Here is a 57293-nt window from a genome sequence, read left to right as displayed (position 1 = left end):
CCCCGGCTATGCGATTGTGCGACGCGTGGTGCCGGGCGATCAGTTCCGTCTGATTGGGCGCAACCTGGACGGCTCCTGGGTGCAACTGCAGCCGGTCACTGCCAGCCAGGAGTGGGTGAACGCCCGCTATGTGCGGACGAACGGCGGCATGATCGCTTACCTGCCGATCACCAGCGCCACCACGCCCGGCCCGGTCACCCCGCCGCCTGCCACGCGTACGCATGTCGTCCAGGCTGGCGAGACGCTCTACCGCATCGCCCTGATGTACGGCGTCAGCCTGCCGGTGCTGGCCGCTTATAACGGCATCTACGACTACAACCGTATCTACGTCGGGCAGGTGCTCGTCATCCCCTAGCGCGGAACGCGAGCGTCTGAATCGGTCTGGAGCAGAAGCAAACGGGGCGGGTCTGCCTGTGACCCGCCCCGCTGGCTTCCCGCCCTATCCACTATAACGCCCGCAGGATGGCCCGCACTGGCCCGCCGCAGACGCCCGCCAGTTTGAGCGGCAGGGCGATCAGTTCGTACTCGCCATCCGGCACACCGCACAAGACCAGGTTTTCCAGCACGGCCAGCCCGCGCGCAAACAGGCGGTGATGCCCCGTCAACCCTTCCCCGCCGAAGGCATCGACAGAGGGAACATCCAGACCCAGCAAGATGGCGCCCTGATCAGCCAGCCAGTCGATCAGTTCCGGCGTCGGGTAAGGGAAAGCCGGGTCAAAGCGCTCGTCAGGCACATCGCTGTACCAGGTGTGCAACAGGATACGCTGCACCCCGCCCAGATCATGGCCGTCCAGGTCGGCGGGCGTGATACCCCCGGCCCGTCGGCCTACGCTGATCACCCGCGCCGGCCCCAGAAACGGCTCCAGTGGCAGGTCCGCCGGGTGCACGGGCAAGCCTTCTGTGTGCCAGGGGGCGTCCATATGCGTGCCCGCATGGGCCGACAGGCTGAGCGTGGTCAGGTTGACGGCATCGCCTGCGGCCAGGCTCAGTTCCTGGTGAAAGGTGACCAGCGCGTCCCCCGGCCAGACGGCCAGCGCGGGCGATATCGTGCGGGTGATGTCAAAAAGCTGCGCCATGGTGGTTCTCCCCTGTTCATCCCCGGAAGAAGTGTTCTCTACATGGCAGCGGGCCGCTTTCTCATTGATCATCTAGGCCTCTTTAAGCCAGCGTTCACCTGCTTGCGCTAGGCTCTGCCGTAAGCGATCCTAACGTGTTATGCCGCGCTGAAGCAACCGCGCGATCAGGAGGGAAGGCGAACTATGTCTTCATTGAGACAACGGCTAGTCTGGATGCTGGCCGGAGCAGTCATCACCGGGCTGGGGCTGGCAGGGATTGCCCTGTGGCAGCCGCCCGGTCCGGCAGCCAGCGTCAGTGCCCAGAGCAGCGTCAGCCTGACTGATCTGGAAACCCGCTTTGTCGACCTGTACCGCCAGGCCAATGGTTCGGTTGTCAGCATCCAGGTGGTGGAAGAAGATGGCTTCGGGCAGGGTTCGGGGTTTGTCTACGACACTGCCGGGCATATCGTCACCAACCATCATGTCGCCGGCGAGGCGGTGCAGATCAGCGTCGTCTTTGCCAATGGGACACGCGCCAGCGCCGAACTGGTTGGCTCCGACCCGGATAGCGACCTGGCCGTCATCAAAGTCGACCCGGCGGATGCCCCGACCCTCAAGCCGCTGCCGCTGGGTGATTCCGACGCGCTGCAGGTTGGGCAGATGGTGGTGGCCATCGGCAACCCGTTCGGCCTTTCGGGCACGATGACCACTGGCATCGTCAGCGCGCTGGGGCGCAGCCTGCCCGCCCAGAGCACCGATCTGGAAGGCGGCAGCTTTACCACGCCGGACATCATCCAGACCGACGCGGCGATCAATCCCGGCAATTCCGGTGGCCCGCTGCTCAACCTGGCGGGCGAGATGGTAGGCGTCAATACCGCCATCCGCTCGTCAACCAGCCAGAACAGCGGCATCGGTTTTGCCGTGCCCTCGGGACTGGTGGCGCGGGTAGTGCCAGCCCTGATCCGGGATGGAAGCTACAAATACCCCTGGCTGGGCATCGCCGGTCGTACGCTGGACTCGGCCACTGCTGAGGCGATGGGCCTGGGGCGCGGGCAGACCGGTATTCTGGTGGCCTCGATCTCCCGCAACAGCCCGGCCCAGCGCGCCGGTCTGCGCGGCAATGACCGCGAGGTCACGCTAGAAGGGCAGACGGTAGGCATCGGCGGCGATGTGATCGTCAGCGTGGATGGGCAGCCGCTGGCTGAGTTTGACGATCTGGTGCATTACCTGGTCACTCAGGCCTCGGTAGGGCAGACGATCCGCCTGGGCATCCTGCGGGATGGACAGACAATCGAGGTGCCGGTCACGCTGGCGGCCCGCCCGTAACCGGTACGGCCTCAGAGGAGCGGGCGTAGCGGCGGGGATGCGCTTCCGCCGCTACGCTGATTCATCGCCCCCGTGGCCGGGACGCGCCTGGCGGTGGCGTCGCTCCAGTTCAGCGCGGATGTCGTCTGGCGTCAGGCCGCGGTAGGCCAGCAGCACCAGACTGTGGTAAACCAGGTCAGCCAGTTCCGCGATCAGGCGTTCATCGCTCTGGCTGTGGGCGGCCACCACCACCTCGATCGCTTCTTCCCCCACCTTCTGGGTGATGCGCGGCAGGCCCTCCGCAAAGAGCCGGGCGGTATAGGACTCTTCCGGCGGGCTGCCCCGGCGGGACTGGATGACGGCGAACAGGGTGTCGACGAAGTCGCTCATTCCGCCGCCTCCTCTCCCGGCGGCAGCACTTCATCCAGGCTGCGGAAGAAGCACGATATGGCCCCGGTGTGGCAGGCCGGGCCAGCCGGACGCACCTTGACCAGCAGGACATCGGCGTCGCAATCGACGTAGATGGCTACAACATCCTGCGTGTTGCCGGAGGTGGTACCTTTGTGCCATAGTTCGCCCCGGCTGCGGCTCCAGAAGTGCGTCTGGCGCGTCTGGCGGGTCAGGCGGAGCGCCTCCTCGTTCATCCAGGCGACCATCAGCACCATGCCGGTGGCGGCGTCCTGCACGACTGCCGGGATCAGGCCCTGTTCGTTCCAGTGAAGAGTCATCGTGGTTTCGCGCTCCTCTGCCAGCAGGATACGGCTGCGCGGTTGCGCGGCGGATTATACCATAGCCCCGTCCGGTCACCGCTGCTACACCCGAACTGCCGCAACCCGCTGCCTGCTGCCCCCCTTCACATAAGCGGGCGCTGGCGGCGCAGCGGCCTCCTGGCCCCCGGTGGTATAATCGAAGTTGCGTCGGAAGTCGCTTGCGAGTAGAATATATGTGCTAATGCAGGCCGCCGCAGGGCCGGAGTACGGGCGGCGGCGGGATATTCCCGGGGCGGGCGCGCGGTATGCGGCGGGGCGCGCCAGCCAATCGGCGTCGTTTTTGTCACCGGCCGCATTGTCCGGCTTTACCGGTAGCAATACTGATGGGAGAACAGAACATGATTGATGAAGGCCGCCAGAAAGCCCTCAGCGCCGCCCTGGACGATCTCGCCAAACGCTATGGCGACGGCGCAATCCTGCGCCTGGGTGATGCCCGTCACCTGCAGGTTGAAGTTATCCCCACCGGGGCGCTGCCCCTGGATATCGCCCTGGGCGTCGGCGGCATCCCCCGTGGCCGGGTGACCGAGATCTACGGCCCGGAAAGCGCCGGCAAGACCACCCTCTGCCTGCATGTCATCCGCGAGGCGCAAAAGCGCGGTGGCATTTGCGCCTTTGTGGATATGGAGCATGCCCTCGACCCGAATTTCGCTGCTCGCATCGGCGTGGACATCGACAACCTGTACATCAGCCAGCCGGATACCGCCGAGCAGGCCCTGGAGATCACCGAGTCGCTGGTGCGTTCCGGGGCGATCGACGTGATCGTGGTCGATTCGGTAGCCGCGCTGGTGCCCCGTGCCGAGATCGAAGGCGAGATGGGCGACAGCCATGTCGGCCTGCAGGCCCGGCTGATGAGCCAGGCGCTGCGCAAGCTCAGCGGCGCGATCAAGCAGAGCCAGACCGCCGTGCTCTTCACCAACCAGCTCCGCGAGAAGATCGGCGTCATGTTCGGCTCCCCGGAGACGACCACTGGCGGGCGGGCGCTCAAGTTCTACGCCAGCGTGCGGATCGATATCCGCCGCGTGCAGGGAATCAAGCAGGGTGGCGAGGTGGTCGGCAACCGCACCCGCGTGCGCGTGACCAAGAACAAGGTCGCGCCGCCTTTCAAAGAGGCCGAATTTGACATGATGTACGCCGACGGCATCAGCCGCGAGGGCAGCGTGCTGGATATCGCCGTCGAGATCGGCCTGGTGGAAAAGCGCGGTGCGTTCTTCCGCTACAATGAAGGGGCGCTGGGCCAGGGGCGCGAGAACGCCAAGGAATACCTCAAGGAGAACCCGGCCCTGACCGATGAGCTGGAGGACGAAATCCGCCGGCACTTCAACCTGCCGCCGCTGTTCATGACGGTTGACGATAGCGCCGCCCCCGGCCCGGACGCCGCCAAGCGTCCCCGCCGCAAGAAGGGCGAATAGGCGCGTCACCCACCGAAGATCAGGCAGGTCGGGGGCTTGCCATGGCGCTGATTGGCGCGGGCCGCCTGAGCAAGGCGGCCTCGGCGGCGCTGATAAAGGGGCGGCGAGTCGTGCAATTTCACCAGATCGCCCTTGCCCGCCGGCCAGGGAGGACTATAATACGTTGCCGCTGTGCGGGGCTGGGCATCTGGCCTCTGCGGCTCTGGCAGCCTGGCTGCCAGTCCACTTCAACCCCACAGGGCCGATCGGTTATCCGCTCAGCGGCCCTGCTGCGTTGTCGTGACTCAGATAGCTCCGGGCCTGGTGCAGGCCTGGCGTTGAAGAGCGCAGGGTGAGCAGAACGTCTGGCGCGCAGCGATCAGGGGGCAAAGCCATTCAGGAGCATTTCCCCGATTCGTCAGCCAGCAGTCTTAGTCAAGGATACTGCCCACGTCCTTTGTGTGCAGCCGCTCATGCAGCCCGATCGCGGGCACGGGGGCGCACAGGGGGCAAGTTAACATGCAAACCGCAAACGCCAGAGTCAACCACTTCTCACTTCGCCGACTGCTCCTCGGACAACCGTTGCAGACCAAGGAGCTGCCACACCAGGCGGTCAACAAGCCAATCGGGTTGGCTGTCTTCGCGTCAGACGCGATCTCATCCACCGCTTACGCCACTGAAGAAATCCTGATTATCCTGAGCATGGCCGGCGTCAGCGCCGCCGTGCTGAGCCTGTCAGTGCCCATTGCGATAGCCATCGCGGTCTTGCTGATTATCGTGACCATCTCCTACCGCCAGACGATCTACACCTATCCCAACGGCGGCGGAGCCTATATCGTCGCCCGCGACAACTTCGGCGAGGTCGCGGCCCAGGTGGCCGGGGCAGCGCTGCTGACCGATTACATCCTGACCGTCGCCGTGAGTATCTCCTCTGGCGTGGCCCAGATCACGTCGGGCTTCCCGGCGCTGCTGCCCTACCGGGTGGAACTGGCCGTCGGATTCATCATGATGATGATGATCATCAACCTGCGCGGGGTGAAGGAGAGCGGCCGCATCTTCGCTGTGCCGACCTACTTCTTCCTGGCGATGATGTTCCTGACGCTGGGCATCGGGTTTATCCGGGTCCTCACCGGCACGCTGCCTACCGTAACCGGCGTGGAGGTGATTCAACATGATGTGCTGCAGCCGGTGACGCTCTTCCTGATCCTGCGGGCGTTCTCCAGCGGTAGTGCCGCGCTGACCGGCATCGAGGCTATCTCCAACGGCATCACAGCCTTCAAGGAACCGCGCAGCCATAACGCGGCGGTCACCCTGCTGTGGATGAGCGGCATCCTGATCACGCTCTTCCTGGGCATCACCGTCATGGCCCAGCAAATCCACGCCATGCCCAGCCATACCGAGACGGTGATCTCGCAGATCGCCCGCACCATTCACGGGGCAGATAACATCCTGTACCTGCTGACACTGGCCGGGACATCGCTGATCCTGTTGATGGCAGCCAATACCAGCTTCGCTGACTTCCCACGCCTGGCCGCCCTGGCCGCCAGCGATGGCTTCCTGCCGCGCCAGCTCACTTACCGCGGTGGCCGTCTGGTCTTCTCCTGGGGTATCGTTATCCTGGCCCTGCTGGCCTCTATGCTGGTGATTTTGATGCGGGCCAATACCACCGCCCTGATCCCACTGTACGCCATCGGCGTCTTCCTCAGCTTCACCATCTCGCAGAGCGGCATGGTCAAGCACCTGTGGAAGATGGGCCACCTCAAGCCGGGCGAAAAGGCGCAGGGTCTGGAAACCACTCTGGAATACGACCCCCACTGGGCCAAGAAGATGGTCATCAGCGCCATCGGCGCGGTGGCGACCTTCATCGTGATGATGATCTTTGCCATCACCAAGTTCACCAGCGGGGCGTGGTTTGTGATCGTGCTCATCCCGCTGCTGGTCCTGATCTTCTTCCGCATCCACAAGCATTACCAGCGGGTGGCCAGGGCACTCAGCATGGAAGGTGTCCGGCCCGACATCCGTGAACGCCCCGTGCAAACGATCGTCCTGATTGACGATGTGCACAACGAGACCACCCGGCTGGTCAACTTCGCCAAGTCGCTCGGCCATCCCTGGACGGCCCTGCATGTTTCGGTCAACCCGGAAAAGACGCGCATCGTCCGCAAGAAGTGGGAGGAGCGCATCGGAGAGGGCGAGCTGGTTGTGCTGGATTCGCCCTACCGCCTGCTTTCCGACCCGATCGCGCAGTATGTGCAGCAAATCCGGCAGAAGGACCCGGAGGGCTTCATCCATGTGGTGATGGGCCACCTGGCCATGCCTAACTTCTGGGAGCAGGCGTTGCATCAGAACAGCGCCCTGATCTTCAACCTGACGCTCAGCCAGATGGAAAACGTGGCGGTGACAATCATCCCCTTCCAGATTCGGACCTAGCTCAGCCCGCCTGGCGCCCTCAGGCCCAGGGCTGGAGGAACTACCGATGCGCTTAGGCATTATCGGCCTGCCGCAAAGCGGCAAAACAACCATCTTTAACGCCCTGACTGGCCAGAATCTGCCGACTGGCTTCAGCGGTTCCGGCCAGATGGAAGTCCATACCGCCGTCGTGCCCGTGCCCGACGAGCGAGTGGACTTCCTCAGCGCCCTTTACCGGCCCAAGAAGACCACCTATGCTACCGTGACTTACAAGGACATCGGCGGGCTGGAGGCCGGGCTGGGCGAAGGCGGGCTGAGCGGCCCGCTGCGCAACGAGCTGGCCCAGGTTGATGGCTTCGTACATGTGGTGCGGGTCTTCGCCGATGACAGCGTACCACACCCGCAGGGGAGCATCGATCCCGCCCGCGATGTGGCCATCCTGGATGGCGAGTTCCTGCTGCTGGACCTGATCACGGTGGAGCGGCGGCTGGAACGCCTGAAGGACGAGTGGAACAAGAAACCGGATACACGCCGTCAGAACGAGCTTGAGACGGCCCTGATGGAGCGCCTGCACGCCCACCTGGAGGCAGAACGCCCCCTGCGCGAGCTGGCGCTGACCGCCGATGAGATCAGGCTGATCAGCGGCTACGGCTTGCTGACGCTCAAGCCGATGCTGCTCCTCTTTAACTGCGGGGATACAGTCATCCCACCTGCTGAGTTGTTGCACGACGACGCCCACGATCCAGCCCACATGATCAGCCTGCAGGGAAGGGTTGAGGCCGAGATCGCCCAGCTTGAGCCGGACGACCGCGCCCTGTTCCTGGCAGAATATGGCATCGCCGAACCGAGCGCTTCCCGCGTGATCCGCCTGAGCTACCAGTTGCTGGGCATTCAATCCTTCTTCACCGTTGGTGAGGACGAGGTGCGGGCCTGGAGTGTGCCGGTCGGGGCGACAGCGGTGGAGGCGGCGGGTGTCATCCATACCGATCTGGCCCGCGGCTTCATCCGGGCGGAGGTCACAGCCTTTGCCGACCTGCGTGCGCTGGGTGACATGAAGGCAGTTAAGGCAGCGGGCAAGCAGCGGCTGGAAGGCAAGACCTACGTCGTTCAGGATGGTGACATTATTACAGTCCGCTTTAATATCTAGGAACGGCCCATCAGCGGGTATAATAAGTCTATAGCACAGCGCCCACGGGCGAGGAGCTTGCCGAACAGACAACCCTCGCCCGTTTGTTTCCAGGGAGCGAGCATGGCCGATCAACAGTACCCGCAGGAACTGCAGATCACGATCATCGGGGCCGGGCACGGCGGTAAAGCGATGGCCGCCGACCTGGCCGTGCGCGGCTACCGCGTTTGCCTGTACAACCGCAGCTACGAGAACATCGCTGCCATCGACGCCCGCGGCGGGATCACGGTTGACCTGGAAGATGGCCGCCAGGTCTTCGGCCACCTGTACCGCGTCACCAGCGATATGGCCCAGGCACTGGCTGGATCGCAGCTGATCATGGTTGTCGTCCCGGCCTCGGCCCACCGCGATGTGGCTCTGGCCTGCGCCGCACACCTGCAGGACGGCCAGATCGTGGTGCTCAACCCGGGGCGCACCGGCGGCGCCCTGGAGTTCCGCCAGGTGCTGGCCGAGCAGAATTGCACCGCTGACGTGACCATTGCCGAGGCGGAGACCTTCATCTTCACCAGCCGCAGCATGGGGCCGGCGGAGGCGCGTATCTTCCGCCGCAAGGATGCCGTACCGCTGGCTGCCCTGCCTGCCACGCGGACCGCCCAGGTGCTCGATCTCGTCCAGGAGATTTACCCCAGCTTCATCGCCGCGCCGAACGTGCTCTATACCAGCCTGAACAACATGGGCGCGATCTTCCACCCCGCCCTGACCCTGCTCAATGCCGGCTGGATCGAAGCTACCGGCGGCGAATTTGAGTTCTATATCGACGGCGTGACGCCCTCAACCGCCCGCCTGCTGGAACGGCTTGACCGCGAGCGCGTGACCGTGGCTACGGCGATGGGCGTCCGGGCGCAGACCGCCCAGGAATGGCTGGCCCGCGCCTACTCCGCCCATGGTGAGGACCTCTACGAGGCCATCCACGATAACCCCGGCTATAAGGGCATCACCGCCCCGCGCTCGTTGCGCCACCGTTACATCTTCGAGGATGTGCCTTACAGCATGGTGCCCATTGCCGAGCTGGGGCGGCGCTTCGGCGTGGATGTGTGGGGCATGGAGGCTATGATCCAGCTGGCTTGTGTCCTGCATGGCACGGATTACCGTTACCGGGGCCGGACGCTGGCCCGCATGGGGCTGGAGGGCCTCTCCCTGACGGAGATCACCAACCTCGTGAATACAGGCCGCGCCGAAGCCAATCACCGCTCTTCGGGCTGAGCCACTCGCTTGTATTCCCCAGGAGGATGCCATGACCGGGATGCCCAGCCGCGTGTTGGCCGGTAGCCTGGGCGACTGTGTCCATGTCGCCGGCGTGACCCGCTTCCTGGCGATCGCCGAGGAAGCCGGTTGCCAGACGCATTTCACCGGCCCGGCCACCGATCTGGAGGCCTTTGTCGATGCCATTGTCGCCTTTGACCCCGACGTGATCGGCGTCAGTTACCGCCTGACGCCGGAGAACGCCCGGACGCTCCTGCAGGAACTGGAGGGGATGCTGCGTGCGGCGGGCGTGCTGGGCCGCAAACGTATCTTCTTCGGCGGGACGCCGCCAGTGGCCGAGGTTGCCCGCGAGATGGGCTACTTCGACGCTGTCTTTTCCGGCGAGGAGCCGCCGCACGCCATCCGTGCTGCTCTGCGCGGCGAGACGCTGGTCGAGGCCGGGCCAGAGTCCTTTCCCCAGCGGGCGGTCGAGCGCATTCGCTGGAAGGCTCCTTACCCGATCCTGCGCCACCACTTCGGCCTGCCAGCACAGACGATCGCGCCGACGGTGGAAGGCATCGCCCGCATCGCTGAATCCGGCGCGCTGGACGTGATCTCGCTCGGCTCCGACCAGGACGCCCAGGAGAACTTCTTCCACCCCTCCCGCCAGAACCCGCGCAGCAAGGGCGCGGGTGGTGTACCTTTCCGCACGGAAGACGACCTGCGCGCCCTGTACGCGGCCAGCCGACGGGGCAACTATCCGCTGCTGCGGGCCTATTCCGGCACCGCCGATCACCTCCGCTACGCCGAGATGCTCGTCCGCACCATCGACAACGCCTGGTGCGCCACCTCGTTGTTCTGGTTCAATGCCATGGACGGGCGCGGGCCATCGCCGCTGGCGCAGTCCATCGCTGAACACCAGGCGCTGATGCGCTGGCACGGCGAGCGCGACATCCCGGTGGAGGGCAACGAGTCCTATCACTGGGGGATGCGCGACGCGCCGGACGTGGTTGTGTGCGCCTCGGCGTATCTTTACGCCTACAATGCCCGCTGCTACGGTGTGCGTGACTACATCATGACCTATATGTTCCAGAGTCCGCCGCAACTCTCTAACCGGATGGACCTTGCCCGTGCGCTGGCGATTGTCGAACTGACCGAATCCTTCGCCAGCGACGACTTCCACATCTGGCAGCAGACGCGTACCGGCCTGCTGAGCCATCCGGTCGATCTGCGCCGGGCGCGGGCGCACCTGGCCCAGAGCACCATGCTACAGATGGCCCTGCGCCCGCATATCATCCATGTGGTCGGCCACACAGAAGCCCACCACGCTGCCACCGCCGACGAGGTCATCGAGGCCTGTGTGATGACGCAGGAAGTTGTGGAAACGGCCCTGCGCGGCAACCCGGACATGGCCGCCGATCCGGCCATCCAGGCCCGCAAGGCAGCCCTGATCGCGGACACACAGCGCCTGATCGCGGCGATCCAGGCGCTGGGCGCGGGTGAAAGCGACGATCCGCTGACCAGCCCGGATGTGCTGGCCAGGGCAGTGGCGCTGGGTCTGCTGAATGCGCCACAGCTTGTCAACAATCCCTACGCACCGGGGGGTGTTCGGACACGGGCCATCGACGGGGCGATGCTGGCCGTTGATGCGACTGGCCGCCCGCTGGATGAAGGGGAGCGCATCGCTGCGGCGCTGGCAGCAGCAGAATCTGACGGCGGCAAAGCCTGATTGTACGGGGCGGAGCCGCCGCTCATCTGGCCCGGCGGCTGAGGGCGAAGAACATCACCGCCAGCGCCATCAGGACACACCCGGCGCCGATCAGCGCCTCCGGATCGTCGGGTGGCGTCGAGGGTGGGGACGTTGTTTGGGCGGCTGGCTCGACTGCGGGCGATTCCGCCGCCGGAGCAACGGCAACGGCAGTGGGCGCTACTGTGGATGCAGGCAGCAGCGTCGCTTCCGGGAGCGCGACCCCACTTTTGGTGGCGGGCGCTTCACCGGCACGCAGGCCGGGCGCCAGCAACACGGCGGGCGGCGCTTCTGCTTCGACGCCGTTGGCGGCAGCGTTGGCGCTGAAAGCCGCGGCGAGGCCGTCCAGTGTGGTCGCTTCGGTGGCAGGTGGCGCTGCTGCCGCAGCAGCGGGCGCAGCTTCAGCAGCGGGCGCAGCTTCAGCAGCGGGCGCAGCTTCAGCAGCGGCTGCAGCTTCAGCAGCGGCTGCAGCTTCAGCAGCGGCTGCAGCTTGAGTAGCGGGCGCGGCAGTCGTCTCACCCGGCGGCAGGAGGGCGCGCTCCGCCGCTCCGGCGGCTTCCCCGGCCTCCAGAGCCGTTACCGTCAGCGGGAGAGTGGCAATCGGGGCCAGAGCGATCTGCGCCTCCCCGCTCAGGGTGAGTGTCGCGGCGGCCTGCTGCCGGGCGGGGGCCTCCGCGTAAGGCAACGCCCCTGATCCCAGCAGGCCCAGCACGCCGACCAGCAGGGCAAAGGCGGCTGCAGCAGCGCTCAGGGCGCTGGCCCAGCCATAGAGCCGGCGTGGCGGCACGCGCTGGATCGGCAGGGGCAGGCCGCCCGCTTCCCGCTGGCCGTAGATAGCCGGGTCCAGGCGGAAGTCGCGTGGGGCCGGTAGGACGGGCAGGGCGCGCACGCGGGCCGTGACTCCGCGCAGCGATTCCAGCTCAGCCCGCAACTTGCTCTCTGCCGCCAGGCGGCACTCCAGAGCGGCCTGTTCGGCAGGCGCCAGTTCATCATCCAGGTACGCCGACAGCAATTCCAGGTCGGCAGGCGTCAGGTCGTTCATATCCCCGCTGCGGCCTCAATAGCTACTTCCTGCGCAGGCCCACAGAGTCACTCGTTCTCTAGACGATAAGCAGACGGCAAAAGTTCCCCCAGCGCACGCAGGCAATCGCGCAAGCGGGCGCGGGCGCGGCTCAGGCGCGACTTAACCGTGCCCATCTCCAGGCCGGTCGCGGCGGCGATCGCCTGATAGTCCAGATCCTCGACATCGCGCAGGATGACCAGCGCCCGCTGCTCGGCGGGCAGACCGCGGAGGCAATCCTCGATCCCGGCGTTCAGTTCCCGGCGCTGGGCGTGATCTTCCGGGTCTTCGGCGTCGCTGGCCAGTTGCGGCAGCGATTCGGCCCCGTCCTCCGGCAGCAGATCGGTCAGGGAATCGGCGGGCTGGCGCTGCCGGCGGCGCAGTTCGTCGTAGCAGGCGTTCGTTACGATGCGCAACAGCCAGCCTTTGAAGCTCCCGCCGCGAAAAGCGCCCAGCGCCTTAAAGGCGGCGATGAAGGCCTCCTGGGTGGCGTCCGCGGCGGCAGCCGGATCGCCCAGGATGCGGTAGGCGGCGCTATACAGCCGATCCTGGTAAGCCAGCACCAGGTCGTTAAAGGCCAGGATATCCCCCCGCTGCGCCTGCGCGATCAATGCCTGTTCGTCCATGGGTTCCCGCCGCTGCCCTTCGTTGTTTGAGCGTCGCGCCGCTACGATCTGATTATGCCCGCAAGCAGGATCGGGGACAACTTCCGTGGCGGCGCTGCCCGGCGCTCCGCCAGCCCACCGGTTTCGTGAAAACTCTAACGGAACTTCTATGCAGCGTTAAAGCGATTCTAATCCAGCCGCGCTATCGTGATCGGCGGTTTACAGGGATAGCGCGAAGACCTCCACGGAAAGCGCGCTTCGTTTCCTCGACTGCCCGGTTACAGCGGGCGCTCGCGGCCAACAGACCACCCCGACCTGACGCGGTCTGGACCACGACCCAGGAACAGCCGCGCTTTCATCGTGTGGCAGCCTTCGCGCAACACACAGGTTCAGGAGGGGTAGTGATGTCGCACAAGGCCCGTTTTGGCTGGTTGCTGACCGGCGCCGCGCTGATGGCTGTGGTGCTGGCGGTCCTTAGCCCGATGATCTTCCCGGCGACGCGCAGCGCCAGCGCAATTTCAACGACCAACACCATTGAAGAGCAACTGATCGCGCTCTACAACACCGCCAATCCTTCCGTTGTCAGCGTGCAGGTGCGCCAGGCGGTCACGCGGGAGGTCAGCGTCCCGCAGTTCCCGGAACTGCCGCAGATCCCCGGTTTCCCGGAGCTGCCGCGTTTCCTGTGGCCGCAGACGCCCAACCAGCAGCAACAGCAGCAGTATGTCTACGGCCAGGGTTCCGGCTTTGTCTATGACCGGGATGGGCATATCGTCACCAACTATCATGTCGCCGGCGAAGCTGACCAGATCAGGGTCATCTTCCATGATGGCACTACGGTGAACGCCGAACTGGTCGGCGCCGACCCGGATAGTGACCTGGCCGTGATCAAAGTCGACCCGGCGAAAGCGCCAGAGCTTCGGCCGCTGCCCCTGGGCGATTCGGACGCTCTGCAGGTCGGCCAGATGGTGGTGGCCATCGGCAACCCCTTCGGGTTGTCGGGCACGATGACCAGCGGGATCATCAGCGCCCTGGGCCGCATGCTGCCTTCGCAGGCTGCGACCGCTGACGGCAACCGCTTCAACATCACCGATATCATCCAGACTGACGCGGCGATCAACCCTGGCAATTCCGGTGGCCCGCTGCTCAACCTGTCCGGCGAGGTGATCGGTGTCAACACGGCGATCGAATCGACCACCCGTCAGAACGCGGGCATCGGCTTTGCCGTGCCGTCGAAGACGGTCAGCCGCGTGGTGCCGGTGCTGATCGCTGAGGGTCACTTTGCGCATCCCTGGCTGGGGATCAGCGGCAGCACGGTCAACGATACGATCCGCGAGGCTATGAACCTGCCCGACGATCAGACCGGCGTGCTGATCGCCACGGTGGATAATACCGGGCCGGCGGCGCGGGCCGGGTTGCTGGGCAGCAGCCGCGAAGCCCGCGTTGATGACACCACGATCAGGGTCGGCGGGGATATCATCGTCAGCGTGGATGGCCATCCGGTTGTGACCTTTGATGACCTGCTGGATTACATCAGCAACGAGACCGAGGTCGGCCAGACGATCACGCTGGGCATCCTGCGCAATGGCGAGCTTAGCGAAGTGCGGGTGACACTGGCTCCACGTCCGACGACAACAACGAAGTAAACCGGCGTACCGCCCCCGGCTGATTGCGGCCGGGGGCGGTTTTTTTGTTGCAGGGGAGCAGGGGGACATTCAGGCGTGTTGATGAGCAACGTCCCCCTGCCGCCCCGTCCGGGTGCTACTCCCCGGCGCAGTGAGCGGTCACCCAGGCGCGCGCTGCGGAATCGGTGCGGCGGCGGGTTAGCTCGCACTGTACGGCCATAATCCCGGCCAGATTGCGGGCGATCTCCGGGTCGGTCCAGCTTTGCAGCTCGACGGTCAGGGCGGGGATGCCCTGCCCATCTACCCAGTTGGAAGCGTCGCCGGTCACGCGATAAGCCAGGAAGCGCCCATCGCTGGGGTAAGTCGCCGCCCGGCCGTAAGCGTCCGCCAGCGCCTGCGACCCATGGTCGCCATTGCAGGCCCCGGCAAAAACGCCGTTGGCCGCGCTGTGGTAGAAGATCACCGCCGCTGGCAGGTTGAGCAGGATGTAATCGGCCAGGGCCGCCGTTTCTGGCTCGGAGAACGCCGCCCTGCCAGGATCGACACGCTGGTTGCGCCAGATCGCCTCCGCTGACCACTCGCAGCCCCAGTTGCGGTTGAGATCGACTCCGTTGGCGTTGAAGCGGCCCTCCTCCACCCGCCCGCGCAGCAGACCATCCACGTTGAGAGCGGGGATGATCACCAGGGTCAGCCCCGGCGCGATGGCCGCCGGTTCCTCGCTGAAGTGCGCGATGACCGCCAGCATTAACTCGACCGTGTTGCCCTCCCAGCCGCCATGAATGCCGCCGACCAGCAGAAGCTGGCGCGGGCCATTCCCCAGGCGCTGGGCCAGCAGTGGCCGCCCCTCCACCGTCTGTCCGAAGGCGATGATGTCCGGCGGCAGGGTAGCCGTCAGATCAGCGGCCAGGGGGGTCAGGACGACGGGCGGCAGGGTTGCTTCCGGTGGGGCGTCCTCCAGCGTGGCCGTCGGCAGGCGGGGATCGGGCGTGACGGTCGCCGTCGGGGTGACGGTGGATGTCGGGCGTGGCGTGGGGGAAAGAATCGGTCGCGGTGTCGGACTGGGCCGCCGGGTAGGGAGCGGCGTGGGCGTGGTCAGTTCCAGCGGGGCGGCCAGGGTGGGCCGGGGGGCCAGAACCTCGCAGCTGGTCCCGGCCAACAGGATAAGCGCCAGCAGACCGAACAGCGGCAGGACAATCGAGAAGGATGCTTTCATTGGCTCACAGTACGGGCCGCGCGGGGGCGCGCGGAGGGCGGCGCATTTTCACGGGCAGCATTCTAGCATATACTTCCTGTTGCCGCGTCTGCGTGGCTGTGCTACCCTGACCATAACTGATTCCGGCGATTATCCCTGCCTGCACGCTGTGACACAGGCTGTAACCGTCTGGAGGCGAAGTATCGTGAAACGCGCAACGTTTATCCTGGTGCTACTCCTGTTGGCGACGGGCCTGTTCGGCTGCCAGCGGCGTGAGATCGTCATCCCGACGCTGGCCCAGTTGCCTACCATCACGCCGACCTTCACCCCGACGTTCACCCTGACGCCGACATTTACGCCGACCTTCACCCCAACGCCGACCTTCACCCTGACCGCTACCCCTACGCTCACGCCAACGCTGACCCCGACCAGCACCCTCACGCCGACGCTCACCCTGACCTTCACCCCGATAGCGACCAATACCCCGATCCCGACGCCAACCCCAACCGGGCCGGTGATTTACTCCTTCACTGCCGATAACTACGAGATGCGGGCCGGGGGCGTGACCGTACTGCGCTGGCAGGCGCTGGGCGATACCGCCGTGCTGGATCAGATCGGCGCGGCGGGCAACCTGCTTCAGTCGTTCTCCGTGCCGGTCACCGGCGAGCAGGCCGTGACCATCCCGGTAGGCAGCGGGCGGGTAGTGACCTACCGGCTGACTGTCATCCGTCAGGGCATCCCGACCGCGCAAACGCTGGCGATCACCGTCACCTGTGGCTATGACTGGTTCTTTGGCAACCAGTATGCAGCAGGGGCCTGCCCGGCTAACCTGGGCGCGATCGGCGATGGGCGCTTCCAGGGCTTTGACGGCGGCATGATGATCTACCTGGCCGCCTCTACCGAGAACTTCCCCGGCAACCGGGTCTACGTCCTGTTCTACGGTTCCAGCCAGTGGCAGGCGTACGAAAACGTCGGCAACGCCACGCCAACCGGCTCGCCGCCGTCCGGTCGCTACCTGCCCGGCGATCCGATCCTGGGCAATGTATGGGAGACCGGCCTGTTCAACGGCCAGCCGATCAAGAACCTGCTGCAGTACTCGGCCACTCCCAACGCCGACACCAGCCCGCGCACCGGGCAGGTGGAAGCGGGCGGCGGCGCGATTTACATCGACATCCCTGACGGGCGGGTATACCGCCTGCAGGGCGTAACCGGCGGCACCTGGACCCAGGTCAAGTAACGCTGCCCCTCAGCGGCGATGCCCCGTAGAGGCACGGTTGGCGCCGTGCCTCTTTGCTTTGCTGCCGGGCGGCGCCGGGAAGGCAAGACGAAGCACCCCCCGCCTTTGCCCCTTGACGTTGACGTTGTGTCATCGTTCAGGATGGGCGATATGACTACTGAACCGCGCTACACCATCCGCCAGCAGGCCGGGGGCTAGTATCACAGCATAAACGGGCGGCCTGTCGCCGGAGAACGGGCCGCCCGCGCCGGGATTCTTTCAGCAATACTCAACCGCCGGTGGTCGTGACGCGGTGGATGACCACTTCCCCGCCAAACGGCGCGTTCACCACCCGCTGCTCAACAGCCGTGATCTCCAGTTCGCCCGGATCGCCCAGCGTCGTAAAATGGCGCTGCAGAGCCATACCCAGCGCCGGGGCGAAGATCAGTGTGGCGATGACCATCAGCAGGATGGTTGGGAAGCGCTCCGCCCGGCGCTCAGCGCTGTCTTCTGCGCCAGCCAGCCCGGCCATGGCGGCCAGCGTCGCCAGCGTGCCGGTGGTCAGCAGGTTGGTTCCGCAGTTGGGGTGCAGGGCCAGCTCGTGCTGGCCGCTGCGCAATCGCCGCAAGGCCTCGTCCGCTGCCCGCGCCACTTCTGCCGTAGATACATCGCCGTAGAGATAGAAACCCGCGCTGTCGCTGCGCCCGGCGATGCGCAGGTTGCGGCGACCCTGAGCCAGCATGTGAATGGTGGCGTGCTCCAGGCCATGATTGCGCCGGATGCGCCGGATCGCCGGGATATTCAGCAGCGGCCCGGCCAGCACAGCCAGTTGTTCGATCAGTCCCATCAGGTGTTCTCCCTGCTGTACGCACCAGCCCATACCGGTAATGCCCCAATAGTAGCGGAAGAAACGGCGGGCGGCCAGCGGCAAAACGGCAGGGTAGTGCATCGCATTCGGTTAAAATGCGCACTGGCTGTGCGCTGGGCCTCACCTGCGCTACGCGCAGATTTCGGGGCCGGGGGGAGCCAGCCGGACGGCCTTGCGCCCGGTTTTAACCGAAAAGGATACACTGCCAAACGGCAGGCGCGCCCATAGGGCGTCCCTGACAGGCTCTTTACCGGCCAGTCGCGAAGAATAGCTCGTCCAGCCAGACCGCCAGCTCATCCCGCACCCGGCGGAAGGTCGCTGCCTGCTGCTCCGGCGGGACGGCCGGCGGGTCAGTGAAATCGCGGTGGTAGCGTTCCGCCCGACCGGGGAAGAAAGGGCAGGTCTCCGCGGCATTGTTGCAAACGGTTAGCACGTAGTCGAACTCCTGGCCCAGGAACTGGCTGAGCGGCTTGGGGCGCTGGCTGCTGATGTCCAGCCCGATCTCAGCCATGGCCTGCACCGCGCCGGGGTGCACCTGCGCAGCGGGCCGGCTGCCCGCGCTGTAGACCTCAAAGCGGTCGCCGCCTCTGGCACGCAGCAACCCTTCGGCCATCTGCGAGCGAGCCGAATTGCCCGTGCACAGGATGAGGACGCGCGTCCTGGTGGTAGTCATCATAGGCGCTCCAGTCTAGGTAAGACGTGGCAGCCATTTTATCTGACCAGTGTTAAATTCCGACGATACAGGGCTTAAAAGGGGATTAAACTGGCACCCCTCAGGCGTGGAAGGCGGCCAGCCCCCGGCGCAGCACCTCCTTGAGCGCGGCCACGTCATGAGGCGGGACGATCACCTGCGCTTCTTCCAGCGGCCCATCCCGGCGCGTATACCCGGCGGCGAACCAGTAGGCGGCGGTGGTCACTTCGGCATCAGCGGAACCGCCGGGGTCCTGGGGCGGCACCGGGCCGACCAGCGCGCCGTAGGGCAGGCGATGGTAGACGTACAGGCGCAGGGCCAGGGCAAAGTGCGCGATCTGGTTGCCGCCCCCACCCCGCACAAAGGCGGGATGGAAACCGCCACGGTTGCCCCAGCCGCCCGGCTCCGGCGGGTCGCCATCCGGGTTGCCGCAGCCCAGACGTAGCAATTCGCGCACGCTCCATGTGCTCCAGTTGTTGAACTGAGCGCCTGGCCGCCCGCCGCCATCGCCCAGCCGTGTTTCCCCGCGTAGCCCGGCCAGCGGACGCGGCGGCAGCGTCACCAGCGCCTCCACGCCGCCAATGGCGATCCCGGTATCCACCACCCGCACATCGCCGCTGAGGGCCTCCTGCCAGTCGGCAACGGCAGCGCCAACATCGCCCGCCCGGTCGTCGATGGCCATCTGGAGCAGATCGAGCAGTTCGTGGATGCCGCCGCCGGATCGGTGCACGCGGTAGACGGCGCTGAGCAGCTTCAGATAGGCGGGCGCTTCAGCCAGGTGAGCCGTCTGCTCAACGCCATTTTCTGCCAGGTAGGCCGGCCACAGCGCAGGGGGCACCTCTGGCGCTGCTGCCGCCAGCCGGTCCAGCAGTTCCGGGTAGGTCATGCCCCGCTCCTTTCGCGATTCGCCGCATTGGCCCTATGATCCGCCTGCGACAGGCTGGCTGTCAATGGCGGTTGACGGCCAGGCGAAAGGACTCCGATAATGGTAGGGAAAAGCACACATAACAGGAGGCCCTCATGAATCCCGCCAGTCGCCGCCTGGATACATCCAACCGCACCGTGTTCGTCGTCATCGTGGCCCTGGCCGCCACACTGATTCTGTGCAGCCTGTTCACCCGTACGGTCGGCTGGATGCGCCTGTGCGGCGGTGGGCTGATCCTGACCGGGGCGTTCTTTCTGCTACTGGCGGAACGCAAGGGCTGGCCGGCGGCAATCCTGCTGGCTGGGCTGGCCCTGTTCTTCTGGGATACCCTGATCGCGCTGACCGGCGGCGGATAAACCGCTGCTGCGGGGGAGGTTCCCGGTTACGACCCCGCGCAACTCCCCGGCGCAATCCTGCGTACAGGCAGGCAGAGGATGTCACACAACCGTCAGTTGTCCTGAGGCATGGCATGAGAGGGGAAATCCAATGAAACTGACTGCTACGTATATCGAGCGGCGGGCCGCCACAGTCGACCTGCCATATCCGGATGTCGCCCCGGCGCACCTGAAACTGGAAGTGCCGCTGGGCCGGGTGAACCTGCAGCCCGGCGGGGGAACGTCGCTGATCAGCGGCAAGGTCACCTACAATGTCGCCGAGTTGAAGCCGACCTACAGTGTGCACAACCGCACCGTCACCATCCGCCAGAAGTTCCAGATGTTGATCCCGACCGGCCAGGTGATTAACGACTGGGAATTTCTGCTGGGTACGGCCCATCCCTACAGCCTGGATGTGAGCATCGGCGCAGCGGAAGCGGATGTCGATCTGGGCGGTGTGCCGTTGACCGGCTTTAAGCTGGCCTCCGGCGCGGGCGATATGACCGTGGACTTTGCCCTGCCCAACCCGACCCGCCTGATCGACGGGCGGATCAACACCGGCGCCGGGCGTACCACCCTTAAGAACCTGCTGAACGCCAACGCGGAATACCTCAAGATCGGCGCCGGAGTCGGGCAGGTGGTGGCGAAATTCACCGGCGACGGGCTGACCGGCAGCGGGCGGGTGCGGCTGGAAGGCGGCCTGGGCGAGATCGTGCTCGTCCTGGAAGAAGACGCCCCGATTCGGGTGAACGCCAGCGTTGGTCTGGGTGGCATCAGCGCCGACGACGACCTGATCAGGATGGGCAAGAGCTACCAGACCGCTGCTTACGACGCTTCAGATGTCCGCCTGGACATCGATGTCAGCGGCGGGGTGGGCGCGATCCGCATCGAACTGGTCTGATCCTGGCATCGTCAGGCAGACGGCCCGATCACGTCGAATTACCATCGAACAGGCAGGGGGCCTGGCCCGGCAAAGCCGGAGGTCCAGGCTCCCTGTCCTTTTTCGGGTATCTGCCAGGCCTGTAGGTTTACTGTTGTCAGTTTGAGGATATTCATGGTGAACAAACTCTTTATTTCTGACTCAATGGCTCCTATAATATGATGGATAGCAGTTCAGTGAAGGGCTGCGCGACGCCCGGCCTGCTGGTCGCCAGCCCGGCTGTCCCCGGCCAACGGCCAGAGGCAGCCAGAAGAAACTGCCAGAAAGAGGGGAAACATCCGATGCATCACCGTTTATTGTCGGGCCTGGCCCTGCTGGGCGTATTGCTGCTGGGCGCGGCCTGCACGCCGGAACCGTTGCCGCTGTCGGTGGGAGACCTTCCCGCCAGCCGCAACGCAGCGCGCGGCGCGGAGGTCTTCGCCCGGTCGGTTGACGGCGCCCCGGCCTGTGGTTCCTGCCACCATCTTGATGACACGCCCGGTCACGGCCCCGGCCTGGCCGGTTACGGCAGCCGGGCAGGCGTGCAGGAAGCCGGGCAATCTGCCGAGGCCTATACCTTCGACAGCATTGTCGCCCCGGCCCGTCATATCGTCTCCGGTTATTCCAACATCATGTACGCCGACTACGCCAGCCACCTGAACGCGCAGGAGATCGCCGATCTCATCGCGTTCCTGCTGGGGCTGTAGCCATAGCATTCAGAGCACACTTCCAGGGGGAAGACTCTTATGGACCTCTATATGGTTATCCTGCGCATCCTGCATATCGGCGCGGGGATTCTTTGGGTGGGTTTTGCCGTGTTCATGCTCTATTTTGGGTCGCCCGCAGCGCGGAGTATGCAGGATCGCGGGCTGCGCTATACCCATGCCCTGCTGAACGTCACGCCGTTTGGCAATGTCATGTCGGCCGTGGCGCTGGTGACGGTCATCGCTGGCTTTTTGCTATACCTCCGCGTTTCGGGGACGTTCAATGCCGCCTGGCTCAGCTCACCGGGAGGCATCGTGCTGACGATTGGCAGCGTGGCCGGGGTGCTGGCCGCCGGGCACGGCTTCACCGGCATCCGTAGCGCGCTCTACAACCAGAAAGCGATCGTGGACGCTGTCGTGGCCCAGAACAGCCCGCCCACACCGGAACAGGGCGCTCAGCTTCAGGCTGCCGGTCAGCGTATGGGCCGCAACTCCCAGATCGGCGTGATTCTGATGATCATCACCGTGCTGGGGATGTCCATGGCGCGCTATGTGTAGCAGCCTTCCCGCGCCCATCAACGGCCCGCCGGGCGGCTCGCGAGGGGCAATACCGCAGGAAGGGTTGGCAGCCAGGACTTTCCGGGCCGGAAGCGGGCTGTAGCCTGCTCCTGACCGGCCCGGAGAGTCCCGCCTTGATTGCCGGGCGGCAAACCCCGTATACTGAAAGTACCGGTCGCTGCGGGTGGGTGCGCGTTGTTCATCCCCAGCGCCGCCCGCACACACGGAGGAGCCGCCTATGACCGCAGACAACGGCCGTCCGATGTGGTCGTGGACGCGCCTGGTGGAATGCGGCCTGATCGCTGTAGCCATCGGGCTGACACTCGCGGGGCTGGCCGCGCTACTGGCGCTGCTGGTCGGGCTGGTGTTCGCTGCCGGCGGCGATCTCGTTGAGTTCCTGGGTGCGCTGGCATCCGGTTAACCCGTCCTGCCGGGCTTCCCTCCGGCAGTCACTCCCATCGACATCTCGATAGAAGGGGAACCCCCTATGGCAGACCGAACTCCGCAGGGCATCCGGGTCTTTCGCGCCCGCCAGCAGGTGCGCGTCCGCCGCGCGCCGGGCTTGCGGGCGGAGCATCTCCGCTGGCTGGCGGCAGGGGAACAGATCACGGTCGACGCTGCCTCACGCACGGAGGCCGATGGCTATATCTGGTGGCAGCACGGCGAGGGCTGGACAGCTGAGCGCACACTTGACGGTGCTGAGATCTACCTGCTCGACGCCGGGCTGGCGGCGGAAATAATCCGCTTCCGGGTCGGGGAAGCGCCGGTGCGCGTCCGGACTGCCCCCGGCTTCGGCGGGGAGCCGTCCGGCTGGCTGGCTCCTGGCACGGTATTCGCCGCCAGTGGCGCTTCCCGCACGGCGCTGGATGGCCACATCTGGTGGCAGCATGCCGGGGGCTGGAGCGCTGAGCGTACACTTGACGGCGCAGCGATCTACTTTGCCCCGCTGGAGGTTGAGGACCCCGCCCCGGCGGTGGAAACGCCTACGCCGCCTGCCGGGACGCGCGACTTCGTGGTAGTTCAGCAGGTGCGCGTCCGGGCTGCGCCAGGGCTGCAGGGCGGGCATATCCGCTGGTTGCCCCGCGACACGCGCCTGACTGTCGATGTCGCCTCCCGCACGGAGGCTGACGGCTATGTGTGGTGGCGGCACGCCGAAGGCTGGAGTGCCGAGCGGCGGCTGGACGGCGGCGAGATCTACCTGCAGGAGCCGGCGGGCGCAGGGCCTGTGTCCGCGCCGCCGATCCTGCTGATCCGGACGTTCGCCATTGTCGAGAGCGTCCGCGTCCGGCAGGCGCCCGGCCTCAGCGCAATGCCGGTGCGCTGGCTGGAGCCGGGGCAGACGATCAACGTGGATGCGACCTCCCGTACAGAAGCCGATGGCTATGTCTGGTGGCGGCACGCCGAGGGCTGGAGCGCCGAGCGCGCTCTGGACGGCTCAGCGATCTATCTGGTCGACCCGGCGACGCTGCCCCCCGCTGTGCCGCCGGAAGCGCCTCCGCCGGGTGAACAACCGACCACGCGTACCTTCCAGGCGGGGCACCAGCAGGTGCGCATCCGGGACCTCCCCGCCCTGCGCGGCACGCATCTGGGCTGGCTGCTGCCCGGCGAGCAGATCACTGTCCGCGGGTCGTCGCGCACGGTCGCGGATGGTTACGTCTGGTGGGCGCATGAGCGTGGCTGGAGCGCCGAGTGCAGCGTCAGCGGGGCGGAGCGATACCTCTTTGACCCCGCCGAATTCGCCGACCGTCCGCCTGTCTCTGGCCCTCGTTTTGAGGAAGGTCTCCCCCTTCCGGAGACCCTGCCCCTGCTGGATAGCCTGTTTAGCCGCCCGCCCATCCCGCTGGAAAAAACGCACTGGTGGCAATACTTTGGCAACAATGTCTTTGCCTATAACCTGTGGGCTGGCGGGGCGCGTTGGTACGCCTACGCTCAGGGGTTGCATGGTGGGGTGGATTTTGGCAACTCGCAGGAGGCAGTGATAGTAGTCGCCGGCCTGAATGGGGTCTTCATCAAACGGGAAACGCGCCACACCCTGCCCAACGGTATGTGGGTCAAAGCCGGGGATTACACCGTGATCTTCGGCCATCTGGCCAACCCGGCTCCGCTGGCCCCCGGCACGGCGATCACGCCCGATACCGTGCTGGGCACGCTGGAACTAGGCGGGCAGAATCACGTCCATGTGGAGATTCGCTACCGGGATCGCTGGATCATCAACCCGCTGCTGTTCATGCCCCCGGCGATGCGCGAGAGTCTGATCGCCAAGTTCCCGCCCGGCCCGCGCTACTTCTACCAGGATGAGGTATGGAACCGCTGGGTGACGCCGCTTGACCAGCCAGTGCTGATCCTGGCCGGGCCGCTGATCGGGCCGCACGCGCCGCGCTAATCCCGCTGCCGATCATAGCGGAATCGTCGGTCGCCTTACGCCGGTCATAGCCCTGCTGGGGGTGTTTACCGGCCTTCTTTCTTGCCCCTGGCCTTTTTGCCTTACGGCCTCCCACCAACCTGGCCCCTACCGGCAGCCGCGCGCATGCTCTTGCGCCCGCTGCCGGGCACGTTATACTCGGCAGCAACATGACGACATAGTGCTGGCCTTCGGGGCAGGGTGCAATTCCCGACCGGCGGTAAGGCGTCCGCGCCAAGCCCGCAACCCGGCGCTCAGGTTAGTGCCGGTGGATCTGGTGACAAGCCAGGGCCGACGGTGACAGTCCGGATGGGAGAAGGTCGCTTTTCCTGCTATGCACAGCAGGCTGGTATTGGTTGCCCTATGCCCCGGCGATTTTCGTTCGGGGCATTTCTGGTAGCCGGTTCAGACCGTGCCTGCCATTCTGCCCCCTGTTCGCCAGCCTGATGATCGGTGAAACGGAAGCCGCCGGGGAAGCCCACCCGGATCGCGCCTGACGTTCTCGTTTATTCCCCGGCCCTTTCCCTGTTCAATCCGGTACAGGCCGCCTGATGATGGCTGGGCCACAGGAGGAGAGATAGACCGATGATCGCGCGCGCGCTGCTTGCTGCTGTGTTGCTGGCGGCCATCCTGCTGCCGGGTTTACCTGCCGCCGCACAGGATGAGCTGCCCGAACTGACGCTGTTCCTGGGCTTTATCCCCAACATCCAGTTTGCCCCGGTTTATGTCGCCCTGGAGAAGGGGTACTTCGCGCAGGAGGCCGGGGTGCGCATCACGCTGGAGTATGGCGACGAAAACCTCGGCGCGGAACGGATCGCCGCCGGGGAGTTGCGCTTTGGTATCTTCAGCGGGGAGCAGGTGCTCCTGGCCCGCTATGGCGGGCGGCCGCTGGTTTACCTGTACGAGTGGTACCGCCGTTACCCGGTTGCCGTGGCTGCCCTGGCCGATTCCGGCATTGCCCGGCTGGAGGACCTGCGCGGGCGGACGGTTGGCGTGCCGGGGCGCTTTGGGGCCAGTTACGTTGGTCTACGCGCTTTGCTGGCTTCCGGTGGCCTGACCGAGGAAGACATCCGGCTGGAGGAAATTGGCTACAACGCTCCGGCCCTGCTGTGTGCCGGGCGGGTGGAGGCGGCCGTTGTTTACATCGCCAACGAACCGGCCCAGATCGCCCGTTCCTGCGGCGCGGTCAACGTGATTGAGCTGCCGCCGGAAGCCGATCTCGTTGGCAACGGCCTGATCACGAACGAGGCGACCATCGCCGGGGAACCGGAGCTGGTGCGCGGCATGGTTCGCGCTCTGGCGCGGGGTATCGCCGATACGCTGGCTGGCCCTGATGAGGCGTTTGAGATCAGCCGCCGCTATGTAGAAACGCTGCCGCGGGGCGGTGGGCGGATCGCGCTGGCCGTGGCCGCCGCGCAGACCGTCGACGCACTGCGCAGTGCTGCCGCGGGCGATGGCCTTTCCGCCGCCGAAGCAGCCGCGTTGGCCGATTCCCTGGCCGCCGCCTACCACCCGGACGAGGTCACCCAGATGCAGGTGTTGCTCAATTCGATCCGTCTGTGGGAAGGGCCAGACCCCGGCCTGAGCGACCCCGCCTCATGGGAAGCAACCATGAACACCCTGATCGCTGCCGGTCTGCTGCCCGGTCCGCTGGATTTTAGCAGGGCTTACAACCATGACTTCCTCCCGTGAGTTGACCCTGCGGGCGCCGCGCCTGCACCGGGTCCCCTCACCTCTGGTTCCCGCCCCGGCTAGCGGCAGTCCGTGGGTCCTGGAAGCGCAGGCGATCAGTCACACCTACCCCCCGGCCCGGCGCCATGGGTCACCGGTGCAGGCGCTGGAGGAGGTCTCGTTTGCCGTGCGGCGCGGAGCATTTGTCGCCCTGGTCGGTCCCAGTGGCTGCGGCAAGTCGACCCTGTTGCGCATCCTGGCCGGGCTGATCAGGCCAACGCGGGGCCAGGCCCTGCTGGAAGGCCAGCCGGTCACCCGCCCCCAGCGCCGGATCGGGCTGGTCTTCCAGCAGGCCAACCTGATGCCCTGGCGCAGCGTGCGGGACAACATCGCCCTGCCGCTGGAACTGGCAGGCGTCCCGGCGGCGGAACGGGCGGCACGGGCCGACGCGCTGATCGCCGCTGTAGGCCTGGTGGGCTTCGCCGACGCTTTTCCGGCGGAGCTTTCCGGCGGGATGGCCCAGCGGGTGGCTATTGCGCGGGCGCTGATCTCCCGCCCGGATGTGCTGCTGCTGGATGAGCCGTTCGCCGCGCTGGACGCCCTGACCCGCGAACGGCTAAGCCTGGACTTGCTGCGTGTGTGGGCGGCGCACGGCCAGACCATCCTGCTGGTCACGCACAATATCAGCGAGGCGGTATTGTTGGCGGACGAAATTCTGGTCATGGGCGCGCGTCCGGGGCGGATTGTGGCCCATATCCCGGTGGCGCTGCCGCGCCCGCGCACGCTGGAGATGCTTTACAGCGCCGAACTGGGGCGCATCGCCGGGCAGGTGCGGGCAGCGATCGCGCCCGGCCTGATCCCCTGATTCGACGCGGTAGACTACCTTTTGCCCGCGGATGATCCGGCAGCTTGGCAGGGCCGCGATTCAGCTTTGCCTTTCCCCCGGCCTGCGTTTTTGCCGCAGGGTTTCCCCCTGCTTCAGGCAATCTGCCACTTGTCTCTGAATATTCTTCCCGGTATATTGAAATTCATAAGGTGAAACCTGAAGAAATTCAATACGTATATAGAGAAAGAGAGGCGGGAAACACCACCAACACATCGCACTGAAGAGGGGAAACCATGATCACCACTGTCGCTGAGTCATCATCCAGAGCCTGGCGCAGACCGTTCTTCGCCATCTGGACCGGCCAGGCGTTATCGCTCTTCGGCAGCCGGATCGCCATGTTCGCCCTGATCTGGTGGGTGACGGAGACGACCGGCTCGGCCACTGTCCTGGCGCTGGCCTCGCTCTTTGCCATGCTGCCGCAGATTGTGCTGGGGCCGATCGCTGGCGCTTATGTCGATCGCTGGAACCGCCGCGCCGTCATGATCGTCGCTGACGGCCTGATCGCGCTACTGTCGCTGTGGCTGGCCTTTCTGTTCTGGTCCGGCCAGGCGCAGATCTGGCACGTGTATGTGATCATGGTCGCGCGGGAACTGGGCGGAATCTTTCACTGGCCAGCCATGCAGGCGTCGACGTCACTGATGGTCCCCCGCGAGCACCTGGCCCGCGTTTCCGGGGTCAACCAGGCCCTCTATGGCACGCTCAATATCATTGGCCCGGCGCTGGGGGCGCTGCTGCTGGCCGTTGCTGCCATGCACCAGATCATGCTCCTGGACGTGGTGACCGCCCTGGTGGCCATCCTGCCGCTGTTCGCTGTGCGCATTCCCCAGCCGGAACGCACGACCAACGGCGCCGATGGCCGACCCACCTCGATCTGGGCCGACCTGCGGGAAGCCGGGCGCTATTTGCTGGGCTGGAAGGGGCTACTCATCCTGACTGGCCTGGCAATGCTGGTCAAGATCGCTCTGACACCCGCTTTCTCGCTGCTGCCGATCCTGGTCACACAGCACTTCGGCGGGGCAGCACCGGAACTGGCCGGGATGGAATCGGCGTCGGGTATTGGGCTGGTGCTGGGTGGGCTGCTGCTGGGCCTGTGGGGGGGCTTCAAGCGGCGCATCTACACCACGATGCTGGGCATCACGGTCATCGGCGTGTGCATGATGTTGCTCGGCCTGCTCCCGGCGACAGGCCTGAGCGTGGCCATCGGCGCGTTGCTGGTCATGGGCGCTGCCGCCGCTATGACCGACGGCCCGTTGTTCGCCATCCTGCAGGGCACTGTTGCGCCGGAGATACAGGGGCGCGTCTTTATGCTGTTCGGCAGCCTGGTGACGCTAACCTCACCGATCGGGCTGGCCATCGCCGGACCGGTCACGGACGCGGTGGGCGTGCAGATCTGGTACCTGACAGCGGGCATCCTGGCCGTGCTGGCAGCAGTCGCCGGGCTACTGCTCCCCGCCCTGCGGGAACTGGAACGCTATCAGCCCGCCGCGCCGCAGGGTGCGCTGGAGATCGCGCCGGATGGCCGGGACGCCGCCGCCACGCCTCAGCCGCTGGGCTGAGAGATGGACAGTGCCCTCAGGGGGCAGAAAATCAGGGCTGGGCAAGGGATATAAGCCTCCTGTCCAGCCCATCTGTCCAATCGCTGCCCTGTCCAACCCCGCCCCGCTCCTCAGGCCGCCTCTCTGTCTTCCAGGCGATCCTCAGCCGTAGCGTGCCATGAAGCGATGCAGGCGTTCCAAAGCTTCCTCCAGTTTTTCGTATGCGGTGGCGTAACAGGCCCGGACAAAGCCTGCGCCGCTTTGCCCGAAAGCGCTGCCGGGCACGACCGCCACCCGCTCCTCCTGGAGCAGCTTTTCGGCGAAGGTATTCTCGTCCATGCCGCTGGCGGCGATGCTGGGGAAGGCGTAGAACGCGCCCTTCGGCTCAAAGGTGGTCAGCCCCAGCGCGTTAAGGCCATTGACAAGTAACAGCCGCCGCCGGTTGTATTCCGCCCGCATCCGTTCGACATGCTCTTCGCCACGGGTCAGGGCTTCGATGGCGGCATGCTGGGCGGTGGTTGGCGCGCTCATGATGGTGTACTGGTGCACCTTGCGCATGGCCGCCAGCAGTTCCCGGGGTGCAGCGGCCCAGCCCAGCCGCCAGCCGGTCATGGCGTGGGACTTGCTCAGCCCGCCCAGGACGATCGTGCGCTCCTTCATCCCCGGCAGGGCGGCGAAATGGACATGCTCCACCCCGTAGACCAGCCGGTCATAGATTTCGTCAGAAATGACCAGCAGATCGTGCCGGGCGGCGACAGCCGCGATCTCCTCCAGCCGGGCGCGGGACATCACTGCGCCGGTCGGATTGTTGGGGTAGCCGATCAGGATGGCCCTGGTGCGCGGGGTGACGGCCGCTTCCACTACCGCCCCGGTGACCTGGAAATCTTCCTCAACGCGGGTGGGCACCATGACCGGCGTTCCGCCGGCAAAGACCACCTCCGGCGCGTAGGCCACAAAACACGGCTCCGGGATGATCACCTCGTCACCGGGGTTGATGGTGGCCGTCATGGCCAGGTACATCGCCTCGCTGACGCCAACGGTGATCAGCAGGTTGTCGTTGGGATCGTAACTGACGCCGTAAAGCCGTTCCAGGTAGGCGGCCAGGGCGATCCGCAGCTCAAGGATGCCGGAGTTAGACGTGTAGTGAGTCTCGCCCTGTTGCAGCGAGTGGATGCCCGCCTGCAGGATCGGCTGCGGGGTGACGAAATCCGGCTCGCCGATGCCCAGTGAGATCACGTCGTCCATGGTGGCAGCAATGTCAAAAAAGCGCCGGATGCCGGATGGCGGGACGCTCCGTACACGCTCCGAGACAAAATCACGCATGAAGGGTTCCTCCAGAATCGGGGGAGAAAGGTGCTTGCTGCCGCCTATTATGACCCCAGGAGCGCTGTTTTGCCTAGCCTGATCGTCGCTGATGTGATGCGGGCAACACCCGGAAGCCGAAAGCCCGCTGAACAGTTCTCATGCTGCTCCAGCCGGCGGAGCCGGGCGACTTCTCAGGAAGGCGCCGGGCGTCTACAATAGCGGGGAGATGACCCGCACGTTCGTACTCAGAAATGGAACCTTCATGGCAACCCTAGAAGCTGTAACGTCAGCGACCGGCCTGCGTGGGCTGACCGAGGCGGAGGCGCTGGCGCGCCATGGTCGTGGGCAGGGCAACAACGTCCGCGTGGAAACAAGCCGTTCCTACGGTGACATCCTGCGCCAGAACTTCCTCAACCCGATCAACCTGGTGTTGTTCTTTATCGGCGCGGTGATGATCCTGATTGGCCGTGTCAGCGATGCGGTGGTCAGTGTCGGCCTGATCCTGCTTAACGTCGTGATCGGCGTCTACCAGGAGATCAGGGCCAAGCGCCAGCTCGACCGCATCGCCCTGCTCACCCGCCCCCGCGTCACCCTGATCCGTGACGGCCAGGAGCGCGAGGCCGATCCAGCTGAGATCGTCCTTGGCGACCTGATTGTCATCCGCGCCGGCGATCAGGTGGTCGTCGATGGCCCGCTGCTGGCCGGATCGCTGGAGGTGGACGAATCGCAACTCACCGGCGAATCCGACCTGGTGCGCAAGCAGGCTGGAGACGAGGTCTTTTCCGCCAGTTTTTGCATCACCGGTCAGGGGGTGATGGAAGCCGCTCACGTCGGGGCGGAGAGCTTCGCCAGCCGGCTGGTGGCCAACGCCCGTTCCTTCCGTGTGGTCAAGACGCCGCTGCAGCGCGACATTGACTTGGTCATCCGCCTGTTGATCCTGATCGCGGTGTTCATCGGTTTCCTGCTGCTGGCTTCCGCCATCATCTATGATGTGCCGTTGATGCGCGGCGTGCAGATGGCGGCGGTGATCGCCGGGATCATCCCCAACGGCCTGTTCTTCATGGTTATTGTGGCCTATGCGATGGGCGCGGTGCGCATCGCCCGGCTGGGTGCGCTGGTGCAGCAGGCCAACTCGGTCGAATCGCTGAGCAACGTCGATGTGCTGTGCATGGACAAGACCGGCACGCTGACCGCCAACCGCATCCAGTTCGAGGCCATCCACCCGATCGGGATCGATGAGCCGACGTTGCGCCGGCTGCTGGGCGACTTCGCCAGCAGCGCCGCCGCCACCAACCGCACCGGCGAGGCGCTGGCCGAAGCGCTGGGTGGGCAACGCCGCGAGCCGGTGGACGAGGTGCCCTTCTCCTCCCAGCGCAAATGGAGCGCCCTGGCCTTTGACGGGGAGGCGCTGCACGGTGCATTTGTGATGGGCGCGCCGGAGATGATCGCCCCGCACCTGGCTAATGCCGAAGCCATCCGCGAGCCGGTGGAAGCGTGGTCGGCGCGCGGGCTGCGTGTATTGCTCTTCGCGCACCGGCCTGATACGTTGCGCCTGTACGACGAGGATGGCAAGCCTGTCCTGCCGGACGGCCTGACCGCGCTGGGCGTGATCGCCTTCCGCGACGAACTGCGCCCGGATGTGGAGCGCACGCTGGCCCGCTTTGTCGAAGCCGGAATCCGGCTCAAGGTGATCTCCGGCGACAACCCGCATACCGTCGCCGCGCTGGCCCGCCAGGCCGGGATGACCGGCGAGTTGCGCATCGTCTCCGGGCTGGAACTGGCGGAGATGGATGAGGCCGGGTTCGCCCGCGCTGTCGATGAAGGCACGATCTTCGGGCGGATCACACCACAACAAAAGGAGCGGATTGTGGAGACGCTGCGGGCGCAGGGGCACTACGTGGCCATGGTCGGCGACGGCGTCAATGACGTGCTCTCGCTGAAAAAGGCCCAGCTGGGCATCGCCATGCAGAGCGGCAGTAACGCCACCCGCAGCGTGGCCGATATGGTCCTGCTCGGCGATTCGTTCGCTGCGCTGCCCCCCGCCTTCACCGAAGGGCAGCGGATCATCAATGGGATGCAGGATATCCTGCGCCTCTTCCTGGCACGGACGCTCTCCGTTACCCTGCTGATCCTGGCGACGATGGTGATCGACATCGGCTTCCCGTTCGTGCCCAAGCACAACTCGCTCTCCGCCCTGCTGACGGTGGGCATCCCGACCCTGGCGCTGGCGGTGTGGGCGCGTCCCCGGCAGCCGGAGGGCGGTCTGTTGCGGTCGATCATGCACTTCGTCTTCCCAGCGGCGATCACCCTCTTTGTGTTCGGGCTGCTACTCTATGCGGCTGTCTTCACACTGATGTATTCCGATGTGCTGGTGGCCCCGGTCACGCCGGAGGAGATCGCCAGCTTCCAGGTCTACGCCGGGATCGACTATGAGCTGCCAACACAGGCGTCCTTTGCTCAGGAGGTGGCCAGCCTGACGGCGCAATCGGCGCTGACGGTCTTTGTGGTGCTGGCCGGGCTGCTGCTGATCGTCTTCGTGGAGCCGCCGATCCCGTTCTTCGTGGCTGGCGACCGGCTCAGCCCGGATCGCCGTCCGACGATCCTGGCTCTGGCGCTGCTGGGCGTGTTCATCGTTGTGCTCGCCCATGAACCTTTCCGGCGCTTTTTCGAGCTGGTGAACCTGAGCCTGTCGGGTTACCTGGCGATCGCGGTCTGGACGGGGCTGTGGGCGCTGGTGCTGCGCCAGGCGTGGCGCGGGCGCTGGCTGCAGCGTTTCCTGCAGATCGATCCGCCCAGGGGCGCGATCCGCTAGCGCCGACGGTGCGCTGCAGGCGTTTCTTACCAATTATTTACGTCCTTCTCATGCGCCCTTCAGGTGAAGGCGCTATCGTAAGGACAGTCAGGGATGTACTGGTAGACGGGGCAAGAGCAGTACTGTAAGGGCGCTTAACGGGACAAAACCGGGTTTTACTGGAATACAGGGACGTAGACAGGAAGGCGGCGCACTGACGCCGCCTTCTGCATTGCCAGGGCGGGCGAAGGCCGCCAGCGAGCGGCCCACCCCCCTGTCTTCCCGACTCCCGGTCTTCTGGCTTCCAGTCTCGGCTCTTGCTCGCCTCCAGGGGCATAGGCAAGCGGGCTGCTCCGTGCTAGACTTGATCATGGCCTGCGGGCAGCAGGCACTCGACCTTGGATGACCGTTTTTCTGTGGGCGAGAGGCAGATACCATGGCTACCCTGGCCGATCTGTGGGCAGCGATCAAGCGGCTGCTGGGCGGCCCGGCTGCAGGACAGGGCAATCCATCCGGCAAGGGCGCCGCAGACGACACCGGCGAAAAACGCCGCGTCCCCACCGAACCGCTACCGCCGCTACCCGGCCCACCCCCGACCATTCAATCCTTCTCCCGCGCTGTTGAAGTGCCGTGCATGGCGGCTATCCGCCCCGATCTGGGGACGGTCAACCTGCGCAGCGGGCCGGGCCTGACCTACCCGCGGGTGGAACGGGCGGCCGGCGGGATGACCCTGGGGGTGGCCGGTGTTTCTGGCCTGGACCCTGACGGCCGGCCCTGGTACCGCCTGGAGTGGGACGGCGGGGCAGGCTGGGTGCGCAGCGACCTGGTGCAGATCTCCGGCGAATGCGCGGATGTCTTGCTCAAGGTGCCGGAGACGCCGGAACCGCCGTTTGCCGTGCCGGAACCGGCTGAGGATGCTTTCCCCCTGCCGGTGCCGGGCCGGGTGATCCAGCATGTCCATAACAGCCACCCGGCCTATGATCTGGCCGCGCCGGAAGGGACGCCGATCCACGCCGCCGCGCCAGGGATAGTCGTCCAGCGGGTGCTCTGTACCGGACGCGAAGGTGACCTGCCGCGCATCTCCCCGAGCTGGTTGGGGCTGGCCGGGCAGGAAGAACTGCGCCGCGATCCGGCCTGGGGCTTTGGTTACGGGACTTTTCTCGTTGTGCGCCACGGCTACGCTGATCTGCCCGCTGGGTTGCGCGGCTGCCTGGACGAGCTGGGACATGGGGCCATTTTTGTGCTGTACGGCCACCTGCAGGAAGTTACCGTCGTCGACGGAGAGCCAGTTGAAGCAGGCACGATCCTCGGCCTGACAGGCAGCACCGGCTGCTGCTGCGGCCCCTACCTGCACCTGGAAGTGCGCGTGGGGCCGGCTGACTCCGCGGCTGAGGACTGGCAGGCGCTGGCAACCGTCCATCCGGGACGGTTCTTCCGGGAACTGGCGGCGGGTCAACTGGGCACTGGTGGGCAACCCGGCGGCGCTGGCTGAGCACCGCCAGGCGCGATTCGGCCAGTCAGTTGGCCGCTGCCGGGCAGGGCGTTACAATCGGGCCGGCCTCTGACGGCCTGCTGGTTCGGTAAAGCGGGACATCACCTGTCCTTGATGGAGTGGCTTTCTATGCCTTTTTTGCTGCTGACACAGGGCGATCCGATCGGCCTTGACCTGCTCAAAAAGCTGGTGGATAAGCGCTATGGCGGCAGCCCGCCTGCTCTGGACGCGCTGCGCGTGACCTATCGGGGCTGGACCGCCGCCCGGCTGGGGCCGTTGCCGCTGCGGGCTGCCGTGGAAGCTGTGGCAACCTACCGCTTCCCCTTCCAGATCCGCTGGGATTTCACGGTGCGGATGCTGCGCATCTTCTCCAGCCGCTACACCACCGCCTTTGACGGCCAGGTGGTCTACGAAGTGCAGGGCGGGCGGGTGACGCGCAACGCAGAGGAAAGCGGCGTTGATTCGGCGCGCGCGCGGGCCTGGTCGGAAGCCGTGTATTTCATCAGCCCCATGATTGCTGATCGCGCCATCCGTGTGCAGAGCATCGACAACCATGCCTTTCGTGTCTTTGCGCCCGATATGCCGCAAACCGCCGCCCTGGTCCGGCTGAACGAGGATCACACGCTGGCGGCGGTGGAAGTCGAGCGGCTCGACCCGAATGACAACAGGGTCAAGCTGCAGCGCCTCAAGCCTGCTGGAGAGCTGATCCGGGTGGATGGCCTGATCCTGCCGCAGTACCTGGAACGGTATTGGGGTGACACACTGGCCATGCGCCTTTCCCCGGTCAGGGTTGAACTCAATCCGGCTCTGGAACCGGATACCTTCACCCTGAAGTCGGAAGACCTGCTGGCCGTGCTCCATGAAGACGACGAGGCAGACTCCGGGGGGAGCAGTGCGGCGGGTTAGACTGGCGCTTTTCCTGCTTGTGACGCTGGGCGCCGGGCTGATCGGCTGCGCCCCTGCCGCCACGCCGGGCGCCACGCCAGCCCCGACGGCTATGCTGGCGCCCTCAGCCACCCCGCTGATCATCACCCTACCGCCGCCGGAAGCGCTGGACAGCGTCGTATTCTCGGCGACTGATCACAGCCAGGGGCCGGAAGACGCCCCGGTGACCATCATCCACTACGGCGACTTCCAGTGTGAGCCGTGCGCTGACCTGGCCCGCAGCCTGGCTATCCTTCAGGAACGCTACCCGGACAAGGTGCGCCTGATCTGGCGGCACTTCCCGGATATCGTCGCCCATGACAAAGCGCCGCTGGCCCTGCTGGGGGCGGAAGCGGCGGGCGAACAGGGCGCTTTCTGGCCGATGCATGACCTGCTCTTTGCCGAGCAGGCAGTCTGGCGTGATCTCTCGCCGGAGTCCTTCCGCGCCACGCTGGTCGCTTACGCCAGCACACTCGGCCTGGACCTGGACGCTTTCCGTGCTGCGCTGGCCGCTGACCCGACTCCGCTGGTCGAGCAATACCGCCTGGAGGCGCTGGCGCTTGATCTGGTGGGCATTCCCACGCTGCTGATCAATGGCCAGCCCTACAGCGGTCGCTACGATACCTACGGGCTGGATGAGGCAGTGCGCTTTTTTGCCCTGGCGGAGCGTCACTTCCCTGACCAGCCGGAACTGGTCATTGATCTGAGCAAATCCTACCGGGCCATCCTCCACACCGAGCACGGGGATGTGACGATCGACCTGTTTACTGACCGCGCACCGGTCGCTGTCAACAACTTCGTCTTTCTGGCCCGCGCTGGCTGGTATAACGACATCACCTTTCACCGTGTGCTGCCGGGCCTGTTCGCCCAGACGGGCGATCCCAGCGGCACGGGGCTGGGCGGGCCGGGCTACACCATCGCCGACGAGGCCGACAACGGCCTGATCTTTGATCGTGAAGGGCTGGTGGCGATGGCCAGTACGCGCGGCGTCCCCAATAGCGCGGGCAGCCAGTTCTTCATCACCTACGGCCCGCTGACGCCGGAGCGTGAATGGAACGGCCAGTTCACGATCTTTGGCATCGTGACTGATGGCATGGACGCCATCCGCGCCCTGACCCCGCGCGACCCGCAGGACCCGCTACGCTATCCCGATCCGCCGCCGGGCGACCGCTTGCTGAGCGTGGAGATCATCGAACAATGACGGGGAGCAGCTGGCCGCGATGGGCGATGATCGCACTGCTTGGGATGGGGCCCAAAGTCATCGCTGCTTGCGTTGCCCCTGCTGCCGCCACACGGTATAATTCCGCCGCTTGGCAACCAAAGGACGGAGGTCCATGGCCGTGAATCCTTTACGCGCACTGGCGCTGCTGCTGATCGTCCTGCTGGCGGGTGCGCTCCCCGTGCTGGCGCAGCAGGCCGGAGGCCGCATCTGTGTGGCGGCGTACCATGACGCCAACGCCAACGGCATGCGTGATCCAGTGGAACCGTTGCTCGCTGATGTGGTGGTGACATTGCAGAATGACCGGGCCATCGTGGTTGACACGTACCTGACCACCGGTCGGAGCGAACCACATTGCTTTGAGGGCCTGGCGCCCGGCTTTTACCTGGTTGGTTTCAGTGGTGGTATGGCCGCCCCGACGGGTGAGCAGGACTTCGGGGTGACGCTCAGCGGGGCAGAGATCGTCCCGTTGCAGGTGAATTACGGCGCCATCCCGGAAGCGGAACAGGCACAATCGCCCGCGATGGCCCCGGCCAGCACTCTGCTGACCGGCGATAACAATGTACTTCTGCGGATCGTCTTCGCAGCGGCGGGCGCACTGTTGATCATGGTCTTCCTGGCGGCTGTGGGGCTGTTGATCTTCTGGCTGCGCTTCCGCAAAGCCTGACCTGCCTGTGCCGGAATACCATCAGCGCGGCGGTGACGCTTACCCGCCGCGTTTTTGTTTGCCCGCACCGGCGCTACGGGCTTCGTGGTTCCCTGCGGATCCTGGCCAGGGCGTCCTGCGCGGCGGCGCGCACCGCCCCTTCTTCATCGTTCAACGCAGCGGTCAGGGCATCGAGGGCGTAATCGTTGCCCAGCCAGCCCAGGGCGATGGCCGCCCGGCGGCGTGTCTCCACGTCAGGATCGGCCAGCAGGCCGACCAGCGGGCGCACCGCCCGCGCGCTGCGCGTCAGCCCCAGCGCCAGGGCGATACCCCGGCGGGTCAGCGGAGCGGCACCCGGCAGCGCCGCCCGCAGTGGCGCGATGGCCCTGGCTCCACAGCGGCCCAGCGCCGCCGCTGCCCGCCCGCGCACGCCCATATCGTCATCGCTCAGGAGCGCGATCAATGGCGGGATGGCTTCCTCGGCGTAGCGGGCCAGCTGGCGCACGGCCTCGTCCTGGACAGCCAGGCCCCGTCGCGGGTCACGCAGGATAGCGATCAGCGCATCGACATTGCGGGTGTGGGTCATCTCCTGCCCCTGAATCTTGGTGTTGCCTCCGCCGGAGCGTTGCCCTGTTCACCCGGCGCTCAGGCCCGCCAGATAGCAAAGGGACGCCGGGTATCAAAGCGGTGCAGCCCGGCCCGGCGGGCGATCGTATAGGCTTCGTCTACTTCTTCAGCGGTGACCGGGCGGCTGAGCACGCCCATATCCTCTGTTGCGGCGCGGTAGGCAGGCCGGTACTGGGGCATCAGGTTGACATACGTATCCGGCGAAATCTCCTTCGCCAGAAAGCGCATGACCGCTTTTGTCCCGGCCAGCCCGCCCGGCAGGATCAGATGGCGCACCAGCAGCCCGCGTTGCGCCAGCCCCGTCGCCGGGTCGATCACCAGGTCGCCGACCTGACGGTGCATCTCCCGCACGGCGCGGTAATTGTGGCGGGGATAGTCCGGCACTTTGTTGTACTTCTGGGCAATGGCGGCGTCGCCGTATTTCATATCCGGCATGTAGATGTCGATCACGCCATCCAGCAGGGCCAGCGCTTCCGGCGAATCGTAGCCGCCGGTATTGTAGACCAGCGGCAGGCGCAACCCGGCCTGAGCCGCGATCAGCACGGCGACCAGGATCGGCGCGACGACATGGCTGGGCGAGACGAAGTTGATATTGTGGCAGCCAGCCTCCTGCAGCTCCAGCATCATACCTGCCAGCGCCTCCGGCGTGATCTCCGTTCCCTGACCCAGGGCGCTGATCTCGTAATTCTGGCAGTACTGACAGCGCATGTTGCAGTTGGCAAAGAAGATTGTGCCGGAGCCGCGCCAGCCACGCAGGCAATCTTCCTCGCCCAGGTGAGGGAAATAGGAACTGACTCGCGGCAGCGTCCCGGTGCGGCAGAAGCCAGTCTTCCCGGCGGCGCGGTTGACCCGGCACTTCCACGCGCACAGAACACAGGCCGTCATCAGGCGGCAGGCTTCTTCCGCCCGGCGGGCCAGCTCGCCGCTTTCCAGCAGTGCGACATAAGCAGGCGCGGCCACGCTCATCGCTTACTTTCCCCCGGCAATTCGTCTTTTCTTCCTTTACTATCTATCTTAACCGCCAACAGACCCTGACCGCCACCCTGCCGCCGGGCCATACCGCCGACATCCCGGCCCCTGTTTCCATCCATGGGCGGCCACCCTGTTTTTGCCTGCCGCCCGCAGTAGTATAATCTGGCGCAGGGCGTTACCGCCGAACCTCTGTACATCCAGCTCATCACACGTCACGAAAGGTATTGGGCTATGGAATACCGTCGCCTGGGGCACGCCGGGATCAAAGTCAGCGCGTTAAGTCTGGGTGGGTGGACCACCTTTGGCGATCTGGTCAAAGACCCGCGAGTCACACGGGACATCATCGTGCGCGCCTACGACGCCGGGATCAACTTCTTCGACATCGCCGATGTCTACGCCGGTGGCGAGGCTGAGCGTATGATGGGTCAGGTACTCCGTCAGTTCCCCCGCCATACACTGGTGATCTCCTCCAAAGCCTACTGGCCGATGAGCGACGACGTGAACGACCGTGGCCTTTCCCGCAAGCACCTGATGGAAAGCGTGGAAAAGTCGCTCAAGCGCATCGGCACGGATTACCTGGACCTCTACTTCTGCCATCGCTACGACCCGGATACACCGCTGGAGGAGACCATCCGCGCCATGGATGACCTGGTGCACCAGGGCAAAATCCTCTACTGGGGCACCAGCGAGTGGACTGGTGCGCAGATCCGGCAGGCCCTGGACTTCTGCGAGGCGCATAACCTGTACAAGCCGCAGGTCGAACAGCCGCAATATAACATGCTGGATCGGGAACGGGTGGAGCAGGATGTGCTGCCGGCGGCGCAGGCGGGCGGCATGGGACTGGTCATCTGGAGTCCGCTGGCCAGCGGTCTGCTGACCGGCAAGTATGACGATGGCATCCCGGCGGATAGCCGGCTGGCTCGCCTGGAGTGGCTGCGCAAGGCCAAGCTGGAAGGCCAGGATAACCCGATCCCGCGGGTGAAGGCGCTCAAGGCGGTCGCTGAGCGGCTCGGAGTCAGCCGGGCGCAGCTGGCCCTGGCCTGGACGCTGCGTTTGCCGGGCATCAGCAGCGCCATCACCGGCGCTACCCGCCTCAGCCAGCTGGAAGACAACCTGGGCGCGCTGAGCGTGACCCTCAGCGCGGATGTCCTGACCGAGATCGACCGTATCCTGTCCGCCCCATCCCCGGCCTGAAGCCGGGCGGCGGCAGCAGGGCGGGAATAATCCGCCCATTCAGGAGGCGCTATGGGCGCACAAGCGGGGCAAAAACGGACTGATGCCGCACTGCGCATCATCATCTACGGCCTGGCGATTGTGGTGGTGTTGTTGCTGATCGCCACCCTGGTCGCCCGTCTGGTCTCCATGATCACGCCCAATGTTGCCGCTAGCGCTCAGGTTGATGTGCTGGAGCGCGCCAATGACGCCGTCAACGCCGTCAACCTCCTGCTCAGTTTTCTGGAAGGCGCGTCAGTCCTGATCGGGCTGGGCTTTGGCGCGGCGGCGCTGTATGGCCTGCGCAATGTTGATGAACTGCGCCAGAATCTGGAAGCTGAGGTAGAGCGGGTCAAACAGTTGCAGGAGGCTGTCCAGCGCGACCTGCGCGCCGCCGCCGAACGCGACGAGCAGATGCGCCAGCGCCTGGAGCACCAGCTCGAAATTCTGAATAGCTACCGACCCGAACTGGAGCAGATCAGGAATCTGCGGCAGGAGATCGCCGCTGCGCAGGAGGAACTGGCGCTTGTCCAGCAGGCTGATCAGGAGTTCCGGCTGGGTAACTATAGCACCGCCTACCGCTTTGCCACTCAAGTACTGGCGCGCAACCCAGATAACTGGCTGGCGCTATACATCGCCGGGTGGCTGGAAGTCCACCAGCGCGACGACGTCGACGGGGGCATCCACCACCTGCAGCGGGTGATCGAACTCAAGCGCGATTGGCCGGCTGCCCGCGCCGCTTATGGGGTAGCCCTGCGCCGCAAGGCCCGCCGCGCCACCGGCGAGGAACGCCAGAACCTCTTCAACGCCGCCGAAGGCGCCCTGTTGCAAGCCCTGGGCGAAAGCCCCAAGCTGGTCGATTTCAACGGCGAATCGTTCTGGGGGCCGGTAGGCGGCATCCGATTGGAAACTGGCCGCCCGGAGAGCGCTATCGAAGCCTATGAACATGCCCTGGAGGTCACGCCTGATTCCTCCTATCCTGCCGGTAACCTGGCCGGGCTGTACCTGCAACGTGCCCGCCGCAGCGGTGATCCCGCTGACCACGAACGCGCCCTGGACGCCTTCGCCCGGACGGTGCGCGCCGCGCGGCGGGAGCAAATCCTCAAGCCCAATGATTACTTCCTGTGGATGGACATCGCCCAGGCGCAGACCATGCTGGGCATCCGCGACGAGGCCAACTTTGCCAGCGCGCAGGAAGCGCTGGCGACCGCCCTGCGTGCCCACCCTTCGGTCAATATGCTGGAAACCTCGCGGCGCGGCTGGAATTCCCTGCTGGAAAGCTGCCCCGCCGAATGGACGACCGTCGAAGCGCACCTGCAGGAAGCCCTCCGGGCGATTGACGCCGCCATCGCGGCGGGCGAGGCCCGGCCCTGAGCCGGACCGATCAGTTTGATGCGCCATGCTGGTTTACGGGGGCCGTCTCCCCTGGATACGAAAGGAAGCGTGCTGTGGTGGAACTTCAGGAGTCCGTCAAGATCAGGCGTCCGGATGAGGACATCGCCGAAGACATCGCCGCCCTGATCCGGCGCTTCCCGCCCCTTATGCAGTCCCGCCACTGGCTAACCGTCAGCGTTGTTGACGGCGTGGTCACCGTCAAAGGCCACATCAAGTCGGCTGTTGGCGCGCGGGTGTTGCTGGATAACCTGCCCGATATCCCCGGCGTGGTGAGCGTCGATTCCTCCGGGCTGTACAACGACGACGATCTGCGCCTGGCTGTCGGCAGGGTGATCCCGCCGGGTGTGCGCGCCGTAGTGGATTTCGGCCACGTGCTGCTAACGGGGACGCTCCCGCCCCGCCACAAAGCCGACGCGCTGATCCGCCGGGTGGAAAAAGTTCCCGGCGTGCGCCGGGTAAGCAGCAACCTGAACTGAGGCCGGGGTGGCCGCCTATGCCGCCGCCCGTCGCCGGTAGCCAGAGCATACTTCCACGCTGATCAGGGTCGCCGCGCTCAGCAGGACGATCAGAGCGGCGGCCCTGATCTGGCGCAGTAGGGCAGCGATCCAGCCGCATGTTGCTGTGCGGCGATGCTGGTTCTCGCTGTTGGTCTCTGCTCTCTCGCCTTGCGGTCTCCCGGCCCTCTGGACTTTTGCCTCCTGTTTCTCGATCTTCTGTCTTTCTTTGTGCTGTTGCCACAGTTGGGATTTTGGCGATGATGCGGTACGATTACGCGCCGGGGGCGCTGAGGCCCTCTGCCGGCGGTAGCGTTCGCCGGTCAGGTACGAAGGAGCAACCATGTCCGCGCCACAACGCGAAGTCTACACCGTCACCGTCGCCGGGCTGACGCGCGACCTCCGTCTGTTCGAAGTCGCGCCCGGCGTGCGCATCGCCATCATCAACATCCTGGGCGACACGGAGCTGGTTCAGGCGGTCGCCCGCGAGCTGGCACCGCGCATCAGCAAGTCCAGTGCCGAGGTGCTGGTCACCGCTGAAGCCAAGAGCATCCCCCTGGCTCATGCTCTGTCGGTCGAGCTGGGGATGCCCTATGTCGTGCTGCGCAAGGTCTACAAGCCCTATATGGGCGATGCGCTGGAAGCGCATACCGTCAGTATCACCACCGGCGCGCCGCAGAAGCTCTACCTGGACGAGAAAGATCGATCCATGCTGGCAGGCCGCAATGTCGCCCTGGTGGATGACGTGATCAGCACTGGCAGCACCCTGCAGGGCATGCGTGTCCTGATGGACAAGGTCAATGCCCGCGTGGCCGCCCAGGTCGCCATCTTTACAGAGGGCGACCGCGCCCGCTGGTCGGATATTATTGCCCTGGGGCATCTGCCGATCTTCATCGACGACGACGCCGGTCGCCCGGACTGAACAAGCTGGCTCTGGAAAAATTAAACGCCCGCACGGGAACCGCGCGGGCGTCTGTTGATTCGGGTGACTTCCGGCGCAGGGCCGATCAGCTGGCGGGGTCTACCCGCAGGCTGAATGTGCCGCTCAGCGGCTCCGTTTGCGCCTCAGGGCCGGACATGGGCGGCAAGGCGTAGGGGGAACCCAGGCGGACGCGGAAAACGTACAGGCCGTCAGCAGGCAGCGCCAGCGTGTACTGCACTTTACCGGGCACGGCGCCATTCATACTCAAGATGAAGCCCATCCCAACGCCACCGCCACCGCCCATATTGGGGCCGCTGAATGCCGGTGCAGGTACAGGCGGTCCCTGCACATCCAGAGCGGGGACATACGTCTCATCCACGCTCTCCAGGACGATGTTTACGCGCTGGCCAGCCGTGCCTTCAAAGCGGAAGACCTTCTCGTAAGCGATGGCCTGGTCGACTGTGCCGGTCACAGCCTGTCCCACCGCCAGCAGTGGCGTCTGCGTCTCAGCCAGAGTCAGGCTGAAGACGCTGGGTGTCGTGATCGGATCGGGACCGGTGGCGGTCTGGCGGACGGCGATCACAAAGCGGCCATCCATCTCCAGAATGAACGGATCCAGGACAAAGCGACCTTCCTCCGGCCCGTAGGCCGTGCCCATGCCGGTGCTGATGTAGCCCGCCGGGTTGACCACCTGTACGTCGATCGGCTGGGTTCCCGCTTCATGACGGCCTTCCAGGCGCAGCAGGTCACCCAGCTGCCCTTCAAAGACGTAGTGCGCGATCGGGTTGCCGCTGTCCAGCGTGCCGCTGACGGTCTGGCCGACGGCGATCGACTGCGTCTCCGGGATGCGCAGCGTGAGCGCCACGCGAACGGTTGACGCCGGGTCGAACTGCGGGCCGTCCTGCTGGCGGAAAACGGTCACGTTATATCCGCCATCCGCCGCCACCAGCAACGGATCGATCAGCGCCAGACCCTCCGCCGGGGAATAGGCCTGGTTGACGTAGCTGCCCAGCGAGTCGCGCACGCTGATGCTGAAGCTCGTCGTGCCGCCCAGGCCCTGGCCGGTCAGGGCGTAGACTGTGCCTGCCTGCGCCGTCATGGTCAGGAAAGCGAAGGGCTGATCCGGGCCAAGTGTGACGGTCACCGTCTCGTTCGGGGTGAGCGGCAGAGTCGTCGCCGGGCGGATGACGATCTCAAACGCGCCGGTGCTGCCACCTTCCGCCCCGCCGAAGCGGGTGGCGCGGAGGCGGTACTGCCCATCGACGGGCAGCGTCAACGGCCCGATCAGGCTGTTCAGGTTACCGGCGCTGTCGTCGTCGCTGACCAGCGTGCCATCGGGCAGGGTCAGTTCCAGGAAGCTATCCAGGCCCTGCTGGAACGCGGTCATGGTGATGGTGATCGTATCCCCCTGCTTGCCGCTGAAGGTGTAGAAGACCTCAGCAGTCTGCGCGGTGATCTCGCCGCGCACCGCTTCGCCATAAGCAATGGGTGTCGCTTCTCCCTGGGCCAGGGCGGGCAGCGCCATGATGAAGGCGCTCAACAAAGCCAGGACCACAGATATTTTTGCCACGGTACTCATCAGGCTGTTCTCCTCTGTGCTGAAATGCGGTATTGCGATGGGCTGCCCGCTCAGCATACCGGGCAACCAGGAGCCATCATAATCTGCCCGACATGGTTGTGCTTGACACCCACGCTACGCCTGACCTACGTCCAGCCACCGCTGCAGTTGCCGGAAGGATCATCCCGGTGGCAGCAGATGGACAGCAGTATCTTCGTAAACGATGCCGACCGTCTGCCCCTCGGTGAAACCGCGCAGCGCCCGCGCGCCACCCTCGATGACAACCACGCGCTGGCCTTCCGCCTCCAGCATGTACTCGGTTTCAGCGCCCAGGTACATCATTTGCTCGATGCGGGCCGGGCAAACGCCGGGAGTTTCATCCAGGCTAAGCGATTCCGGGCGCAGCACGGCAGTCAGGCGCGTGCCCGGTTGGGGCGGATTGGCCATCGGCACGCTGACGGTCCGCCCCAGCACACGGACGGTCACCCGATCGCCATTAGCCGCTTCTACCTGTGTCTCCACGAAATTAGCCCGCCCGATGAAGTCCGCGACAAAGCGGGTGCGCGGGTAGCGGTAGATCTCCTGTGGCGTGCCGATCTGCTCGATCTTACCCTGGTGCATGACCACGATCCGGTCGGACATCGACATCGCCTCGATCTGGTCGTGGGTCACATAAACGCTGGTGATGCCCAGGCGACGCTGCAGGTGGCGGATCTCGGCGCGCATCTGCACGCGCAACTTGGCATCCAGGTTTGAAAGCGGCTCGTCAAAGAGCAGCACACTCGGCTCCATGACCAGCGAACGGGCCAGGGCCACCCGCTGCTGCTGCCCGCCGGATAGCTCGTTGGGCCGCCGGTCGCCCAGCCCCCTGAGGTCCATCAGGGCCAGCGCCCCTTCCACCTTTTGCCGGATCTGCTCCCTGGGCATGCCCGCCGTTTGCAGGCCGTAAGCGATGTTGTCAAAGACGCGCATGTGCGGGAAGAGCGCGTAGCTCTGGAAGACCATCGACATGTCGCGCTTGTTGGGCGGCTGGTTGCTGATGTCTTTGCCGTTGAGCAGGATTTTGCCGGCGGTGGGCAGCTCAAAGCCGGCGATCAGGCGCAGGGTGGTCGTCTTGCCACAGCCAGAGGGGCCGAGCAGAGTGACAAATTCGCCGCTGTGAATGGTCAGGGAGATGTCGTCAACGGCGCGTACCTCGCCCTGTCCATCGCGCTGAGGGAAAGTCTTGGCGATCCCCTGCAGGACCAGGTCGCCGCCCCGCTGCCCGCCCGAACCTTTGATGGCCATGTTAAGCGCCTCCTTCCAGGGTACGCTCCGCGCCGGTGGTGGAGCCGACGGTGGCGTAGAGGATGCCGATCGCGACCAGCACGATCCCGATCAGAATCACGCAATACGCAAACGCATTGCCATAGCGGCCGTTTTCCACTTCATTGAGAATCTGGTGGGTCATGATCTTGGTCTGCGGCGTAGTCAGGAAGACAATCGCCGAGAGCGCGGTCATCGACCGGGCGAAAGCGTAGATCAGGCCGGAGAGGAAAGCCGGGCGGATCAGCGGCAGGGTGATCTTGCGGAAGGTGCGGGCGTTATCCGCCCCCAGGCTGATCGAGGCTTCCTCAATCGACGGGTCGATCTGGCTGAGCGAGGCCACGCCAGCCCGCAGCGCCGCCGGGATGCTGCGCACCACGAACACGATCACGATCGCCAGTGCGCCGCCAAAAATCGCCCGCCCGCCGGTTAGCTTGGGCAGCAGCGTCAGCGTCAATGGCTGCTCCGGCGTGCCGCCAAAGGGCAGGGTAAGCGTGATCGGGTTGTTATACATCAGCAGGAAGCCGATGCCCAGGATGGTGCCGGGTACAGCGATACCCAGCATCCCGGCAAAGTCCAGCGCCCCCCGACCAGGGAACTCCTTGCGCACGACCAGAAAGGCGATCAGCATCCCCAGCAGGCCGGCAATCGGCGTGGCGATGGCCGAGAGCAGTGTAGTATCGGTCATCGCTTTGGAGCCGTAGCCGTTGATCACGAAGTCAAAGTTGGCCAGCGTGAAGGTGTTGTTGACGCCGGGCACCATTACGAACGAGCCGTAGAAGATCATGGCGTACAGCAGGACGATCAGCAGGGTGACGAATATCGTCAGGCCAAAGAGCGGCCAGCGCACCCAGGGGTTGGTGATCAACTGCGGCGTGCCGGTAGGCTTACCGGTGACCGAGATCACCGAGAGCCGGCTCAGCCAGTAGCGCTGGACGATGAAGATCGCCAGCGATGGAACCAGTAGGATGATCGAAAGGACAGCGGCGGCAGTGGTGTCGTACAGACCGATCACCGAGATGTAAATGCGCGTCGCCAGTACCTCGTAGTTGCCGCCCAGCACCAATGGGTTGCCCAGGTCGGCGATCGCTTCCACGAACAGCAGCAGGAACGAGCCAAGGATGCCGGGGATCAGCATGGGCACGGTCACTGTGCGGAAGATGCGCCACTTGCTGGCCCCCAGGTTGGTGGCGGCTTCTTCCAGCGCCGGGTCCAGCGCCTGCATCATCCCCTTCAGGTTGAGATAGGCGACAGTGAAATAGGATAGCGCCAGGACAAGCGTCAACCCGTCCAGGCCGTAGATGTCATAACGCACGCCAAAGATGCCCCGACTGATGATCCCGTTGCGCCCGAAGAGCACCAGGGTGGCCGTGGCCACAGCAAACGGCGGCGAGATGATCGGCACCAGGGCCACCACATGCATAAAGCGCTTGAGCGGGGCCTTCACCTTGACCTGAACATAGGCGAACAGAAAGCCCAGCGCCGTCCCCGCCGTGGCCACCAGTAAACCCATGACGACCGTATTGATGATGATCGTCTGGTAGGTACTGCTGGTCACGTAATGGGCAAACAGCGGCAACCCTTCCGGGGAGGCGCTCTCCCCGACCATGGCGCCGATGGGCAGGATGACCATCAGCACCAGGAAAAGGGTGATCAGGATCAGGCTCAGGGCGAGCACGGGGTCCTGAAAGATGCGGCGGAACTGGTTGGCGTAGCGGCGCAGGATAGTCAAGGCTACCTCCCCCTGGACGCAAGGCCCCCGTCCATACTGGCTGACGGGGGCCTATTGTAACGTAGTTTCAACTTCCGGCGGTGGGCTGGCTTACTCGACCGGCTCCGGCGCGATTTCGGCGTCGAAGCGCTCGACGATCGCTGTGCGATTGGCGCCCGCCGCGACAAAGTTGTAGTTCAGCAGGTTGACCTCATCCAGCTTGACCGATAGCTCGGAGACCGGGGCCTCAGGGTTGGTCGGCAGCTGCAGGCTGTTGACCGTCGGGCCAATGGCCTGCGCCTCCGCGGTCAGCGCCCACTCGTACCAGGCGCGGGCGGCTTCCGGTTCCGCAGCGCCCTTGATGATGGCCATGCCACCGATCTCATAGCCGGTGCCTTCCTCCGGGAAGGTGGTGACCAGGATATCGGCGAAGCCTTCCTGCTGCAGCTTGACGCAGTCATGGGAGAAGATGATGGCGACGGCGATCTCGCCCGCGCCAGCCATCCGGCCCGGCGCTGCGCCGGAACGGGTGTACTGCAGGATGTTCTGGTGCAGCTGGGCGAAGTAAGCGAAGGCGTTGTCGATGGCCTCCTGGGTGGGAGCGCCGGTCTCGTCGTAGCCCGCGCCGACGTATTCGCCAGCGGCCAGGGCCTCGGCGATGGCTTCCTCATCCATGCCCTGCTCTTCCATGGCGGCGCGTTCCAGGGCGTCAGCGGCCAGGGTCACGTTCGTCCAGAAAGCGGTGAAGGCCGTGCCGGAAGTGGCCGGGTGGGCCATGGCAACATTGCCCTGCAGGGCCGGGTTGAGGAGGTCCTGCCAGGAGGTCGGCGGTTCAACGCCCAGTTCTTCCAAAATCTGCTTGTTGGAGCAGAAGCCCAGCACGCCGACGTAAACGCCCGTCCAGGTCTTGCCTTCTGCATCCCGGTACTTGGGATCGATCAGCTGAGCATTGGGGGAATCATACGGTTCCAGTAGCCCTTCATCCGCGGCGGCAAAGAAGGTATCCGCCGGGCCGCCCCACCAGACGGAGAACTCCGGGTTCCCGGCTGTCGCCCGCAGGCGGGCCAGCGCCTCGCCGGAAGACATACGGACGTAGGAGGTGACAATGCCCGTCTGCTCCTGGAAGGCCTGGGTCATGGCCACGCACCAGTCCTCCTGCGGCGTGCAGAGGAGGGTCAGCGTATCGCCGCCCTGGGCCAAAACAGGCGTGATCGAAAGCAGCAGTGCAACGAGCAGCAAAACCGCCAGACTCTTCTTCATGTTGCCTCTCCTCACCTGGATGATTCGGAAGGGTTGCCCGCCGCACCCGGACGGGGGCTGGCCGGACAATGGTGATTATAGCACGGGACACTCTGCCGCACGGCGCACGGCGCATGAGGCAGAACACGTCCCGGCGACGCCCGCGACGCATCGCCGGGACCAGAGCGCTAGCGCTGTGTGGTGACCACACAGCCCGTGCCGGTCAGGACGATGTTATCGATCGCGCCAACGAAGTCCCAGCCGCTGCCGCCAACGTAGATGTCCGTCAGCACGCCGGGGTTGGTCAGCACGTTCCCGAAGGCGTCCACCCACTCCGAGGGTGAAAGCACGTCCGCCTCGTAATGCCACCAGGTATTGCCCGGCACTGGAACCCAGTTGGTGGCCTTGGTCGTGCCGTCATGGGTGATCAGGAAGCCGCGTGCCCAGTCAAACTGCGACCCCTGGAAAGCAGGCATGAAGGCCAGCCTGACCATAACCGGATATTCACCATTACCGCCGTGCTCGTCTGTCCACCAGCCGCTGTTAGGCAGGGTGTGCCAGTCCACACGCACGTCAAATTCGATGTGCAGGTCGCGGCAGGTGGCCATATCGATGCCCAGCGGCTGGCGCGCCCAGAGCGCCGACCCGCTGGCCCCGCTGTTGTCCCGCGCCCAGGCCAGGTAATCGCCAAAGGTGGGGTCAATGTTGGTCTGCATCCCGCAACTCTGGCAATACTGCTCTACTGTCCAGCCTGCCATTCCGGCGCTAAAGTCGCCATTAAAGATCAGGTTGGTGACCGCGCCGCCACCGGTTGTACCACCACTGGTAGCACCGCCGCCGGTCAGCCCCTCCGCTGGAGGTGGCGGGGCGATCGGTCGCTCCAGCAGGCTCAGCGGCAGGTTCTGCATCCGGGTGTAATCATACGGCTCCGGCGGGAAGGGCGGTGAGGCGACGATGCCATCCGGGGCCAGCACCAGCCGCGTCTGCGCCCCGGCGGGGACGGTCACGCTCATCCCCAGGGCGGTGACAGTGGCCTGCCCTTCCAGCACGGCGATGGTCATTTCGCCGTTGAAGGTGGCGCTGCTCGGTTGCGCGGTCAGATAGACGGTGGAACTGAGCAGCAACTCCGCGCCGTTGAAGGTGAGCGCCACTTCCGGTGCACCGTCGGGCGTCTGTACCAGCAGGCCGTTCGGCGCCTGGGCACAGGGCGGCTCGCCCAGCCCGGTCGTCAGCACGTAAGCGCCGCCTGCCGCGCCGCCCGCTCCTTCGACAATCTGGCCGGTTGCGTCAACGACTGGCAGCGACCGGAAGTCGCTGGTGACCATCATCGTCATCACCCAGCCGCGCTGGCCGTCCGGCAACTGCACGTAGACCCACAGGTCATCGCCCAGCCGCCCCAGCGCCGTGAGGGTGGTATCGCCCAGCGGCCCGGCAAATGGCATCCCGGCCAGCGACGGCTCGTTGACCACCATCGTCCCGGCGCGTACGGCTACCTCCTGCAGGCCGCCTGCGTCGCCTGACCCGGCGACCATCGCCAGCGACGCATCCCCGAAGGCAACCACGGTTACGTTCTGGCCGGGCAGGGTGTCCGGTAGGTTAGCCTGCAGCTTGAGCAGGGCAATGCCCCATTGACCGGTAGCCGGGTCCAGCGGGTGCGTGATCAGCCGCTGGATACCAGCTACGTCAGCCAGGTCGCCCAGCGCGGCAAAACGGATCGCTGCACCCGGTTGCGGCTCTGCCGCCACCAGGGCGTGCCCGTAACAGACCTGGTTACGTCCCGTCCCGGCGCACAGCTGCCCCGCCATCATCAGCGCGGACTGGACCATCACGGGGCAGGCTGTCCCACCACCCTGGGCCAGGACATTTCCCGGCAACAGGCCGCTCACCAATAACACCAGCACGATAAAACGGATCCAGCGACGCATAGGCGCCTCCTGAATGAGACAGAATCACCTGATTTGATCCGGGCGGGTTGCCAGGAATGGGAGGGGGGAGAATGACGGGGTTAGCAGCGGGCAGTAATGAAAGGCAAGCCTGGGCATCCCGCCGGGTTCATTCTGCATTATACACTGGCTGCAATGCTGCGCAGGGACCGCAGGCGCCGCCGGGATAGTCAGCCAGCGGCACGATGGGCGTTGACCCAGGCGCTAACCAGTTCGCGCGTACTGTCGAAGGCCAGTTCTGGCAGGTCATCCGGGCTATACCAGGCCACCTCGGCGGCGTCATCCTGTGGTTGCAACGCGCCGCCGATCACCTCAGCAACGTAGACAATGATGATGCTGGCTCCGGGCCGCTGCTGGCTATAGAACACGTCCAGCAGGCCGGTCAGGCGGACTTCCAGGCCGGTCTCCTCACGCACTTCGCGGACAGCGGTCACGCGCGGGTCCTCCAGCGCGTCAACATAGCCGGCGGGTAGCGCCCATTTGCCGCGTTCTGGCTCCACCGCCCGCTTGATCAGCAGGATGCGCCCGCCCTGCTGGATGAAGACCGCCGCCGCCACTTTGGGGTCGTAAAAGTGGACATAGCTGCAGGCCGGGCAGCAGGGGCGCGACGCGCCAAAACAGTAGCGCTGCTCAAGCGCTGCGCCGCAGCGAGGACAGAACTTGACCGCAATCATATCCGCCATACGGGAGTGCCTTTGCCATACGCGGCCCGTTTACCGAGCGCCGGGCCAGCCCGCCGCCGTTAGGATACCGCCGCCCGTGAGGAAACTCAACCGGCGGGCCACCGGGCAAGGCGATGGCCATGCGGCTGATTGCCCCGTTCCGGCGGACGGCCTCACCGGTTGCTCATGTTTCTTTGTCGGCCATCCCGTATACTTAAGGGCAGAACGCATCCACGATCCGCTGTCAAGGCTGTACGTGCATGAGCATCCGTCTGCGCCTGACCCTGACCTATTCCGCCGTCCTGGTGAGCATCCTGCTGATCTTCAGCGCCACGGTGATCAGTGTCCTGCACTGGGCGCTGATCGACTCCGTCGATCGCTCGCTGGATGAAACGGTCAATGAGGTTATCCGGAGCATCGAAGGGCCAAACATTGAGCTATCACGGCGGGGGGAGCCGACGCTGGTCTTTGAACTGCCGCCAGAGCTGGATATCTTCCGCGCCTCAAACGTGTTCGTTCAGGTCTGGACTCACGACGGGCGGCTGAACAGCAGTTCCACCAACCTGGGCGGTTACAGCGCCCCGCTGGATGCTGGCGCCCTGACTACTCAGGAACAGACCCGCCGTAATGTCGTGCTCAACGGTTTTCCGTTGCGCGTGCTGACGCGCCCGCTGTTCGTCTCCGATCGCATCGTGGGCCGTATCCAGGCGGCGCAGGCGATCAGCCCGATCCTGGAGGCGCAGAGCCGGGTGACGGCAGTCATGCTGGTCGCTGGCATCTTCGCCTTCATCACGTCGCTCTTCCTGGGCAACGCCCTGATCGAGCGCGCCCTGCGTCCGATCGAGACGATCGCGGAGGCGGCATCGCAGATCGCCACTGGCGATGACCTCAGCCGGCGCATCCCCTACAGCGGGCCAATGGACGAGCTGGGCCGCCTGACGGTGGTCTTCAACGCCACGCTGGAGCGCCTGGAGCGGTTGTTTAACGCCCAGCGGCGCTTTGTGGCCGATGTCTCCCACGAGCTGCGCACGCCGCTGACGGTGATCCAGGGCAATGTGGACATCATCCGCCGTTACGGCCCGGACAACGACTCGCTGGACGCCATTGCTGGGGAGAGCAAGCGCATGGCCCGCATGGTCGGCGACCTGCTTCTGCTGGCCCAGGCCGACGCCGGAGAGTTGCCGCTGATCACCCAGAACCTGGAGCTGGATACGCTGGTGCTGGAGGTCTTTGAGCAGGCAAAGGTGCTGCGCCAGGGCGGTGCAACCGTGCAGCTGGGGCGCTTCGAGCCGGTGCGGGTGCACGCTGATCCGGACCGCCTCAAGCAGTTGTTGCTCAACCTGATCAGCAACGCTTTCAAGTACACGCCGGCGGATGGTACGATCACCCTGTCGGTCTGGCCAGATGGGCCGGAGGCGTTGATAGCGGTAGCCGACACGGGCGAAGGAATCCCGCCGGATGACCTGCCGCATATTTTCGAGCGGTTCTACCGGGTGGACAAAGCCCGCGCCCGCAAACAGGGCGGCGCCGGGCTGGGGCTGGCCATCGCCCGCTGGATCGCCGAGGCGCACGGCGGGCGGATCACGGTGCAGAGCACGCCGGGGGTAGGCACGACCTTCACCATTCACCTGCCCCGCCAGATTCCACCGCCGGAATCGCTGGCCGATCCCGGCGCGGCGCTGCGGCTGGCCCGCCAGCACAAACGTCCCGCCAGCAAAGGCGCCGATGCCGGGCGCTAGCGCCCGGCGCATCTCTGCTGGGATTGGGCCGCTACTGGAAAGAAACGCTTTCAACAGTTCTAAGGGATAGAGGATGTTTTCAGGAGGATTGTATGAGATACACACGCTGGTTAATGTGGGCGACTGCAGGGCTGCTGGCGGCGCTGATCCTGGGGCTGGCGGCTTCAGCCCCGGTCGTGGCGCAGGATAGCGCGCGGCCCTACCTGGGCATCCAGTATGAGCAGCGCGAGGACGGCGCCTTGATCATCGCCGTGATGCCGGATTCTCCGGCCAGGGCCGCCGGATTGCGGGTCAACGACCTGATCACAGCGGTGAATGGCGAATCGATCGGCGCGGACAGACCGCTGCTTGAGGCAATCCGGGCTTATGCGCCAGGCGATACCGTCACGCTGAGCATCGACCGGCGCGGCCAGAGGCTGGAGATCGCGGTGACGCTGGGCGCCTGGCCGGAGGAAACGCCCGCTGCCCCGCCTGAAACGGGCGCCCTGCCCGGCGCGGCGCCGATCCTGGCGCGGCACATCCGCGTGGCCGGGGCAACCTTCGCCGATCTGGATGAGCACTGGCTGGTCACCGAGGTGACGCCCGGCTCTCTGGCGGAAGAAGCGGGTTTGCAGGCCGGGGATATGGTCGTGACCATCGAAGGACGGCCGGTTGATAGCTATGACAGCGGTGTGCTGGCCACCCGTGCCGCACAGGGCGCTGACCTCCCGCTGACGGTGGAGCGCGGCGGCGAAACACTGGAACTGACCCTGGCGCTGGAGCCACAGACGCCGGTCGGGACGTTTGTCGCTCCTGTGACGCCCCCGGCGCGACCGGTGGTCGTGTTACCTGTGTTGCCCTTCGCCGTGCAGGGCGCGGAGCCGCGTGGCTATCTGGGGGTGATTTTTGTCACCCTGACGCCGGAAGTGCTGGACGAACTGGCCGGGCAGGAGGACCTGCCCTTTGATCTGCCGGACGTCACCGAAGGCGCGCTGATCATGGAAGTCCAGCGGGGGACGCCCGCGGCAGCAGCCGGGTTGCAGCCGGGCGATGTGATCACAGCGGTCGATGGCGACGTAGTCGATGCCGAGCGCACGCTGGCCGATCGCATCTACGCCTATGAGGAGGGTGATACGATCACGCTGGACGTGCTGCGCGGCGCTGAAACGCTCCAGCTGACCGCCACGCTGGCCGCCCGCCCGCCAGAACTGGGGTTCATGGTTGTCCCGCGTATGGAAGGCGCAGTGCCGCCTTTTGGCCTGTTTCTGGATCCGAACTTCGACCTGGATCGCTTCCTGGAGGAGCATCCGGACTTCTTTGAGCAGCTGCGCGAGGGCGGCTTTGAGCGGCTATTCCCCGGCGCGGCGCAACTATTCAACGCCCCCGACTTCGACTGGAAGGCTTTCCTGGAGGAGTATCCGGGGTTTGCGGCGCTGCTGGGCCGCCTGGCGGAGCGCTTTAGCCCGGAGGAGTTACAGGAACTGCTGCCGAACTTCCCCTGGTTCACCGAAGACGATCCGTTTCACGGCCAGATGAATCCGGCCTTTCCGGGGGATGCAGTGAACGCCCCGGCCTAACGCGGGCGGCGAGAAATGGGAAGGCCGGGTAGCCGCTGTACTGCCTGTTTCCTGCTCCCCATTCTGGGCTTTTCCCTGCCATTCGCCGGGGGCGCAGCGTTGCTAGACCGTCCCAACGCCCATGAACAGGATGCCCCCGGCGAGCAGAGCCAGGCCGACGATGACATAGACGATGCGCGTGCCTACCGGGCCGATCAGGCGCACCAGGCCGCGGATCAGCCGTCCCCGTAGCGCCCGCCGCCAGCCGAATAGCCCGGCCCACAGCGCGTAGGCGCCCCATAGCCCGATCAACAGCCCGATCAGTTGCTCCTGTGTCATCTCCCCCTCCTGCGTTGTGTCAGCGACCGCGGTCGATCAGCACCTCGCCATCCCGCAGGATCAGCCCATGCCCCAGCGCCGGGCTGTGGGCCAGTGCGGCGTCCAGCCCATGTTGAGCCAGCCGATCGATATAGGGCCAGGCGGCGTTGAGAAAGGCATGGGTCGCGGTGCGGCCAACCGCGCCCGGTACGTTGAGCACGCAGTAGTGGGTGACGTTTTCCCAGACGAAGATCGGGTTGCCGTGGCTGGTGGGGTGACTTGTCGCCACACATCCGCCCTGGTCAATACTCATATCGATGATCAGGGAGCCGGGCCGCATTGTCCGCACCATGTCCTCCGTAATCAGCACCGGCGTGCGCTGGCCGGGCACATGCACCGCCCCCAGTAACACATCGGCGAAGCGGACAACCCGCCGCAGGTTGAAGTCATAGGAGATCATGGTGGTGACGGCGCTGTGGAAGCGATCCTGCAGCCGCTGCAGGGCACGCAGGCTGTGGTCGAGCACAATCACGCGGGCGCCCAGGCCCAGGAAGGCTTCGGTGGCGTATGTACCAACCACGCCCGCCCCCAGGATGACCACATCCGCCGGGGGAACCCCCGTGATCCCGCCCAGCAGGATGCCCTTGCCGCCGGAATTATTCTGCAGGTAGTAAGCCGCGATCTGCGCGGCCATCCGCCCGCCGATCTCGCTGAGGGGCTGCATCACCGGGTGGCGGCCATCGTCTTCCCGGATCATCTCGTAGGCGATGACGGTCAGGTGTTTTTCCTGCATAGCCTGCAGCATCCGCTCGTGCATTACCGCCACCATGACCATGCATAGCAGGGTCTGCCCCTCCTTCATCACCGCGATCTCCTCCAGCGAGGGCCGTTGCACCTTGAGCAGCAGATCAGCCCGGCGGAAGGTTTCGTCGTGGTTGTAGGTGATGCGCGCCCCGGCCCGCTCGTACTCGGCGTCGGGGAAGCCGCTGCCTTCCCCGGCCCCGGTTTCGACATAGCACTGGTGTCCCTGTGCGGTGAGGATAGACACGCCGGCGGGGGTCATGCCTACGCGGTACTCGTACGGAAGTTGTTCCCTGGGAATGCCGATGACCAGACCCATGTGACGGCCTCCTGGCATGGCGGCAGGTTCGCTGATTCTGCTTTTATGATACACGTTTGGCCGGGGGAAAGGTACTGGGGAACAGGGAATAGAGCGTGGGGAAGCCAGCCGGCCAATTCCGTGGCGAAGGCGATGATGCTGCGCGACAGGCGCAGATGTGCCACAATAAGCGGCTTGATGTGCTCTGTTGCTGCCCGGGAGGATAACCTGTATGGCGATTATGCGTGTTGCGCCGGTGCGCCTGGAAGGGCGGGCGATCTGGCTGGAGCCGCTGCGCGAGGATCATGCGGCAGACCTCTTTGAGGCCGCCGCGACTCCGGACCTGTTCACCTACTTCCGTTACCACTTCAGCCCGGAGACATGGAACGTGGAAGGCTTCCGGGAGTTCATCCGCGCCACTTATCAGCGCCCGGACGCCTGCCCCTTCGCCATCCTCTACCGCGCCAGCGGTAGGGCCATCGGCCAGACCTGTTACCTGAACATTCGCCCCGCTGACTTCGCCCTGGAGATCGGCGCAACATGGATTGGCCCGGCCTATCAGGGCACCGCCGTCAACCCGGAGAGCAAGTTCCTGTTGCTGCGCCATGCCTTTGAGACTCTGGGCGCGGTGCGTGTGGAGATCAAGACGGATAGCCGCAACACGCATAGCCGGCGCGCCATTGAGAAGCTGGGGGCCAGGCAGGAAGGCATCCTGCGCAAGCATCTGATCATGCCCGATGGCTATATTCGCGATTCGGTCATCTACAGCATCCTGGACGACGAGTGGCCGGCCGTCCGGGCGCGGCTGCTGGAACGGCTGGGTTACACGCCGTAGGCGGCGCATGGGCAACGATGGCGGCGATACCCACGAGCCAGGATTGCCCGCGACCTGGCCTCCCGGCCTCTTTTTTCTTGCCGCTTGCCGCTTGCCAGCAGCCTCTTCTCTTTCCTTCCTGCCTCTTTTTCGGCCTGTCGCCGGGGAGCAGAAGCCGCGTCCCGCACCTGCAAAATTCGCCTTCTTTGTCCCCTGGAGGGTATACTTGCGATTTGTTTGAATCATCCCGGCCTTTGCGCGGGCATCTGCGTGGAAAGCTCTTGATCGCCCATGTCTGTGCTCCAGCATCTTGTTGATCGGCTGAAGCATCATCGGCAGCCTGTGTTGCTGCCGTACTATGTCCCCGGTCTGTGGATCGACGCCCGCACGCTGGCCCCGCAGGCCGTCAACCCCTACGAGTTTTACGCCCACCGTCTGGAAGACATCCTCCACGCCGCCCCAGAGCCGATTGTCCAGGGCCATGACGATGAGGGCTGGTCAGGGCAGGCGATCGTCTACAACCTGTTCCCGCGGGTGGCCGCAGCTTACGCCCATGCCGGGGACGGCCAGATTCGCCTGGGGCCGCGCCCGGATGGCTGGCGGGATACGGGTACACTGCTCAAGGCGATCGTGCTGCTGCCGTACATCCAGCGGTTGGGCTGCAACACCGTGCACTTGCTGCCGATCACGGCGGTCGGCCAGGACGGCAAAAAGGGCACGCTCGGCTCGCCCTACGCCATCCGCAACCCGTACGTGCTGGACGAAAATCTGGCTGAGCCAGCCCTGGACTTCAGCGCGGAGGAGTTATTCGCCGCGTTTGTGGAGGCGGCGCATCACCTGGGTCTGCGCGTGGTCATGGAGTTCGTGTTGCGCACGGCCTCCCGTGATGCTGACTGGGTTAAGGAGCATCCTGACTGGTTCTACTGGATCCGGGCTGACATCGCCGACCGCCCGCCGGGCAGCTTTGACGCCAGCCTGTACGGCCCGCCGCTGTTTGACAGCAACACCCTTGGCCTGATCAAGTGGAAAGTCTCGCAGGGCGATTTTCACGATCTGCCGCCCGCACCGCCAGCCCACCGCCAGATGTTCACCCCACCGCCCC

General features: G+C 65.4%; 47 protein-coding genes, 3 pseudogenes and 1 riboswitch (2 of these 51 running past the window's edge). Of the genes and pseudogenes, 31 read left to right on the top strand and 19 right to left on the bottom strand.

Features of this window, described 5'->3' with window-relative positions:
• On the top strand, positions 1 to 355 hold the 3' end of the coding sequence (locus tag HPY64_05795; GenBank protein NPV66640.1) for an SH3 domain-containing protein. 683 nt of this gene lie to the left of the window's left edge; the window shows 355 of its 1038 coding nt (coding positions 684-1038); its start codon lies beyond the left edge, outside the window; its stop codon occupies positions 353 to 355.
• Positions 356 to 446: 91 nt separating this feature from the next.
• On the opposite strand, the gene HPY64_05790 is transcribed toward HPY64_05795, so the two are convergent.
• Entirely contained in the window at positions 447 to 1148 is a 702-nt protein-coding gene (locus HPY64_05790; GenBank protein NPV66639.1) for a hypothetical protein, read from the bottom strand.
• A 111-nt stretch (positions 1149 to 1259) separates the two neighbouring features.
• On the opposite strand from HPY64_05790, the gene HPY64_05785 reads away from it, so the two are divergent.
• Positions 1260 to 2381 (top strand): trypsin-like serine protease, encoded by a 1122-nt coding sequence (locus HPY64_05785; GenBank protein NPV66638.1) that lies wholly within the window; start codon positions 1260 to 1262, stop codon positions 2379 to 2381.
• A 51-nt stretch (positions 2382 to 2432) separates the two neighbouring features.
• Here HPY64_05785 and HPY64_05780 read toward each other — a convergent pair.
• Positions 2433 to 3088 (bottom strand): annotated as a pseudogene (locus tag HPY64_05780) (bifunctional phosphoribosyl-AMP cyclohydrolase/phosphoribosyl-ATP diphosphatase HisIE).
• 380 nt (positions 3089 to 3468) lie between these two features.
• On the opposite strand from HPY64_05780, the gene recA reads away from it, so the two are divergent.
• From recA to HPY64_05755, 5 genes are all read left to right on the top strand, one after another.
• Complete coding sequence (gene recA / locus HPY64_05775) at positions 3469 to 4539, top strand: recombinase RecA (GenBank protein ID NPV66637.1); 1071 nt, start codon at positions 3469 to 3471, stop codon at positions 4537 to 4539.
• A gap of 498 nt (positions 4540 to 5037) precedes the next feature.
• Complete coding sequence (locus HPY64_05770; protein NPV66636.1) at positions 5038 to 6948, top strand: APC family permease; 1911 nt, start codon at positions 5038 to 5040, stop codon at positions 6946 to 6948.
• A gap of 46 nt (positions 6949 to 6994) precedes the next feature.
• Positions 6995 to 8074, top strand: coding sequence for a redox-regulated ATPase YchF (ychF, locus tag HPY64_05765; GenBank protein ID NPV66635.1), 1080 nt, complete (start codon positions 6995 to 6997; stop codon positions 8072 to 8074).
• Between the two features lie 102 nt (positions 8075 to 8176).
• Positions 8177 to 9316 (top strand): NAD(P)-binding domain-containing protein, encoded by a 1140-nt coding sequence (locus HPY64_05760; GenBank protein NPV66634.1) that lies wholly within the window; start codon positions 8177 to 8179, stop codon positions 9314 to 9316.
• A 40-nt stretch (positions 9317 to 9356) separates the two neighbouring features.
• Positions 9357 to 11024: a cobalamin B12-binding domain-containing protein gene (locus HPY64_05755; protein NPV66633.1), complete on the top strand. Its 1668-nt coding sequence runs from the start codon at positions 9357 to 9359 to the stop codon at positions 11022 to 11024.
• A 382-nt stretch (positions 11025 to 11406) separates the two neighbouring features.
• Here HPY64_05755 and HPY64_05750 read toward each other — a convergent pair.
• Together HPY64_05750 and HPY64_05745 are read right to left on the bottom strand one after the other, a co-directional pair.
• A pseudogene (locus HPY64_05750) lies at positions 11407 to 11550 on the bottom strand (30S ribosomal protein S16).
• A gap of 581 nt (positions 11551 to 12131) precedes the next feature.
• Entirely contained in the window at positions 12132 to 12728 is a 597-nt protein-coding gene (locus HPY64_05745; GenBank protein NPV66632.1) for a sigma-70 family RNA polymerase sigma factor, read from the bottom strand.
• 383 nt (positions 12729 to 13111) lie between these two features.
• Between HPY64_05745 and HPY64_05740 the strand changes: the two genes are divergently transcribed.
• Complete coding sequence (locus HPY64_05740; protein ID NPV66631.1) at positions 13112 to 14350, top strand: trypsin-like serine protease; 1239 nt, start codon at positions 13112 to 13114, stop codon at positions 14348 to 14350.
• A gap of 115 nt (positions 14351 to 14465) precedes the next feature.
• On the opposite strand, the gene HPY64_05735 is transcribed toward HPY64_05740, so the two are convergent.
• Complete coding sequence (locus HPY64_05735) at positions 14466 to 15542, bottom strand: hypothetical protein (protein NPV66630.1); 1077 nt, start codon at positions 15540 to 15542, stop codon at positions 14466 to 14468.
• 283 nt (positions 15543 to 15825) lie between these two features.
• Between HPY64_05735 and HPY64_05730 the strand changes: the two are divergent.
• Positions 15826 to 16029 (top strand): annotated as a pseudogene (locus HPY64_05730) (hypothetical protein).
• Between the two features lie 997 nt (positions 16030 to 17026).
• Here the strand turns inward: HPY64_05730 and HPY64_05725 are convergent.
• The 3 genes from HPY64_05725 to HPY64_05715 all read right to left on the bottom strand — a co-directional run bounded on the left by HPY64_05725 (position 17027) and on the right by HPY64_05715 (position 19182).
• The gene (locus HPY64_05725) at positions 17027 to 17584 is read right to left on the bottom strand and encodes a hypothetical protein (GenBank protein ID NPV66629.1); all 558 of its coding nucleotides are present in this window, start codon (positions 17582 to 17584) and stop codon (positions 17027 to 17029) included.
• 268 nt (positions 17585 to 17852) lie between these two features.
• Positions 17853 to 18278, bottom strand: coding sequence for an arsenate reductase ArsC (locus tag HPY64_05720; GenBank protein NPV66628.1), 426 nt, complete (start codon positions 18276 to 18278; stop codon positions 17853 to 17855).
• Between the two features lie 100 nt (positions 18279 to 18378).
• The gene (locus HPY64_05715; protein NPV66627.1) at positions 18379 to 19182 is read right to left on the bottom strand and encodes a hypothetical protein; all 804 of its coding nucleotides are present in this window, start codon (positions 19180 to 19182) and stop codon (positions 18379 to 18381) included.
• Positions 19183 to 19316: 134 nt separating this feature from the next.
• Here HPY64_05715 and HPY64_05710 point away from each other — a divergent pair, with 134 nt between their 5' ends.
• The 9 genes from HPY64_05710 (at position 19317) to HPY64_05670 (ending at position 28290) form a co-directional block, all read left to right on the top strand.
• A complete protein-coding gene (locus HPY64_05710) occupies positions 19317 to 19577 on the top strand; it encodes a hypothetical protein (GenBank protein NPV66626.1) in 261 nt (86 codons plus the stop codon).
• A gap of 130 nt (positions 19578 to 19707) precedes the next feature.
• Positions 19708 to 20496, top strand: a complete 789-nt coding sequence (locus tag HPY64_05705; protein NPV66625.1) for a hypothetical protein — start codon at positions 19708 to 19710, stop codon at positions 20494 to 20496.
• 320 nt (positions 20497 to 20816) lie between these two features.
• Positions 20817 to 21221: a cytochrome c gene (locus HPY64_05700; GenBank protein NPV66624.1), complete on the top strand. Its 405-nt coding sequence runs from the start codon at positions 20817 to 20819 to the stop codon at positions 21219 to 21221.
• A 39-nt stretch (positions 21222 to 21260) separates the two neighbouring features.
• Positions 21261 to 21776, top strand: a complete 516-nt coding sequence (locus HPY64_05695; GenBank protein NPV66623.1) for a hypothetical protein — start codon at positions 21261 to 21263, stop codon at positions 21774 to 21776.
• A 238-nt stretch (positions 21777 to 22014) separates the two neighbouring features.
• Positions 22015 to 22197 carry a hypothetical protein gene (locus HPY64_05690; GenBank protein ID NPV66622.1) on the top strand — a complete coding sequence of 61 codons (183 nt, stop codon included), beginning with the start codon at positions 22015 to 22017 and terminating at the stop codon, positions 22195 to 22197.
• A 66-nt stretch (positions 22198 to 22263) separates the two neighbouring features.
• Entirely contained in the window at positions 22264 to 24159 is a 1896-nt protein-coding gene (locus tag HPY64_05685; protein ID NPV66621.1) for a hypothetical protein, read from the top strand.
• Positions 24160 to 24360: 201 nt separating this feature from the next.
• A riboswitch (FMN riboswitch) is annotated at positions 24361 to 24502 on the top strand.
• Positions 24503 to 24762: 260 nt separating this feature from the next.
• The gene (locus HPY64_05680) at positions 24763 to 25869 is read left to right on the top strand and encodes an ABC transporter substrate-binding protein (GenBank protein NPV66620.1); all 1107 of its coding nucleotides are present in this window, start codon (positions 24763 to 24765) and stop codon (positions 25867 to 25869) included.
• Complete coding sequence (locus tag HPY64_05675; protein NPV66619.1) at positions 25853 to 26713, top strand: ABC transporter ATP-binding protein; 861 nt, start codon at positions 25853 to 25855, stop codon at positions 26711 to 26713. The genes HPY64_05680 and HPY64_05675 overlap by 17 nt, the downstream gene beginning before the upstream one ends.
• Positions 26714 to 26967: 254 nt before the next feature.
• The gene (locus tag HPY64_05670; protein ID NPV66618.1) at positions 26968 to 28290 is read left to right on the top strand and encodes an MFS transporter; all 1323 of its coding nucleotides are present in this window, start codon (positions 26968 to 26970) and stop codon (positions 28288 to 28290) included.
• A gap of 141 nt (positions 28291 to 28431) precedes the next feature.
• Here the strand turns inward: HPY64_05670 and HPY64_05665 are convergent, their stop codons facing one another.
• Positions 28432 to 29592: an aminotransferase class I/II-fold pyridoxal phosphate-dependent enzyme gene (locus tag HPY64_05665; protein NPV66617.1), complete on the bottom strand. Its 1161-nt coding sequence runs from the start codon at positions 29590 to 29592 to the stop codon at positions 28432 to 28434.
• 244 nt (positions 29593 to 29836) lie between these two features.
• Between HPY64_05665 and HPY64_05660 the strand changes: the two genes are divergently transcribed.
• From HPY64_05660 to HPY64_05640, 5 genes are all read left to right on the top strand, one after another.
• Positions 29837 to 32386, top strand: coding sequence for an HAD-IC family P-type ATPase (locus HPY64_05660; GenBank protein NPV66616.1), 2550 nt, complete (start codon positions 29837 to 29839; stop codon positions 32384 to 32386).
• 415 nt (positions 32387 to 32801) lie between these two features.
• The gene (locus HPY64_05655) at positions 32802 to 33857 is read left to right on the top strand and encodes a peptidoglycan DD-metalloendopeptidase family protein (protein ID NPV66615.1); all 1056 of its coding nucleotides are present in this window, start codon (positions 32802 to 32804) and stop codon (positions 33855 to 33857) included.
• Positions 33858 to 33986: 129 nt separating this feature from the next.
• Entirely contained in the window at positions 33987 to 34763 is a 777-nt protein-coding gene (locus HPY64_05650; GenBank protein NPV66614.1) for a hypothetical protein, read from the top strand.
• Positions 34717 to 35982 carry a thioredoxin domain-containing protein gene (locus HPY64_05645; GenBank protein NPV66613.1) on the top strand — a complete coding sequence of 422 codons (1266 nt, stop codon included), beginning with the start codon at positions 34717 to 34719 and terminating at the stop codon, positions 35980 to 35982. The genes HPY64_05650 and HPY64_05645 overlap by 47 nt, the downstream gene beginning before the upstream one ends.
• Before the next feature lie 133 nt (positions 35983 to 36115).
• Positions 36116 to 36667 (top strand): hypothetical protein, encoded by a 552-nt coding sequence (locus HPY64_05640; protein NPV66612.1) that lies wholly within the window; start codon positions 36116 to 36118, stop codon positions 36665 to 36667.
• Between the two features lie 73 nt (positions 36668 to 36740).
• Here HPY64_05640 and HPY64_05635 read toward each other — a convergent pair whose 3' ends face one another.
• A complete protein-coding gene (locus HPY64_05635) occupies positions 36741 to 37232 on the bottom strand; it encodes a HEAT repeat domain-containing protein (GenBank protein NPV66611.1) in 492 nt (163 codons plus the stop codon).
• A gap of 59 nt (positions 37233 to 37291) precedes the next feature.
• On the bottom strand, positions 37292 to 38239 hold the full coding sequence (locus tag HPY64_05630) for a radical SAM protein (protein ID NPV66610.1): 948 nt from the start codon (positions 38237 to 38239) through the stop codon (positions 37292 to 37294).
• Between the two features lie 237 nt (positions 38240 to 38476).
• Here HPY64_05630 and HPY64_05625 point away from each other — a divergent pair, with 237 nt between their 5' ends.
• The 4 genes from HPY64_05625 (at position 38477) to HPY64_05610 (ending at position 42268) form a co-directional block, all read left to right on the top strand.
• On the top strand, positions 38477 to 39439 hold the full coding sequence (locus tag HPY64_05625; GenBank protein ID NPV66609.1) for an aldo/keto reductase: 963 nt from the start codon (positions 38477 to 38479) through the stop codon (positions 39437 to 39439).
• 51 nt (positions 39440 to 39490) lie between these two features.
• Complete coding sequence (locus HPY64_05620; protein NPV66608.1) at positions 39491 to 40831, top strand: hypothetical protein; 1341 nt, start codon at positions 39491 to 39493, stop codon at positions 40829 to 40831.
• Between the two features lie 74 nt (positions 40832 to 40905).
• Positions 40906 to 41328 carry a BON domain-containing protein gene (locus HPY64_05615; protein ID NPV66607.1) on the top strand — a complete coding sequence of 141 codons (423 nt, stop codon included), beginning with the start codon at positions 40906 to 40908 and terminating at the stop codon, positions 41326 to 41328.
• 361 nt (positions 41329 to 41689) lie between these two features.
• A complete protein-coding gene (locus HPY64_05610) occupies positions 41690 to 42268 on the top strand; it encodes an adenine phosphoribosyltransferase (GenBank protein ID NPV66606.1) in 579 nt (192 codons plus the stop codon).
• 85 nt (positions 42269 to 42353) lie between these two features.
• Here HPY64_05610 and HPY64_05605 read toward each other — a convergent pair whose 3' ends face one another.
• From HPY64_05605 to HPY64_05580, 6 genes are all read right to left on the bottom strand, one after another.
• The gene (locus tag HPY64_05605) at positions 42354 to 43847 is read right to left on the bottom strand and encodes a hypothetical protein (protein ID NPV66605.1); all 1494 of its coding nucleotides are present in this window, start codon (positions 43845 to 43847) and stop codon (positions 42354 to 42356) included.
• A 159-nt stretch (positions 43848 to 44006) separates the two neighbouring features.
• Positions 44007 to 45113: an ABC transporter ATP-binding protein gene (locus HPY64_05600; GenBank protein NPV66604.1), complete on the bottom strand. Its 1107-nt coding sequence runs from the start codon at positions 45111 to 45113 to the stop codon at positions 44007 to 44009.
• A 1-nt stretch (position 45114) separates the two neighbouring features.
• A complete protein-coding gene (locus HPY64_05595) occupies positions 45115 to 46764 on the bottom strand; it encodes an iron ABC transporter permease (protein ID NPV66603.1) in 1650 nt (549 codons plus the stop codon).
• Positions 46765 to 46953: 189 nt separating this feature from the next.
• Positions 46954 to 48102: an ABC transporter substrate-binding protein gene (locus HPY64_05590; protein ID NPV66602.1), complete on the bottom strand. Its 1149-nt coding sequence runs from the start codon at positions 48100 to 48102 to the stop codon at positions 46954 to 46956.
• Between the two features lie 167 nt (positions 48103 to 48269).
• Positions 48270 to 50006, bottom strand: coding sequence for a hypothetical protein (locus tag HPY64_05585; GenBank protein NPV66601.1), 1737 nt, complete (start codon positions 50004 to 50006; stop codon positions 48270 to 48272).
• 188 nt (positions 50007 to 50194) lie between these two features.
• The gene (locus HPY64_05580; GenBank protein NPV66600.1) at positions 50195 to 50707 is read right to left on the bottom strand and encodes an NUDIX hydrolase; all 513 of its coding nucleotides are present in this window, start codon (positions 50705 to 50707) and stop codon (positions 50195 to 50197) included.
• A gap of 239 nt (positions 50708 to 50946) precedes the next feature.
• Between HPY64_05580 and HPY64_05575 the strand changes: the two genes are divergently transcribed.
• Both HPY64_05575 and HPY64_05570 read left to right on the top strand, forming a co-directional pair.
• Entirely contained in the window at positions 50947 to 52425 is a 1479-nt protein-coding gene (locus tag HPY64_05575; protein ID NPV66599.1) for a HAMP domain-containing protein, read from the top strand.
• A gap of 92 nt (positions 52426 to 52517) precedes the next feature.
• A complete protein-coding gene (locus HPY64_05570; GenBank protein ID NPV66598.1) occupies positions 52518 to 53981 on the top strand; it encodes a PDZ domain-containing protein in 1464 nt (487 codons plus the stop codon).
• Between the two features lie 102 nt (positions 53982 to 54083).
• Here HPY64_05570 and HPY64_05565 read toward each other — a convergent pair whose 3' ends face one another.
• Both HPY64_05565 and HPY64_05560 read right to left on the bottom strand, forming a co-directional pair.
• Complete coding sequence (locus HPY64_05565; GenBank protein NPV66597.1) at positions 54084 to 54299, bottom strand: hypothetical protein; 216 nt, start codon at positions 54297 to 54299, stop codon at positions 54084 to 54086.
• Positions 54300 to 54318: 19 nt separating this feature from the next.
• Entirely contained in the window at positions 54319 to 55398 is a 1080-nt protein-coding gene (locus HPY64_05560) for an alanine dehydrogenase (protein NPV66596.1), read from the bottom strand.
• Between the two features lie 220 nt (positions 55399 to 55618).
• Between HPY64_05560 and HPY64_05555 the strand changes: the two genes are divergently transcribed.
• Together HPY64_05555 and HPY64_05550 are read left to right on the top strand one after the other, a co-directional pair.
• A complete protein-coding gene (locus tag HPY64_05555) occupies positions 55619 to 56212 on the top strand; it encodes a GNAT family N-acetyltransferase (protein ID NPV66595.1) in 594 nt (197 codons plus the stop codon).
• A gap of 270 nt (positions 56213 to 56482) precedes the next feature.
• Positions 56483 to 57293 carry the 5' end (the start) of an alpha-amylase gene (locus HPY64_05550; protein ID NPV66594.1) on the top strand. Its footprint extends 1130 nt past the window's final position, so the window shows 811 of its 1941 coding nt (coding positions 1-811); its start codon is at positions 56483 to 56485; its stop codon lies beyond the right edge, outside the window.

The organism is Anaerolineae bacterium (genome assembly GCA_013178165.1).
In the GTDB taxonomy this organism is placed as follows: Bacteria; Chloroflexota; Anaerolineae; order Aggregatilineales; family Ch27; genus Ch27.
This window is presented reverse-complemented; position numbering and strand designations above follow the sequence as displayed.

What these genes read in the sequence shown, in the direction of transcription:
- HPY64_05595 (NPV66603.1), bottom strand. Translation starts at nt 46,764, where the DNA reads ATGGTCATCCTGCCCATCGGCGCCATGGTCGGGGAGAGCGCCTCCCCG.
- HPY64_05660 (NPV66616.1), top strand. Translation starts at nt 29,837, where the DNA reads ATGGCAACCCTAGAAGCTGTAACGTCAGCGACCGGCCTGCGTGGGCTG.
- HPY64_05590 (NPV66602.1), bottom strand. Translation starts at nt 48,102, where the DNA reads ATGAAGAAGAGTCTGGCGGTTTTGCTGCTCGTTGCACTGCTGCTTTCG.
- HPY64_05655 (NPV66615.1), top strand. Translation starts at nt 32,802, where the DNA reads ATGGCTACCCTGGCCGATCTGTGGGCAGCGATCAAGCGGCTGCTGGGC.
- HPY64_05745 (NPV66632.1), bottom strand. Translation starts at nt 12,728, where the DNA reads ATGGACGAACAGGCATTGATCGCGCAGGCGCAGCGGGGGGATATCCTG.
- HPY64_05770 (NPV66636.1), top strand. Translation starts at nt 5,038, where the DNA reads ATGCAAACCGCAAACGCCAGAGTCAACCACTTCTCACTTCGCCGACTG.
- HPY64_05610 (NPV66606.1), top strand. Translation starts at nt 41,690, where the DNA reads ATGTCCGCGCCACAACGCGAAGTCTACACCGTCACCGTCGCCGGGCTG.
- HPY64_05680 (NPV66620.1), top strand. Translation starts at nt 24,763, where the DNA reads ATGATCGCGCGCGCGCTGCTTGCTGCTGTGTTGCTGGCGGCCATCCTG.
- HPY64_05605 (NPV66605.1), bottom strand. Translation starts at nt 43,847, where the DNA reads ATGAGTACCGTGGCAAAAATATCTGTGGTCCTGGCTTTGTTGAGCGCC.
- HPY64_05705 (NPV66625.1), top strand. Translation starts at nt 19,708, where the DNA reads ATGAAACTGACTGCTACGTATATCGAGCGGCGGGCCGCCACAGTCGAC.
- HPY64_05690 (NPV66622.1), top strand. Translation starts at nt 22,015, where the DNA reads ATGACCGCAGACAACGGCCGTCCGATGTGGTCGTGGACGCGCCTGGTG.
- HPY64_05715 (NPV66627.1), bottom strand. Translation starts at nt 19,182, where the DNA reads ATGACCTACCCGGAACTGCTGGACCGGCTGGCGGCAGCAGCGCCAGAG.
- HPY64_05560 (NPV66596.1), bottom strand. Translation starts at nt 55,398, where the DNA reads ATGGGTCTGGTCATCGGCATTCCCAGGGAACAACTTCCGTACGAGTAC.
- HPY64_05740 (NPV66631.1), top strand. Translation starts at nt 13,112, where the DNA reads ATGTCGCACAAGGCCCGTTTTGGCTGGTTGCTGACCGGCGCCGCGCTG.
- HPY64_05625 (NPV66609.1), top strand. Translation starts at nt 38,477, where the DNA reads ATGGAATACCGTCGCCTGGGGCACGCCGGGATCAAAGTCAGCGCGTTA.
- HPY64_05710 (NPV66626.1), top strand. Translation starts at nt 19,317, where the DNA reads ATGAATCCCGCCAGTCGCCGCCTGGATACATCCAACCGCACCGTGTTC.
- HPY64_05700 (NPV66624.1), top strand. Translation starts at nt 20,817, where the DNA reads ATGCATCACCGTTTATTGTCGGGCCTGGCCCTGCTGGGCGTATTGCTG.
- HPY64_05760 (NPV66634.1), top strand. Translation starts at nt 8,177, where the DNA reads ATGGCCGATCAACAGTACCCGCAGGAACTGCAGATCACGATCATCGGG.
- HPY64_05600 (NPV66604.1), bottom strand. Translation starts at nt 45,113, where the DNA reads ATGGCCATCAAAGGTTCGGGCGGGCAGCGGGGCGGCGACCTGGTCCTG.
- HPY64_05725 (NPV66629.1), bottom strand. Translation starts at nt 17,584, where the DNA reads ATGGGACTGATCGAACAACTGGCTGTGCTGGCCGGGCCGCTGCTGAAT.
- HPY64_05585 (NPV66601.1), bottom strand. Translation starts at nt 50,006, where the DNA reads ATGCGTCGCTGGATCCGTTTTATCGTGCTGGTGTTATTGGTGAGCGGC.
- HPY64_05755 (NPV66633.1), top strand. Translation starts at nt 9,357, where the DNA reads ATGCCCAGCCGCGTGTTGGCCGGTAGCCTGGGCGACTGTGTCCATGTC.
- HPY64_05570 (NPV66598.1), top strand. Translation starts at nt 52,518, where the DNA reads ATGAGATACACACGCTGGTTAATGTGGGCGACTGCAGGGCTGCTGGCG.
- HPY64_05790 (NPV66639.1), bottom strand. Translation starts at nt 1,148, where the DNA reads ATGATCAATGAGAAAGCGGCCCGCTGCCATGTAGAGAACACTTCTTCC.
- HPY64_05555 (NPV66595.1), top strand. Translation starts at nt 55,619, where the DNA reads ATGCGTGTTGCGCCGGTGCGCCTGGAAGGGCGGGCGATCTGGCTGGAG.
- HPY64_05580 (NPV66600.1), bottom strand. Translation starts at nt 50,707, where the DNA reads ATGGCGGATATGATTGCGGTCAAGTTCTGTCCTCGCTGCGGCGCAGCG.
- HPY64_05665 (NPV66617.1), bottom strand. Translation starts at nt 29,592, where the DNA reads ATGCGTGATTTTGTCTCGGAGCGTGTACGGAGCGTCCCGCCATCCGGC.
- HPY64_05735 (NPV66630.1), bottom strand. Translation starts at nt 15,542, where the DNA reads ATGAAAGCATCCTTCTCGATTGTCCTGCCGCTGTTCGGTCTGCTGGCG.
- HPY64_05640 (NPV66612.1), top strand. Translation starts at nt 36,116, where the DNA reads ATGGCCGTGAATCCTTTACGCGCACTGGCGCTGCTGCTGATCGTCCTG.
- HPY64_05650 (NPV66614.1), top strand. Translation starts at nt 33,987, where the DNA reads ATGCCTTTTTTGCTGCTGACACAGGGCGATCCGATCGGCCTTGACCTG.
- HPY64_05670 (NPV66618.1), top strand. Translation starts at nt 26,968, where the DNA reads ATGATCACCACTGTCGCTGAGTCATCATCCAGAGCCTGGCGCAGACCG.
- HPY64_05620 (NPV66608.1), top strand. Translation starts at nt 39,491, where the DNA reads ATGGGCGCACAAGCGGGGCAAAAACGGACTGATGCCGCACTGCGCATC.
- HPY64_05575 (NPV66599.1), top strand. Translation starts at nt 50,947, where the DNA reads ATGAGCATCCGTCTGCGCCTGACCCTGACCTATTCCGCCGTCCTGGTG.
- HPY64_05695 (NPV66623.1), top strand. Translation starts at nt 21,261, where the DNA reads ATGGACCTCTATATGGTTATCCTGCGCATCCTGCATATCGGCGCGGGG.
- HPY64_05645 (NPV66613.1), top strand. Translation starts at nt 34,717, where the DNA reads ATGAAGACGACGAGGCAGACTCCGGGGGGAGCAGTGCGGCGGGTTAGA.
- HPY64_05565 (NPV66597.1), bottom strand. Translation starts at nt 54,299, where the DNA reads ATGACACAGGAGCAACTGATCGGGCTGTTGATCGGGCTATGGGGCGCC.
- HPY64_05675 (NPV66619.1), top strand. Translation starts at nt 25,853, where the DNA reads ATGACTTCCTCCCGTGAGTTGACCCTGCGGGCGCCGCGCCTGCACCGG.
- HPY64_05720 (NPV66628.1), bottom strand. Translation starts at nt 18,278, where the DNA reads ATGACTACCACCAGGACGCGCGTCCTCATCCTGTGCACGGGCAATTCG.
- HPY64_05785 (NPV66638.1), top strand. Translation starts at nt 1,260, where the DNA reads ATGTCTTCATTGAGACAACGGCTAGTCTGGATGCTGGCCGGAGCAGTC.
- HPY64_05685 (NPV66621.1), top strand. Translation starts at nt 22,264, where the DNA reads ATGGCAGACCGAACTCCGCAGGGCATCCGGGTCTTTCGCGCCCGCCAG.
- HPY64_05635 (NPV66611.1), bottom strand. Translation starts at nt 37,232, where the DNA reads ATGACCCACACCCGCAATGTCGATGCGCTGATCGCTATCCTGCGTGAC.
- ychF (NPV66635.1), top strand. Translation starts at nt 6,995, where the DNA reads ATGCGCTTAGGCATTATCGGCCTGCCGCAAAGCGGCAAAACAACCATC.
- recA (NPV66637.1), top strand. Translation starts at nt 3,469, where the DNA reads ATGATTGATGAAGGCCGCCAGAAAGCCCTCAGCGCCGCCCTGGACGAT.
- HPY64_05630 (NPV66610.1), bottom strand. Translation starts at nt 38,239, where the DNA reads ATGAGCGTGGCCGCGCCTGCTTATGTCGCACTGCTGGAAAGCGGCGAG.